This window comes from Streptantibioticus rubrisoli, assembly GCF_024436055.1.
GTDB lineage: Bacteria > Actinomycetota > Actinomycetes > Streptomycetales > Streptomycetaceae > Streptantibioticus_A > Streptantibioticus_A rubrisoli.
Map to the genome: position 1 here is coordinate 1 of NZ_JANFNH010000039.1, position 56,915 is coordinate 56,915.

Consider the following 56,915-nt stretch of genomic DNA (forward strand, 5'->3'; position numbering starts at 1 on the left):
GGCCCGCCTGTCGACTACCGAGCAGGACCTCCGCAGCGACAGACTGATCGCCTTGTGGTCCGCCGCCACCCGGTTCGTCCTCGACCAGATGACCCGGCTCGACAACGCCGAACCGACCGGCCCGTTCACCCACCGGCTCGACCTGAATGCGGTGGGCATCTTCGGCCACTCCTTCGGCGGAGCGACCGCAGCGCAGTTCTGCCACGACGACACCCGCTGCCGAGCAGGCATCGACATCGACGGCATGCCCCACGGCACCGTGATCCACGACGGCCTCAACCGGCCGTTCCTGTTCCTCACCGCCAGCGACCACGGCGACACCGCGGACCCCGCGAACCGGGCCGCGCTGGCCAGCATCCGGTCCATCTACCGCGGTATCCCGGCGGACCAGCGCTGCTGGCTGACCATCCGAGGCACCGGTCACTTCAACTTCAGCGACCAATCTCTCCTCAAAGACCCCACCCTGTCCCGACTGGCCGGAATGATCGGCCCGCTCGACCAACGCCACGCCCTTGCGGTGACTACCGACATCATCCGGCAGTTCTTCGACACCTACCTGCGCCGCCAGCGCAGCCGCTTTCCCGGTGACCTGACGGAGCGCCAACCCGAAATCCATCTCGTACAGCCCTGAAAGCCAGCGGCCCGCGAACCGCCATCTGGCGGCCCCGAGCGGATGTTGCTGGTGCCTCCTCGCATCGGGGGACACCACGGGCGTGGCTCATCGCCTAATTGGCGAGGGACGGTTCGGCTGCACCGCGCCGGTCGGCACGACCGACGACCCGCGGATGCGGCGACTGACCGTGCGCCTGCCCCTGGAGTACGCCCGCCGTCTGTTCGACGCCCAGCAGGCGAGCGCAGGTGACCGACACCTTCGTGAAATCGTCGCCGAGGGACTGCAGGAAATCTACTTCAAGCACAACGGAGCACGCGCTCAAGGCCTCGAAGTGGAGATTGCAGACAGCGACTATTTCGATGTCTCCTTCTAACGGATCAGTGCCGTCCGGAGAAGGCTTCAGACATCTGAGCCGAAGCTCAAGAGTTGTCATAAAGGCAGGCTTGACGTCACCAGGGTCGCTGGAGTGGCTGATCGACTACCCTCACCGACGCCGTCTGCAAAGGCCAGCGCGGTGCTGCGCAAGGGTGGATGGTGACAACTGCCCTGCTTCGAGCGGCCTGGTGACAAGTGGTTTGCTTCCTCGGTGCCAACCAGGGTGCCTCATTCCGGGGTCCGCAGGGTGGGCCCTCACGAGGTCCAGATCGGATCGTCTGGCGCAGGCCGCCCAGAGAAGCGCTCAAGCGGATCTCCGGCTAGCGACAGTTGGCGGCGTGCGACGGTGATGAAGTCGTTCTGCGCTGCTACCACACGCCCGCGCAGAACGAGCCAGCTCTCTTCCGGCGTCAGGCCCCGCCTGACGATGATGTGGAAGCGCCAAATCTGCTCGTCAAGGGCGTGCGCGGCTTCCGCGATGTCCCTATCGGCAACGAGGTTCACCATGCTCAGGGCCTCGTTCCATGGCCGCCAGTCGATGGTGGTTGGGAGCACCACGCCTTGCGGGACGGAGTCGGGGCGACGGACATCCATATCGCTGAGGTCCACGAGGACACCTGAGGATTCACGCAATACTCGCGCGCACGTCGCCGCCACCTGATCTCGGACCCAGTGTCTATCTTGTGCTCTCCTGCTGACCAAGCTCCCCGCAGCCACACCGATCAGTGTGGCGACGACCGCTCCCGTCGGGGCGGCTAAGAGACTCCACAGCGCGGGCATACGCCCATTTTGGCGGATCGCGGAGGCAGCCGTGAGGTGTTTCCGCGGCTCAGGCGAGACGGAAAGAAGGCACGCCTCACAGGCCACTCGCGACACACTTCGAGTCAACTGGTGAAAGAACAGGGGACTTTGACCCTATGGATGGGCGCCTCGGTCCTGCCCGGCGGTGACACCTATCGTGCTTCGGCACACAACGAAAGCGAGAGGTCCACGATGAACAACGAGCACCAGGAGCACGAGGCCGCCCGCATCGACCAGGAGCGCGCCCAAGGCCTGCGCGACCGCAGCGCCCACCTGCTCCACCTCTGCGAGGTCGGCCATTTGACCGCGGCCGCGCTGCCCGAAGCCGACGACGAAACGATCCTCGGCATGCTCCCGGGCACCCACGCGGTCGGCTCCGGGAGGTACCTGGCCGTTTCCTTCCGGGGGAGGGGGAACGGTGTACGCCCCGGGCGCTGCTGTGCTGCAGGTTCCTGGCAGCGACGGCGCCCGGCCGCTTTTGAGCCCGCTCGGGACCGGCCTTCTAGCTGCGGGCTTCCCCTCCAGGGGAACGGTGTATCGCGCTTCACGCATGGCGCTGCACCCCTCACAGGGTGCAGCGCCGTCCAGGTCGTGAAGGCGGTTCAGCGGCTCCGCGCGTCGTGGAGCTGCCGGACGACCGCCACGGGCGCTGTGATTGCGGGGTTTGTGGTTGGTGTGGTGTGGGTGGTTTGAGCTGTGTTACCGACCGCAGGAGCGCGGATACGGCTCTTGAACTGCGACGATTCAGACCCCTCGATGGGGAGTTGGGGCCGTTGCGTAGCTCGTCCGGGCGGAGCCGCCTCACGGCCCGTCCACCAAGGACGGTGGACGGGCCGTGAGGCGGTCAGCGAGGCAGGACCATGTCGTTGATTCCGGGGTGGGGACGCGAGCTTCGGGGTCGGAGAGGCGCCAGACTTGGCCGAAAATGCCGGGCTATTTGATGAGGTCAAGGAAGTCCAGCACTCGATGAGAGACCTGCGCGGCGGCCTGCTCGTCGTAGGACGGCAGGCTGCTGTCGGTGAACAGGTGCCTGTCGCCGGGGTAGAGAAACAGTGCGGCATCCGCCGCCGTTTCGACGAGCGTACGGGCCGCGTCCACATCGCCCTCCCTGGCGAAGAACGGATCCGCGTCCATGCCATGGACCTGGACCGGGACATCGTGGGGCCAGGCACTGCCGAACTCCGCGACAGGGACGCAAGCCTCCAGCAGCAGCGCACCCTTTGCGCCGGGGCGGGTCTGGGCCAACTTCTGCGCCGGCAGGACGCCGAGCGAGAACCCGAGGTAGACGAGTTCCGCAGGCAGCCCCTCGGCGGCAGCGGTTGCGCGCGCGATAACCGTGCCGACCCCGATATCCTCAACGTAACGCATGCCCTCCTCAAGGCTGTCGAATACCCGCCTTTCGAACAGGTCCGAAACGTGGACGGTGTGTCCGGCCTGTTGCAACTGCTCGGCGAACTCACGGACGCCGGCGGTCAGCCCGTGCCCGTGGTGGAAAACCAGTACCTCAGCCATGTGGCTCCCATCATGCTGCGGTGTCCAGGCGGCACCGCAGCATGAGTATGGTCCGCGCCACTGACATCTGCGGGTCGTAGCCGGACGAGATTAGATCGTTGAAGGCGGATCGGTGATCTGGGCTTCTAGGTCGGTCATGCCGCGGTCCTGGAAGCGCAGGTTGGAGCGGGCACCGGCGGCTTCGGCTCGCTGTCTCCGAAGTACTCCGGTGGCCGGCCCAAGACATTCACGCCGCCCGAGCGCCGTGAGATCAAGAAGATTGCCAAGTCCAAGCCCACCGAGCACCACCTGCCGTTCTGACCTGGAGTTGCGAGGTTATACCCGAGAACGGCGAACCCGAAGTCATCTTCTGCATGGACGAGTTCGGTCCCCTCGACCTGGTGCCCCGCCCGGGCCGACAGTGGTCCGACCGCGGAGGCAAGCACAAGGACATCAGCCGCGAACCACGCCGCAGGCGGCGGGCTACCTACAACCGCTACGGCGGGGTCCGGCACCAGTTCGCCGCCCTGGACCTGGCCAAGGACAAGCTCTCCGGCCACATCAACCCGGTCAAGAAACGCACCCAGTTCCTGGAGTACTGCCGCTACCTGCGCAGCCTCTACCCGCCCGAGATCCGCAACGCGATCGTGTGCGGCCAGCGCCTGACGGCCAGCGACTGCGGGAGGCTTGGTCGCTCCCCTCGGATCGAGCGAAACCTGCAGATCACAGGCTCCACGTTTGTAGTAGAGCGACTGAAGCGACTGTAGTTTCGGTACATGAGGAAATTCCGCTGCTGGCGAGAGCGTCACATCTGGAGAGCAGTTTGACGCTCCGTCGGGTCCCTGCGGTGGGCGAATCGCCACCCCAGGCCGCGACCGCCCAACTGGCCCTTCTATGCTCGCGATGTGATCGATCTCCCGTTGTCTGTCCTGGAAGTCGCAGTCGTCCAGGCGGGTACGCAGCCCGTGGATACCCTGGTTCAGACAGCCCCGTTCGCGCAGGGGGTTGAACGGCTGGGGTACCGGCGCCTTTGGTACGCCGAACACCACAGCTCTCCCGCCATCGGTGCATTCCCACCGGTTGTGCTGATCGCCCATGCCGCCGCTTCGACCTCGACGCTCCGCCTCGGTTCGGGTGGTGTGCTGGCTCCCAATCACGTACCCCTCGGGCTCGCTGAGCAGTTCGGCACTCTTGCCGCGCTCTATTCGGGCCGCATCGACTTGGGAGTGGGCCGGGGGCCGGGCACTTTTGACGCGGCCACCGCACGAGCGCTGCGTCGCGGTGGCGAGCCAGCCACCGACGCCGAGTACCAGGACGATGTGGCCGCGATCTTGACCTTCCTGACAGACAACGTGGCCACGGAGCCGCTCCCGGAGCCCTGGCTTTTGGCCTCAAGTACCGCAGGCGCTTCGCTGGCCGCACGACTGGGCCTGCCCGTCGCCGTCGCACACCACATCCGCCCACACAACACGCCCTCGGTACTGGAGTGCTACCGCAGCGCGTTCACCCCGTCCCGCTGGTGTGAAAAGCCGCAGGTGCTGGTGTGCGTGGAGACGATCTGCGCGGATTCCGAGCAGGAGGCGGAGCGGCTCGCCGGACCGATGAACGTGATCAAAGCCGGGCTGCTCCAGGGCACGGCCGAAATCCCTTTCCCGACGCCCGGGGAGGCAGCGACCCACCGCTTCACCCCGCAGGAGCAGCAAGCGCTGGCCGCCTTCCGCGCTCACCAGGCGTACGGGACACCGGAGGTGGTGGCACGCCGCCTGGGCCAACTGGCAGCCATGACCGGCGCGGACGAGTTGATGCTCACCACACCCGTCCACGCCCTCCGTGACCGGCTTCGCTCCTTCGAACTCGTCAAGGAGCGCGTGGGGACGGTTGGCTGAATGCGACGTCCGGTCACCGCCAGCCTTCCGCCAGAGATGGTCGTGCCCATGCCCGAGAAGGTGCCGTGATCCCACTCACCGCCTGTCAGTCGTGATCGCCATGATGGAGACATGACCAACCCGAATCTGACCACCGGCAGTATTTGGCGGCTCCACCGCGGCGACCAGGAGATCGCCCGGCTGACCGTGACCGGCGCAGACATGCCCTGGACTTACGCCGAAGTCGAGACACTCCCTGGCTTTGAAGAGTTCCGTCCGCTCTTCACCAAGCAGGAGCGGGCTGTCGACGAGGAGGACTGGGAGCAGGCCGACACCTGTTACACCCAGATCCGCAGTGCGCTCACCATGACGTTCCCCGACGGCGGCCCGGTCGGGGAGTTCATGCTGCACATCCACGACAACGGCACCGCCGGCTGGCGCTGGCACGACGAGCCCTTCGACGCGGCGAACCAGTGACGCGCTGGGTTCGCTGTTCCTGGGAGTGTGGACGTCCGCGTTATTGGTTCCGGCCGCGAGCGTGGATCCGCACCTCATCACGTGACTGCGGGAACGTTTCTTGCGGGCATTGCCTACTACTCCAGTCGTAGATCGCGACCTGGCATAGCGTCATCTACGTTGGATCGGCTGCCGAGGATGATGGCCGAGTGCATCGGCATGTTCTGGATCCACTGATTATTCAGCAGATGCCCCAGTTGGGTCGGCTTCACGGCTGGGTGTGTTGCTCGGCGGCGTCGAACGCGGGCGCGAGCGGGGCCAGCGCCGTGCGGAGCTGGTCGGGCAGTGAGCCGGAGGGCACGACCAGTCCTCCGGCGGCGAAACTCTCGGCGGCCTCTGCCTTCCCGGCCGGCCGGAGCCAGCCTTCCAGCGCGATGCGAACTGCCGCGGCCACGCTTGCCGCGAGGACGCGGGCTGTGTGCGCTTCGGCGTCGTCTAGGCGTTCGGCGATCACCGCCGTGAGAGGGGGCTCGATGCCGGCGGCGGTATCGAGGAACGCGTCACGCAGCGCGGCCTGGGTGGTGATCAGCAGCAGCGCCTTGTGTTCGCGCTCGCCGGTGTTCGTGTACTGCTCGACCACTGCATCGGTGACGGCGTCGGCCAGGCGCACTCCTGCGGGCCGGGCCGCGACCGCTGCCGCGATGCGCGCCTCCCGGTCCGCGGTAACAGCGGAGACGATCGCCTGCTCGCGGCTGGCGAAGTAGTTGTTGTAGGTGCGCGGCGAGACCCCGGCCGCCTCAGCAATGTCCTCCACCCGCACCTGGTCGGGTCCGCGCTCCACGGCCAGGCGCAGGGCCGCCTCGCGTAGCGCCTCGCGCGTGGCCTGCTTCTTCCGCTCCCGCAGCCCTCGTGGTGGTGTCGTCACGATGTCAGCGTTCCACACAGGGCTGCGCACGCGCAAAGTTGCGCGTGCGTAAAGTTGCGTGCACGCAAGTTTACTGTCAGCCTCGATCCGATCGAGACCGACAGAGAGGACGTGACCATGCGAGCAAGAGGAATGACCTACGACGCCGGATTCGTCGTGCACGGCCAGATATCCCGCGAGCACTTCGACCCCGCGGTGGTCCGGCGCGAGCTCGCCATCATCCGCGACGACCTGCACTGCAACGCGGTCCAGATCATCGGCGGCGACCCGGACCGACTGGAGCTGGCCGCCGATGCCGCCGCCGAGCTCGGCCTGGAGGTCTGGTTCTCGCCTTATCCGCTGGAGCTGGATCCGGAGCAGATCCTCACGCTCTTCCGCGACTGCGCCGAGCGAGCGGAACGGCTCCGGCAGCAGGGAGCCACAGTCGTGTTCGTCGCAGGGGTCGAGCTGAGCGTGATGAACCGCGGGTTCCTGCCCGGAGACAGCCCCGAGGAGCGGGTCGAGCAGCTGATGAGCCAACCTGAGCGGCGGGCCGAAGCGATGCGCGAACTCGGCGTGCGCATCAACACATTCCTCCGCGACGCCGCAGCCACGGTCCGCGAGCGCTTCCAGGGCAAACTCACCTACGCGTCCATCCAGTTCGAGCAGGTCGACTGGACTCCCTTCGACATTGTGACGTTCGAGCTGATCCGCTCCGCCGAGGTCGCCGACCGGTTCCGGGACGCGGTGCGCACCCTGGCCCAAGGCCCGAAGCCACTCGCCATCACCGGGTTCGGCACCGCGGCCTACCGAGGCGCGGGAGACCGCGGTGGGCGGGTGCTGGAAGTGGTCGAGCACGACCCAAAGACCAAGGCGCCTGTACGGCTGAACGGCATATACGAGCGTGACGAGGCCGGCCAGGCCGCATATCTGAGCGAACTGCTGGAGATCTTCGAGACCGAGGGCGTGGACAGCGCGTTCGTGTTCTTGTTCGCCTTGCCTGGCTACCCGCACCGCCCGGACGGCGACCCCAGGGACGACTTGGACCGGGCCGGCCTGGGCATCGTCAAACTCCTCGAAGGGCGCATGGGACAGACCTACCCCGACATGGAATGGGAACCCAAGGCCGCCTTCACGGCAGTGGCGCAGCGGTATCGGAGGTGACAGGCCCCGCGCACGGTGACCACGGCTCGGGATCTGCACCGCGGCGCGGTGCAGATCCCGAGCAGATGGAAGCGATATTCGCCGAACTCGCGGCAGACCTCGCGCCGGTATGCCGCCGCCGCGACCTGCGGGCCAACGGAGTGTTGTACCTGCGCGGGTTACTGATGCCGGGCGTTGCGGGCAACTGCTGGTCGATCGCGGAGGCGGTCGGCCATGACCGGCCGTATCGCCTGCACCACCTGCTCGAACGCGCCCACTGAGAGGAGGACGCCGCGAGAGACGGCCGTGGGTCAGCAGTATTCCGGCACGATGGGCCGGGTCGAGAACGTTATCGTCGCGGTGTACACGACGTACGCGACCAAGCGGGGCCACGCCCTCATCGACCGGGACCTGTACGTGCAGGCTGACTGGTTCGACGATCCGGCGCGGATGGCGACGGCGGGTTTCCCTGAGGATCACGCATTCGCCACCAAGCCGGCGCTCGCCCTCGCGCAGGCGAAACGCGCGCTGGCCGCCGGGGTCAGACCGCAGTGGGCGACCGGGGACGAGGTGTACGGACGCAGCCGGGAGTTGCGCGAGTTCTTGGAAGGCGCCGGCATCGGCTATGTGTTCGCGGTGGCCGCCAAGCACCAAGTCACTACCTCCGGCGGCGGCGCATGCGCGCGGACCAGGCACTGCACCTGGTCGATCGGGACGGATGGAACCGCCGCTCGTGTGCAGCGGGCGCGAAGGTCCTCGCTACTACGACTGGGCCTGGATCGCCACCGACCACCCGCGCCGATGGCTGCTCATCCGCCGCTCCATCGCCGACCCGAGCGAGATCGTGTACTTCTACGCCTACGCGCCCTAGGGCCATCCCTGCCCCCTGACCGACCTGGTCAAGATCGCCGGGATGAGATGGAGGGTGGAGGACGACTTCCAGGGCTCGAAATCCACCGTCTCACTCGACCAGACCCAGGTCAGGCGCTACCGGGCGTGGAAACGCCACGCCACCATGGCCATGGCGGCCCTCGCCCTACTCGCCGTACTCGCGGCCATCGACAAGACCAGCCACCCCGCTCCCATCCTGCCCGACGATCCCGACCAGGGCCCGCCGGCCGATTGCGGCGCGATCGCGCTGACCGTCCCCGAGGCCCAGCGGCTGTTTCACCTGCTCACCACGCACATCTGCGACCTACCGCCGCCGACCATGCGCGCCCGGATCGCCCGGCATCTGAACTGGTCCGACTGGCGACGACACCACCAGGCCCGAGCCCGCTGGCACCACTACCGAACCCGACTCGCCTTCAATGAATGACACCGCGTCAGGTCGCGATCTACGGCTGGAGAACTACGCGAGGAAGTGGCTCCCAATCTCACTGGAAGACCGGTGCTTGCCGGTCCCGAAAAACTCACACAACCCGTCTCGAACAAACCAACTCCACATGCTTCGCCCCACGAGAAGCTCGACGACCACCTTGCCACCTAGGGCATGGTCTAGGTCGGGAAATATTTTTGACCAAGAGGTCACTTGGCGTTATGGGGTGGTATTCGTCGAGGCGGAAGCGTGTTTGGTGGTGCCCGGGGTGCGGGTCGGCGTTATGTGGATGATCGGATGAGCGCGGTCTGCTTGTATCGTGCATCCGGCGGGAAACTGGCCAGGGTTTCCCGTATGAGAGGGCCGGGGAGTTGCCTATATGAAAAGGCCGATTGGCGCGAAGTCGAATGCCGGTCGACCCCAGCGGACCGGCGGGCGAATTCCGGTTGCCGATCAGTGGCCTTCTTCGTTGCGTGAATATGCGCGGTAGCTGAATGGGGCCAGCAACCCGTTCTCATCCGGCTACGTCTCTCCCCTCAAGTCCCCAACAGGGAGGTTCCCCATGCCATTGGCTGCGACTCTCGAACCCGAAAAGGTCGAGGACGTCTTCGACCTCGACGTCCGCGAGTTCGGCGGTGAAGCCGACACCGAGATGCGGGCCTTCACCGACTGCACCTGCGTCCCGATCTCGTGCTGCACCTGCATCACCTGCCCGAACTGCTGACCGGCCAGTGAGGTAGAGCGGCGGGCGCCCCCGCGAGCGAGGGCGCCCGCCGCGTCCCCGTCCCCTTTCACCTGCGCCGTCCCCCCTGCGCCCGCCGGGCCGTTTCGCGATCGGCCCAACACGCCGGAAAGGCAGGCCGTTGAACACAGACCCGTTGTTCCGCTGCGAGGAACAGCTCATGCTGCGTGCCCCCGTCCACCCGGTCGCCCGTGCGCTCGACACGATCGCCGACTGGCCGTGGTCAGTGGGAGAACCGGGAACACCCGAAAGCCCGAGCGCATCGCGCGAGACGGCGCCCGGCGCGCCGGAGCCGCACGCGCGGCCGGTGGACGGGAAGGAGACGACCGCTGCCGAACTCGCTTCGTGCATCGCAGAGCTGGCGGACGACCCCCTGGTCCGCGAGGCCCTGGCGGTGTCGAGTCCCTCCCTGGCCAGGGAGATCGAGGCCGTACGAGCGAGCGGGCCGCGCTCGCACACACACGGCCAGCCCGCCGGGCTCGTACGAGTGCTCCGAGCACTGGCCTTCTACCGGCTCAGAATGTCCGGCAGGCCGACCCCGTTCGGGTTGATGGCCGGGGTGAGCGGGGCCCGGCTCACCGACGACCTGGCCGAGGTGCGGGGACGGCTCGGGACAGCGCACCGGCGCGCGGTGCGGCCCGACCGCGGCTGGTTGACCGCGCTGGTCGCCGAGTGGGAGCGCCGCCCGCACATCCTGCGCGGACTGCGCCTTGTGGCCAACAACCTGTGCTTCGCCCGCAACGGCCGCGTCGTGCTGCCGTATGTACCCGACCTGTCGACCAGCGGACCGCCCCAGCGCACCCTGCACGAAGTCAGCGTGCGCCACACCGCGGCGGTGCGCACCGTCCTGCGCGCCGCACACCGGCCGACGCTCGCCGCCGACCTCGCCGATCGGCTGCTGGCGGAGTTCCCCCAGGCCACGCCGCAGACCGCGCAACAACTCCTGGCCCAACTCGTGGAGAAGGAACTGCTGCTGACCGAGTTGCGTCCGCCACTGGAGTGCGCCGACCCCCTCGGCTACGTAAGAGCCACGCTGGAGCGCGTACGAGCGGCTCCCGCGCCCTCCTACGTGCCCGCCTCACCGCCTGAGCCCGCGTCCCCGCCACACGGCCCGCGCCCCGGCGAATTCGACCAGCCCGGTGAGCTCGACCAGATCGACGACGTGCGCCAGGCCATCCGCCACTACGCGGCCCAGCCTCTCGGCCGTGGGCAGGCGGCGTGGCGGGCGATGGTCGCACGGATGCGCGACCTGTGCCCCGCAGAGCATCCCGCGCACGTGGATCTCCTCCTCGACGCCGACGTCCGGCTGCCCCGGACGGCGTCGCAGGAGGTGGCGCGCGCGGCGTCGCTGCTGTGGCGGCTCTCGCCGACCGACGAGGGCAGCCCGGCGCTGCGGCAGTACCACGCCGACTTCCTGGAGCGATACGGGCAGGGGCGGGCGGTGCCGGTGAAGGAGGCACTCGACCCCGACGTCGGGCTGGGCGCCCCCGCCGGGTACCGCTGGCCGCCCAGTAGCCGTCCCCAGCCGCCCGAACCACCGCCAGACACCGCACGCGCCCGGCTGCTCGCCGCGCTCGCCCAGGAAGCGACGCTGACTGCAGCGCAGGAGGTCGTGCTGACCGACGACCATCCGCTGGTCATCGGGCTCGCGCGCGACGAGGGCCGCGCGCCGGACTCGTTCGAGGTCATCGCCCGGGTGATCGCCCGTTCCGCGCGCGAACTCGCCGAGGGATGCTTCCAGTTGGTGCTGCACGGGGTCTCGCCCTGTGCCGGTGCGGCGCAGGGCAGGTTCTGGCACCTGCTGCCGGACAAGGAACGGCACGCGCTCAACGAGCTGGCCCGGTTGGCGGCCGCGCCTAACGGCGGCGAGGCCGTGCCGGTGCAACTGTCCTTCTCCACATCACGAGCACGGCACGCCAACGTCACTCAGGTGCCTTTGTGGCTCGACCGGATGCTGACGGTCGCCGCGTACTGCGATCCGGACGACCCGCGCACGATCGGCCTCGACGCCCTCGCGCTCCACGCCGACCTCGACGGGCTCCACCTAGTGGACGCCGAGACCGGGCGAGAGGTGCGGCCCCGGACCTTCCACATGCTCAACGTCGGATGGAACGCGCCCAACGCCGCCCGCCTGCTCTCCGAGATCGCCTACAGCGGGGTCCGGGCGTGGCAGCTGTGGCACTGGGGAACCGCCGACGCCCTGCCGTACCTGCCGCGCGTCCGTTACGGGCGCACGGTGCTGTGCGAGGCCCGCTGGCGCCCCGGGCAGGCACTGCAAGGGGAGTTGGCCGGTGGATTCGCGCGGTGGGGCGCGGCGGTGGCGGCCTGGCGGCAGCGCTGGCACGTCCCCGAGCGGGTCTGCCTGGCCTACGCCGACCAGCGCACCGAGCTGGACCTGACCTGCGAGCAGCATCTCGCCCTGCTCAGACACGAGTTGGGCCGCCGCCCTGAGACCGTGCTCCAAGAAAGCCGCGCCGGCGAGTGCGGATGGCTCGCCGGCCCTGGAGGCGCGCACACCAATGAGGTGGTCTTCCCCCTGGTACGCAAGGCGTGCGACGGTACGGCCTCCACCAACGCTCGCATCGAGACCAAGTGGTCTCGGCCTCGGCCTGCTGTCGGCAGGCCCGTACACCCACCCGGCGGGGAGTGGTTGTACGCGGCGCTGTTCTGCTCGGCCCAGCGCCATGAGGAGGTCTTGGCCACCCAGCTCCCCGCATTCCTCGACACGTTGCCCACCGAGGTGGACCGCTGGTTCTTCCTGCGATACGCGGATCCCCGCACCGGCCCGCATCTGCGCTTGCGACTACACGCGCCCGCGCAGGTCCTGGCCGAACAGGTGCTGCCCGCTCTGCACGCATGGACGGCCAGGCTGCGCTCTCACAGCCTGGCCCACCGACTCGTCCTGGACACATACGAGCCGGAGCTGGAGCGGTACGGCGGACCGGAGGCCATCGAGGCGGCGGAGCAGGCCTTCCACGCCGACAGCCGGATGGTGCTCGCCCAGCTCCAGCTGTTGGCGAACGGCGAACTCACCATAGAGCCGGTGCTGCTGGCCGGCGCCAACCACGTAGACATGGTGCGCCGGTTCTGCGGCGGAACCAGCGAACGGGCGCGTGCCCTGTCGCCCGGCGGTGACCCGCCCTGGCTCGACTGGATGCTCGCCACCTTCCCCCGCAAGCAAGCCGAACACCGCGAGTTCCAGCGGCGGCGCGCTCAGGCCCTCGCCATCGTCGACCCCTATGACAACGGTGGCGGCCTCGCGGAACTGCCCGGCGGCGCGAAGGTGCTGCGGCTGTGGGAGGAACGCGCCGCGGCGATCGCCGCGTACAGCCAAGTCACCGGCAAACTGGCGGAACCCAACAGCGCCCCCGCCCACCGCGTGCTGCCCTCGCTGCTGCACATGCACGCCAACCGCCTGCTGGGCATGGACCGTGACGCCGAACGCGCCTCGTACGCCATCGCACGCGGCGCACTCCAAGCCCACCGGGACCGCCGAGTCCACGGAGGCAACCGATGACCCATCCCCACTCCGGCGCGCCGTCGGCCGCCGATCCCACCCGCCCCAGCGGTCCCACCGCACCAGGTGACGCCACTCGGCCGGAGGATGAACTTGCCGCCCACGCGCGGCGAATCGCCGCCGACATTGCCGCCCGTCTCGCAGACCCGGAGCAGGTGGCCGCCACGGCCACCGCGCCGGACAACCTCGTACGGTTCCCCGGCCAGCCCGCCTTCGGGCCCTGGGCGCCACTGGCGCTCGCCGAGGGGTTCTCCGGAACCGCACTGCTCCACGCGGAACTTGCGACCGCCGACCCGAGTCACAGACGCCTCGCCCACGCCCATCTCGCACGGGCCGCACGGTCGTTGCCCGCCGGTGGGCACCCCGGCGGGCTCTTCCAGGGCCCGGCGTCGCTGGCCTTCGCCGCCCTGGCGGCCCGGCAGGCACCCGGCGACTACGCGGCCCTGCTCGAGCGACTCGACGGCGTGATCGTCCGGCGCACCCGGGAACTACTCGCCGCCGAGTCCGAGCGCCTCGCGGCCGGGCAGGCCGGGGTGAGCATGCACACGTACGATCTGATCAGCGGCGTCACTGGACTCGCGCGCTACCTGCTGGCACGCCAACCACGCCACGACGACCTGGTAGCCGACGCCTGCCGTTACCTGGTCCGGCTAGCCCAGCCCATCACGGTGGCCGGGACGCCGCTTCCCGGGTGGTGGGCGCCCCACACGCCGACGATCGGCCGGGAAGCCGACTTCCCCCACGGGCACGTCAACCTCGGCCTCGCGCACGGTATTTGCGGACCACTCGCGCTGCTGGCTACCGCGCGCACCCTGGGCGTGAAGGTGACCGGGCAGGACGAGGCGATCGCCGCCATCGCCCGGTGGGTGCTGGAGCGACAGCTGCCCGGCGGCCAATGGCCCGCGATCGTACGCCCGGAGGACCTGCTACCGGGCGCCCCGCCGGGCGAGCCCACTGGTCGCACGGCGTGGTGCTACGGCACACCCGGCGTAGCACGCGCCCTCTTCCTAGCCGGCCGATGCCTGGAACGCGCGGACTGGCGAGGCGCGGCCCTTGACGCGCTCGCCGAGGCCCTGTCCGACCCATACGGGATGCACGACTGGGCGCTGTGCCACGGCTGGTCCGGACTGCTCCAGGTGACCTGGCGGATGGCGCACGACAGTGGCGACGCGCGGCTGGCGAGGCGCCTGCCGGACCTCGCCCGGCACATCCTCGCAAACTACGCGCCCGACGCCCCCTTCGGCCTGCGCCACGATGACCCCCTCCAGGCTCGCGACCGCGCCGGACTCCTCGAAGGCGCGGCCGGAGCCGCGCTCGCCCTCCACACCTACGCCTGCGACATGCCACCCCACACGGCCTGGGACGCCGCCTTCGGCCTCGTCTGAGGGGCGGGCTGACGACGCTGTACCCAAGGACAGAAACCGGGCCAACGGGCCCTCCGAGGCAGCTGTATAAGATCGCAGATCTGCGATGTTCCACACGAGATTTATGCACGGCCGCTGCATGCAGCCCTGCTCATCTCTGCCGGGAACGGTGCGCGTCGGCATGAGCATGGCGCCGCCCCCCAGGGCGACGCCATGTGGTGCACAGCCGTTGAAGCGTCGGCCTATCCGGCAGCCCGGACCGCCCGAAGGGACTGGGACTGCCACCCCGGCCCACCCCGCCCGAGCCGGAACCGCATCCGTGAACCAGGCCAGCCAAGGCGAGTTCACCGGCGCCAACGGCGTTGCCGTTGGCACGAGCGGAACAACCGGCGACGGCGCAAGCCTGTCGCTGTTCTCTCTTAGCGAGGGCCGCCCGCGCAGCAGGTCGTCCTTCCCGGGGGTGTCGGCTCCACATTGGGCCTCACGGTACGGCGAGACGGCGCACCCGCCGATCCTGCTGGTGTTCAACAAGGTGGGAGCCCGCGATCCCCACGCCTCGATCCAGACGCAACGTCGCGTCACCGGGTGGAGATCGTCCGCTACCCGGGGCGGTTATGACGCGTGGTCAACTACAGGATGCGGGCCTGTGGAGAGCTGCCCCACCCTGTGGATCCGGGCGCCACGCGGGGAGTTCGGGTGACCTGATGGCTCATGCGAGCACGACGGGGTAGGCGGTGCCGAGTCGGCCGGTGCGGCGCCCGTTGATGCTGTGGGCGTTGGCGTGTTCGAGGGTGGCTTGGGTGGGGGTGCTGGTGGTCTTGCTCTCGTACATGGCGACGTCGGCGGTGCGCATCAGCCGTGAGCGGTTCCGGGTGCCGATGACGTCCGGGGTGGCGTAGCCGACCGCCACGGAGATCCCCCCTCGACACCTGGACCGAACTTATGGAGGCCACCGTCGAGCGGACGGGTCGCCTGGACAACCCCTACAAGGTCGTCGAGCGGGCCGGGCCGACGGGCCGGGTGAACGGCCAGGCGGCGGCCGTGGGCCCACAGCGTGGGATGGTCGGCGACGCGCTGGACGGCTGCGGCATCCAGGTGGTCGCGGTGCGCGGTGTCGAGCTGGACCAGCTCGACCCACACCTCGACCTCGACGGCATCGAACGCCGCCACAGCGCCCACTGCCGGGGCCTGGGGGACTCCGGAGCGGCCATCCGTATCCTGGACTGGACGGCCTACGCCGCCCTCTGGCCGTTCCATCTGGTGGACCGCCGTTGACATATGTTCGGGCCGTTGTCTTAATTACGGCTCAGAACGGTCATGAGTGTCAGCGACAAGCCCTGGCTTGCTGACCGGCAACCCTCGCGCCGCGGTGGGGTGCCCCAGGTGACGACCCGACCGATGAAGTTCGGTAAGCGCGAGGCCCCCAGGGCCGGAAGAGTGACGGTGACGCCATGCACGCAGCTCCCAGGACGGCGACGCGCCGCCCGCAGGGCTGCGTACGGCCGTACGCGAACCTGCTCGTCGCCGACCGTGCCGTCGATCTGCTCCGCGTGAACAGCGCACTGTGTACCGCACCGGGCCGTGCCCGCTGTCGGGGCTGACACCTCCCCGCAGTTCCCGCACTTCCTGACGAACACCGCGCCCGCGGTGTGCCGTTGCCCTCCTCCGCCCCGGTACCTCGCCGTCGTGTGCGCCGCCGCACGCCGCCGTGCCTCCGGGGTGTTCCCACCCAGCCGGAGCCCACCATGAGTGAACCCCCTGGTGCCACCGTCACCCTCGCCGATGCGCCGACCACCGACGAACCGTCAAAGGCCCTGACTGCCCAGCGCGTTCTGCCGCTGCGGCGGCCCGGACGCTGGATCGCCACCGCGGTCGTGCTGGTCCTCGTCGCCCAGTTCGTGCACGGACTGGTCACCAACCCCTTCTACCAGTGGGACCGCTGGAGCTACTGGTTCCTGCGCCCCACCATCCTCGACGGCCTGCTGATCACCCTCCAAGTCACCGCCTACAGCGCGGTGCTGGGCCTTGTCGGCGGCATCCTGCTCGCACTGGCCCGGCTGTCGAAGAGCCCTGTGTTGCGCGCGGTCAGCTGGACCTACGTGTGGGCGCTGCGTTCCGTCCCGCTCATCGTGGTGCTGATCTTCCTCTACAACTTCAGCGCCCTGTACAAGACGTTGAGCGTCGGCATCCCCTTCGGACCGGCCCTCTTCTCCTTCGACGAGTCGAGACTCGCCACCGACATGGTCGTCGCGGTCGTCGGCCTCAGCCTCAACGAGGCGGCCTACGCGGCCGAGGTGGTCCGCGGCGGGATCCTCTCCGTCGACCAGGGCCAGCACGAGGCGGCCGCGGCGCTCGGCCTGCCGAAGGGCTACCAGTTCCGCAGGATCGTGTTCCCGCAGGCGCTGCGCTCGATCATCCCGAACTACGTCAACCAGCTCATCGGCCTGATCAAGGGCACCTCGCTGGTCTTCTACGTCTCCCTGCTCGACCTGTTCGGCTCCGCTCAGACCATGGGCTCCACCTACCCCGGCGACATCGTGCCGCTGCTGCTGGTCGTCACCGTCTGGTACCTGATCCTGACCAGCGTCGTCTCCGTCGTCCAGTTCTACGTCGAGCGGTACTACGCCCGCGGTGCCACCCGCAGCCTGCCGCCGACGCCGCTGCAGAAGCTCCGCACCGGTCTGACAGACCTGCGGGCCCGTATCCGCCGGGAGGCCGCCGTATGACCGCCGACACGCTCGAAGCCCTGGCGGACGCCGAGGCCGCCACCGTCGAGGTCCACGACGTGCACAAGTGGTACGGCACCCACCGGGTGCTGAACGGCGTCGACCTGACGGTCCGGCCCGGCGAGGTCACCGTGATCCTGGGCCCGTCCGGTTCCGGCAAGTCCACGCTGCTGCGGGTCATCAACCACCTGGAGAAGCCCGAGATCGGCTACGTCAGCATCAACGGCGAGCTGATCGGCGTGAAGCGGCACGGCGAGCGGCTCAAGGAGCTCAGCGAGCGGGCCATCCTCACCCAGCGCGGCCAGATCGGGTTCGTCTTCCAGAACTTCAACCTCTTCCCGCACCTGACCGTGCTGGACAACGTCGCCGCCGCGCCCGTCGCCACCGGGAAGCTCGAAAAGCCCGAGGCCCAGAAACTCGCCCGCGAACTCCTCGACCGGGTCGGCCTCGCCGACAAGACCGGCGCCTACCCGCGCCAGCTCTCCGGCGGCCAGCAGCAGCGCGTCGCCATCGCCCGCGCCCTCGCCCTGCGCCCCGGCGTCATCCTCTTCGACGAGCCCACCTCCGCCCTCGACCCCGAGCTCGTCGGCGAAGTCCTCTCCGTCATCAAGGACTTGGCGACCAGCGGCACCACCCTCGTCATCGTCACCCACGAGATCGGCTTCGCCCGCGAGATCGCCGACCGGGTCGTCTTCATCGACGGCGGAAAGATCATCGAGCAGGGCCCGCCCTCCGAGGTCCTCGACACACCGCGGCACGAGCGGACCCGGGACTTCCTCAGCAAGGTCCTCTGACCTCCGCACCCCCAGACCTCCCCCCACGCCACCCTCATCACCTCCAGCGACAAGGAACGGCCATGCACATCCACTTCACCCGACGCAGCCTGATACGCGGCATCACCGCGGCGACCGCCGTCGCCTCCCTGGCCACCGGGCTCGCCGCCTGCGGTGGCAACAGCGACGCGGCCACCACCACCGACAGCGCCAAGTCCGGCGAGGTCGTCATCGGTCAGGTCTCCAACGGCGCCGCCACCCAGACCACCATCAAGGTCTCCGAAGTCAAGTCCATCAGCGCCGAACTGCCCGCCGCCGTCAAGAAGAGCGGCAAGCTGGAGATCGGCATCGGTGCCCTTCCCGCCGGGTTGCCGCCGCTGGCGTACGTCGGCAGCGACCAGAAGACCCTCACCGGCTCCGAGCCCGACCTCGGCCGCCTGGTCGCCACGGTGTTCGGCCTCAAGCCCGAGGTGGAGAACTCCACCTGGGAGAACCTCTTCGTCGGCATCGACAGCGGCAAGGTCGACGTGGCGTTCTCCAACGTCACCGACACCGAGGAGCGCAAGAAGAAGTACGAGTTCGCCTCCTACCGGCAGGACAACCTCGCCTTCATCGTCCCGAAGAAGAGCACCTGGAACTTCGACGGCAACTACGAGAACCTCGCAGGCAAGACGATCGCCGTCGGCTCCGGTACCAACCAGGAACGGATCCTCCTGGAGTGGAAGGACAAGCTGGCCAAGGAAGGCAAGAAGCTCACCGTCAAGTACTTCCAGGACAGCTCCAGCACCTACCTCGCACTGAACAGCGGCAAGGTCGACGCCTCCTTCGGACCCAACCCCGGCTTCGCCTACCACAACCGTCAGGTGGCCAACACGCCCAACGCCACCCGAACCGCGGGCACCTACTCCGGCGCGGGCGCGAGCCTGCAGGGCCTGATCGCGGCAACGGCGAAGAAGGACAGCGGCCTGGCCAAGCCGCTCGCCGACGCGATCAACTACCTGATCAAGAACGGTCAGTACGCCGAGTGGCTCAAGGCGTACAACCTCTCCAACGAGGCCGTCGCCAAGTCCGAGGTCAACCCGCCCGGACTGCCGCTCGACAACTCCTGACCACCGGGCGCCGGGGATTCCGCCACCGCCCCACGGTGGAGTCCCCGCCCGCCGGACATCCCGAGCCGCACACCGGAGACCGCCACACCATGTCCGTCACCACCCTCGACGCCAGCTCCTCGCACATCCTGGACAACCCCGCCTGGGCCGCGCTCACCGGCCCCCACGCCCACTTCGCCGAACGCGTCGGCCACGCCGTCCGCTACCAGCAGGACGTGGCACCCTTCCACGCCCTCTCCGACGAGGACGACCCGCGCGCCTGGGTCGACCTCGCCGTACTCGTCGGCCCCGGCGGCACCGCCGCGGTGCGGGGCGTGACCGAGGCGGCGGAGGGCTGGGAGGTCGTGCGCACGATGCACGGCGTCCAGCTCGTGGACACCGTCCTGCGCGCGGAGCCCGATCCCGAGGCCGTACGGCTCGGGACCGACGACGTGCCCGAGATCCTGGACCTGGTCGCCCGCACCGAGCCGGGCCCCTATCTGCCCCGCACCGTCGAACTGGGCACCTACCTCGGCATCCGTCACCAGGGCCGGCTGATCGCCCTGGCCGGCGAGCGGCTGCACCCGCCCGGCTGGACGGAGATCAGTGCCGTGTGCACCGACCCCGCCCACCGCGGCCGGGGCCTGGCCACCCGGCTGGTCCGCGCGGTCGCCGCCGGGATCAAGGAGCGTGGCGAACGCCCCTTCCTGCACGCCGCGGCCACCAACGCGAACGCGATCCGGCTGTACGAGTCGATCGGGTTCACGCTGCGCCGCCGTACCGTCTTCTCGCTCGTCCGGCACACCGGGGCCGCCGCGCTGGAAGAAACGGCATAGCAGTGCCGTTGTCCTTGTCGACGGTGAGTGCTTGCCCCACTCGGACGGAGGTGCGACACGTGACACGTGTACTCCGTGCCGTGCGCCTCCACTCCCGGCCCCACATCGACCTGCAGCGCGTGGCCGGCTCCCTCTGTAGCTCCTGACCCCGTTACCCCAGCCGCCGTGCGCCCCGACTCCCGCGGGCCGGCGATCTCGTACGGACCTCCAGGAAGGCACCCTCGTGTCGTCAACTCCCGCTTTTCCTCTGCACCTTGCCGTCGCCCTTGAGGGCACCGGCTGGCACCCCGCCTCCTGGCGCGAGCCGGTCGCCCGTCCCCGGGAGCTGTTCACCGCCGGCTACTGGGCCGATCTGGTCGCCGAGGCCGAGCGCGGCCTGCTCGACTTCGTCACCTTCGAGGACGGCCTGGGCCTGCAGTCCTCGCATTACGGCGAGTTGGACGGCCGCACCGACCAGGTCCGCGGCCGACTCGACGCCGTCCTGACCGCCTCCCGCGTCGCGCCGCTCACCCGGCACATCGGCCTGGTGCCGACCGTGATCGCCACCCACACGGAGCCGTTCCACATCTCCAAGGCGATCGCCACCCTCGACTACGTCAGCACCGGCCGGGCCGGCCTGCGCGTCCAGATCAGCGCCCGCCCGCACGAGGCCGACCACTTCGGCCGCCGCACCTTCCCGCCGATCAACCTGGACGAACTGCGGACCCCGGCCGGACAGGAGCGTCTCACCGACCTGTTCGACGAGGCCGCCGACTACGTCGAGGTCGTGCGTCGGCTGTGGGACAGCTGGGAGGACGACGCCGAGATCCGGGACGTGGCCACCGGCCGCTTCGTCGACCGGGACAAGCTGCACTACATCGACTTCGAGGGCCGGTTCTTCAGCGTCAAGGGCCCGTCCATCACCCCGCGCCCGCCGCAGGGCCAGCCGCTGGTCACCGCCCTCGCCCACCAGACCATCCCGTACCGGCTCGTGGCCCGCCAGGCGGACGTCGGCTACGTCACCCCGCACGACGCCGAGCAGGCCCGCGCGATCGTCGCCGAGATCCGTGCCGAACAGGTGACGGCCGGACGCACAGGCGAACTCCCGCATGTCTTCGGCGACTTGGTGGTCTTCCTGGACGACGACCAGGCCGCTGCGGAGGACCGGCGCGCACGCCTCGACGCGCTCGCGGGAGAGCCGTACACCAGCGACGCCCGGATCTTCACCGGAACGCCCGCACAACTCGCCGACGTCCTCCAGGAGTTGGCGGCAGCGGGGCTGAGCGGCTTCCGGCTGCGGCCCGCCGTCGCCGGACACGACCTGCCGGCCATCACCCGGGGCCTCGTCCCCGAACTCCAGCGCCGGGGCGCCTTCCGCACCGCCTACGAAGCCGACACCCTCCGCGGCCTGCTGGGCCTGCCCCGCCCCGCCAACCGCTACGCCGCAGCCGCCATCGCCTGAGCCGGAAGGACCGCACCGACATGAGCAAGCCGCTGAAGCAGATCCATCTGGCCGCGCACTTCCCAGGCGTCAACAACACGACCGTGTGGAGCGACCCGAAGGCCGGCAGCCACATCGAGTTCAGCTCCTTCGTGCACTTCGCGCAGACCGCCGAACGCGCCAAGTTCGACTTCCTGTTCCTCGCCGAGGGCCTGCGGCTGCGCGAACAGAACGGCAAGATCTACGACTTGGACGTGGTCGGCCGCCCCGACACCTTCACCGTCCTCGCCGCGCTCGCCGCCGTCACCGAGCACCTCGGTCTGACCGGCACCATCAACTCCACCTTCAACGAGCCGTATGAGGTGGCCCGCCAGTTCGCCAGCCTTGACCATCTCTCCGGCGGCCGCTCCGCCTGGAACGTGGTCACCTCCTGGGACGCCTTCACCGGCGAGAACTTCCGCCGCGGCGGCTTCCTGCCCCAGGAGGAGCGCTACTCCCGCGCCAAGGAGTTCCTGGCCACCGCGAACGAGCTCTTCGACTCCTGGCACGGCGACGAGATCCTCGCCGACCCGGCCACGGGTGTCTTCCTGAAGGACGCGAAGGCCGGATCCTTCGTCCACAGCGGGCAGCACTTCGACATCCACGGCCAGTTCAACGTCCCGCGCTCACCGCAGGGCCGCCCGGTTATCTTCCAGGCGGGTGACTCCGAGGAGGGCCGCGAGTTCGCCGCCTCCTCCGCCGACGCCATCTTCAGCCGCCACGCAACCCTGGAGGGCGGCCAGGCCTTCTACACGGACGTCAAGAACCGCCTCGCCAAGTACGGCCGCCGCCACGACGAACTGCTCATCCTGCCCGCCGCGAGCTTCATCCTCGCCGACACCGACGAAGAGGCCGGGGAACTGGCCAAGGAGGTGCGCCGCCAGCAGGTGAGCGGGGCCACCGCGCTCAAGCACCTGGAGTTCGTCTGGAACCGGGACCTGTCCTCCTACGACCCCGAGGGCCCGCTGCCCGACATCGACCCGGACGTCAGCGCCGACCACATCTCCAAGGGCCGCGCCCAGGTCCGCATGTACCGCGACCCGCTGGCCACCGCCCGCGAGTGGCGTGAGCTGGCCGCGGCCAACAACTGGTCGATCCGCGACCTGGTCATCGAGACGGGCAACCGCCAGAACTTCATCGGCTCCCCGGCGACCGTCGCCGGCACCATCAACGAGTACGTCCAGGCGGACGCGAGTGACGGCTTCATCCTCGTCCCGCACATCACCCCCAGCGGCTTGGACGACTTCGCCGACAAGGTCGTCCCGCTCCTGCAGGAACAGGGCGTCTTCCGCACCGACTACGAGGGCCCGACCCTCCGCCACCACCTCGGCCTCGCCCTCCCCCACTCTCGGCTTCGCTCGAGCGGGGGGACCCCGATGGACGATCTGCGGGGCGAGGAGCGGGTGGCGTCGTGAAATTCCTCGCCATCACACTCATCGTGCACCGTCCGGATCCCATCACCGGGGTACAGAAATCGACCCACGACCGCTTCCGCGAGGTCCTCGACAACGCGCTCCTCGCCGAGGAATTGGGCTTCGACGGCTTCGGCGTGGGGGAGCGCCACGAGCGGCCGTTCATCTCCTCCTCACCGACCGTCGTACTCAGCCATGTGGCCGCCCTGACGAAGCGGATCCGCCTGTTCACGGCCGTCACGACGCTCAGCCTGCTGGACCCGGTCCGGGCATACGAGGACTACGCCACCCTCGACCACCTGTCCAACGGACGCCTCGACCTGATCATCGGCAAGGGCAACGGCGCCGCTCAGCGCGACCTGTTCCACGTCACGCCCGAGGACCAGTGGGACCGCAACGCCGAGAGTTACGAGGTCTTCCGGAAGATCTGGCGCCAGGACAAGGTCACCGCCCACACCCGCTTCCGTCCCCCGCTGACGGACGCCGAAGTGTGGCCGCGGCCGTATCAACGGCCGGTCCGGGTCTGGCACGGCAGCGCGACCAGCAAGGAGTCGGTCGACCTGGCCGCCCGCTACGGCGACCCGCTTTTCTCGGCGAACGTCACCAACCCCATCGAGCCGTACGCCGAGTTGATCCGCCACTACCGCGAGCGCTGGGAGCACTACGGCCACGACCCGGCGAAGATCGCCATCGGCGCGGGCACGGCGGGCGCCCACGTCGCGCCCACCTCCCAGGAGGCGCTGGCCGCGTACCGGCCGATCTTCGAGGCCAATCTGGCGTTCTCCAAGAAGGCCGGTCTCCCGATCGTCTTCGAGACCCTGGAGGACTTCGTCGAACGCAGCTCGGCCCTGATCGGCAGCCCGCAACAGGTCATCGACAAGGTGCACCGCTATCACGAACAGTTCGGGCACACCGTGCTCCATTTGCCCGCCGAGGCGAGCGGGCTGACGGAGTCCCAGCACCGCGCCTCCCTCGAGCTGTTCCAGTCCAAGGTCGCCCCCGTGCTGCGCCGCGAGATCCCGGACCCGCCGTTCGTGTGGGGACCCGTGCTTCCGGCCCCACCGCTCACCCAGGAGTCCGTCCATGTCTGATATTGCCCTCGGTGTTCTCGACCTGGTGCCGATCCCCTCCGGCTCGACAGCAGCCGATGCCCTACGCAACTCCATCGACCTCGCACAGCAGGTCGAGCGCTTCGGATACGCCCGCTACTGGTTCGCCGAGCACCACCTCAATCCGGGCGTGGCCGGCACGTCCCCCGCGGTCGTCCTGGCCCTGACCGCATCCGCCACCTCCACCATCCGGCTCGGTTCCGGGGCCGTGCAGCTCGGGCACCGCACGGCGCTGTCCACCGTGGAGGAGTTCGGCCTGCTCGACGCGCTGCACCCGGGCCGCTTCGACCTGGGCCTGGGCCGCTCGGGCGGCCGCCCGCCGGGACAGCCGGCCGCACCGTTGCCGACGGCGACCCCGGTCGTCGACGGCCGCACCCCGAACGGCCTGTTGATCCCGCCCCGCTTCTCCTTCGAGCATCTGCTCGGGTCACCCCGCGTCGCGCTGCAGCGCAGGCTGCTTCTGCTACCGGGCGCCGAGTCACAGGACTACGCGGAGCAGATCGACGACATCCTCGCCCTGCTCGCCGGCACCTACCGCTCCCCGGAGGGCGTCGAGGCGCACGTCGTGCCGGGGGAGGGCGCCGATGTGGAGGTGTGGATCCTGGGCAGCAGCGGTGGTCAGAGTGCCGCTGTCGCGGGCCGCAACGGTCTGCGGTTCGCGGCGAACTACCACGTCAGCCCGGCCACGGTCCTGGAGGCGGTGGACGGTTACCGGTCCTTCTTCCAGCCTTCCGAGTTCCTCGACAAGCCGTACGTCAGCGTCTCGGCGGACGTCGTCGTCGCCGAGAACGACGCCACCGCCCGCGACCTCGCCACCGGCTACGGCCTATGGGTTCGCAGCATCCGCACCGCCGAGGGCGCCATCGAGTACCCGACGCCGGAGGAGGCGCGCGCCCACCCATGGACCGACGAGGACCGGGCCCTCGTCCAGGACCGCCTCGACACCCAGTTCGTCGGCTCACCGGGCCGGGTGGCCGACCAGTTGGAACAACTCCAGGAGGCCACGGGCGCGGACGAGTTGCTCATCACGACGATCACCCACGACCACGCGGACCGGGTCCGTTCCTACGAACTGCTCGCGGAGGAATGGCGCCGACGGGGACACTCCTTCCAGCCGAGCTGATGCTCGGGAGTACCCCACCGACCGGCTGCACGCGACGCTTCGGCGCGGCCCGCCTCGTCACCGCGCCGACAGTGGAAGACCTTTTTGCGTGAAGACCACCACGGGAAGACAACCATGCTGATACGACCTCGTGTTCGTCCTTCGCTGAGGCTCTCCGCTCGCGGCCCAGATGTTCCTCGGCCAGGGCGTATCCGACGACGTAACCGGCCGGTCCGACGGGGTGCTGTGCCAGCCCGGAACGGACGATCGCCTGCTCGATGGTGTCGACCCGCAGATGCACCGCACCGATCCGGGCCGCCAGGAGACGGGCGAGCGTCGTCTTGCCGGTGCCGGGCAGGCCACCCATGACGATGAGCACAGGATCACCCCTCCGTCAGCCGTCGCGAAGAAGCGCCGTACGCCTGAGCGTTGCGCACGAAGAGCTCGTGCAGGTCGCGGACCGCCCGCGGAACGGAGCCGGAATGGCGGCGCTGCAGTACCAGCAGTACGTCGGTCGCATCCCCCGCGAGCGGCCGCACAGTGATCGCGCCCCGTCGTTCCAGCGGGTCGCCGACGACGCTGAAGTCCGGCAGCACTGTGGCCCCCAGCCCCTCGGCCACCATCAGTTTGCCCATCTCCGCGCCGTCGGTGGAGTACGAGAAGGACGGGGTCCGGCCGCGCAGCAGCCGGTGCACGAAACGGTGCATCACATAGCCGGACCGCATCACGACCAGCGGCTCGGCCAGGAGACTGTCCGCGTCCACCGCATCCATGGCCGCCAGCGGACTGTCCGGACGCACGCACACCACCGGTCGGCCGCAGAGCAACTCCGTCGTCTCGAAGCCGGGCGGCATGTCGTCGCCCCGGAGGTAGTTCACCAGTCCCAGGTCGAACGCGCCCTCCAACAGCCCGCGGTGGATGTCGGCCTGCTGCGCGCCGACCAACTCCACCTGGGTGACCGGGTGCGAGGCCCGGAACTCGCGCACGGTCGGGATGACCAGCGGGACGGTGGCTGTGTTCACCGTCCCGAGCCGGACCATGCGGCTGATGCGGTGCTGGTCGCCGGCCGCGCCGCGCAGCCGGTCGACCGCGTCCAGCACGCTCATGATGTGCGGCAGCAACTCGCGTCCCTCGTCGCTGATCTTCGCCCCGGACCGCTTGCGCTCCAGCAGGTCCACGCCGAGCTCGCGCTCCAGATTGCGTACGGTCTCGCTGAGCGCAGGCTGGGACAGGTGCAGTTCCTCGGCGGCGCGCCGCAGCGAACCGAGCCGTGTGACGGCGGCGATGTATTCGAGCTGTTCGATACGCACGAGCAGGAGACTGCGCCCTCCCGGGACCGGGTTCAAGGAAATCCCTGTCACAACCTCGTGAATACCGACTCTCACCATGTGGAATCACGTCCGGGCATTCTTGACCGGCCAGACTCCTTCCTGGTTCGATCGGTGGCATGAAGCGACAGGACCTCACGCGGCGACGCCACGTCGACCTTGCGCGTGTCTCCAGCGCCTCCTGTCGCTGGCGGGTCTGAGCGCACCCGAGGAAAACCCTCCCACCCGCTCCCTCTGTGACTTCCTTCCGTTAATTCCGGTCCCGGCTCATTTCCGTCGTGACGACGGCTGCCCCGGAAACGCCGCTCCAGCGTGTCTGAATTCCGCGGAGCTCATTCGTCCTGCCCGCGCAGCATTCTCCTGCCAGGAGTTCCCATGCCCGCATCCTCCGCGTACCCCGGATCCGATCCGGTCCGCTTCGCCTACTGGGTGCCGAACGTCAGTGGCGGTCTGGTCACCAGCACCGTCGAGCAGCGCACCGACTGGGGCTACGACTACAACCGCGAACTCGCCGTCCTCGCCGAGGACAACGGCTTCGACTACGCGCTCAGCCAGGTCCGCTACATGGCCAGCTACGGCGCCGAGTACCAGCACGAGTCCACCAGCTTCAGCCTCGCGCTGCTGCTCGCCACCCAGCGGCTGAAGGTCATCGCCGCCGTCCACCCCGGCCTGTGGCACCCGGGCGTCCTCGCCAAACTCGGCGCCACCGCCGACCACTTGTCGCACGGCCGCTTCGCCGTCAACGTGGTCAGTGGCTGGTTCAAGGGCGAGTTCACCGCGCTGGGCGAGCCCTGGCTGGAGCACGACGAACGCTACCGGCGCTCCGAGGAGTTCATCCGCGCCCTGCGGAAGATCTGGACCGAGGACCACGCCGAACTCGCCGGTGACTTCTACCGGTTGCGCGACTTCTCCCTCAAGCCCAAGCCGCTGAACACCCCCGAGCGCCCGCACCCGGAGATCTTCCAGGGCGGCAACTCCACCGCCGCGCGCGCCATGGCCGGCCGCGTCTCCGACTGGTACTTCTCCAACGGCAAGGACTTCGACGGCGTCACCGAGCAGATCGGCGACATCCGTGCCTCCGCCGCCCAAGTGGGCCGTACTCCACCGAAGTTCGGCCTCAACGCCTTCCTCATCGCCCGCGACACCGAGGCCGAAGCCCGCGACACGCTCCGCGAGATCGTCGCTAGGGCCGACACGCAGGCCGTGCACGGCTTCCGCGACGCCGTCCGGCAGGCCGGTCCGTCCACCGGCGACGGCAAGGGCATGTGGCAGGACTCCACGTTCGAGGACCTCGTCCAGTACAACGACGGCTTCCGCACGGGTCTGATCGGCACCCCTGAGCAGATCGCCGAGCGGATCGTCGCCTACAAGCGGCTCGGCGTCGACCTCTTCCTCCTCGGCTTCCTGCACTACCTGGAGGAGGTCGAGTACTTCGGCAAGCGGGTGCTGCCCCTGGTGCGCGAACTGGAGGCGCAGGAAGCCGCGTCCGAGCCCGCCGCCGCCCACGCCTGACCGCGGCCCGCACACGAAACGACGATCCGAAAGGTCCTCCCATGGCCACTGTCCTGTCCGTCTCCGGAAGCCCCTCCACCACCTCCCGCACCGCTCGGCTGCTGCGCCACCTGGACGAGCGGCTCATCGCGCAGGGGCACGAGGTGAGTGCACTGGACGTTCGTACCCTGCCTGCCGAGGCGCTGCTCGGGGCAGACTTCGGTCACCCGGCGATCGTCCGGGCCACCGCCCTGTTCGAGCAGGCGGACGGGGTGGTGATCGGTACCCCTGTCTACAAGGCCGCCTACTCCGGACTGCTGAAGTCCCTGCTCGACCTGCTCCCGCAGTACGCCCTGTCAGGCAAGACGGTCCTCCCGCTGGCCACCGGCGGCACCACTGCCCACGTCCTGGCCATCGACTACGCCCTGCGCCCGGTGCTGGCCTCCATGGGGCCTGCGCACATCACGCCGGGCTGGTTCACGCTCGACAAGGACATCACGGTGGGCGAGGACGGCACGCTGACCGTCGCGTCGGGATCGGCCGAGGCTCTGGCGCAGGTCACGGACCAGTTCTCGGCCGCGCTGGGCGGGCGTACGACGCTGCTGGCGGCCGCCGGATGAGCAAGGCGCACGTCATCGCGGATGACGCCGAGGCCCTTGCCGTGGCCGCGGAGCTGGCCGGGGACTTCCGCAAGGGCGCCGCCGAGCGGGACGCGCGGCGCAGGCTCCCCCATGCGGAGTTGGAGCGGCTGTCCGCCTCCGGGCTGCTCGCCGTGACCGTGCCCGCCCGCTTCGGCGGTGCGGACATCCGTGCGGACACGCTCGCCGAGATCTTCCGACTGCTGGCCGCCGCCGACGCCAGCCTGGCCCAGATCCCGCAGAGCCACTTCGTGTACGTGGGCGTGCTGCGCCGGCAGGGAACCGACGAGCAGCAGGAGTTCTTCTTCGGCGAGGTCCTGGCGGGCAGGCGGTTCGGCAACGCCCAGTCCGAGGCGGGCACCCAACACGTCCAGGACATCCGCACCCGCCTCGCCCGGCTCCCGGACGGGTCGTACGTCCTCGACGGCGTCAAGCACTACTCCACGGGCGCGCTGTTCGCCCACTGGATCCCCGTCCTCGCCCGCACCGAGGACGACACCCTGCAGGTGGCGTACGTACCGCGCGACGCGCCCGGCCTCACGGTCGTGGACGACTGGGACGGTATGGGACAGCGCACCACCGCCAGCGGAACCGTCCGCCTGGAGTCGGTGCCCGTGCCCGCCGACCGCGTGGTGCCCCACCACCTCACCTTCCAAGGACCCCAACTCCACGGTGCGGTAGCTCAGTTGCTGCACGCGGCCATCGATGCCGGGATCGCCTCCGGGGCGCTGGCCGAGGCGGTGGAGTTCGTCCGCACGAAGAGCCGCCCCTGGTTCGAGAGCGCCGCCGAAGGGCACGCGACCGCCGCGGAGGATCCGCTGCTGATCCAGCGGTTCGGCGAACTGGCGATCAGACAACGGGCTGCCCAAGCGTTGCTCCGCGAGGCCGCCCGCGCGGTAGACGACGCCCGCGCCGAGTTGACTGACGATTCGGCCGCCGAGGCATCGATCGCGGTGGCCGCCGCGAAAGTGACGGCGGCCGAGGCCGCCGTGGAGCTCGCCAGCGCCCTTTTCGAGGTCTCCGGCACCCGCTCGGCGCTCGACTCCCTGGGCCTGCACCGCCATTGGCGCGACGCGCGCACCCACACCCTGCACGACCCGGCCCGCTGGAAGGTCCAGCACATCGGCCGCTACGTGCTGGGCGGCACCAGGCCGCCCCGCCACGGCCTCCTGTGACGAACGCTGACGAACACCGATCGGAGCCCCCACGTGTCCCTCACCTTCCACTGGTTCCTGCCCACCAACGGCGACAGCCGCCACGTCGTCGGCGGCGGCCACGGCACCCCCGCCACGGAGTCCGGGCGCGACCGGCCGCCGACGGTCGCCTACCTGAGCCAGATCGCCCGCGCCGCCGAAGACCTGGGTTTCGTCGGCGCGCTCACCCCGACCGGCGCCTGGTGCGAGGACGCGTGGCTGACCACCGCCATGGTCAGCCAGCACACCGAACGCCTGAAGTTCCTCGTCGCCTTCCGCCCCGGCTTCGTCTCGCCGACGCTCGCGGCCCAGACGGCCTCCACCTTCCAGCGGCAGACCGGCGGACGGCTCCTGCTCAACGTCGTAACCGGCGGCGAGAGCCACGAGCAGCGGGCCTACGGCGACTTCCTCGACAAGGACGCCCGCTACCGCCGTACCGGCGAATTCCTGGAAATCGTCCGGGGGTTGTGGGAGGGCAAGACCGTCGACCTGTCCGGCGAGCACCTCCAAGTCGAGGACGCCAGGCTCGCCCGGCTGCCCGACCCCGTTCCCGAGGTGTTCTTCGGGGGCTCCTCGCCCATCGCGGGAGAGGTCGCCGCCAGGCATGTCGACGTCTACCTCACCTGGGGCGAGCCGCCCACCGCTGTCGCCGGGAAGATCGCCTGGATCAGGAAGCTGGCCGCGCAAGAGGGTCGCAGCGTCCGCTTCGGAATCCGGTTGCACGTCATCACCCGCGACACCTCCGAGCAGGCCTGGGCCGAGGCGGAGCGGCTGCTGGCGGGCTTCGACGCGGAGACCGTGCGGCAGGTCCAGGCCGGGCTTGCCCGCAGTGAGTCGGAGGGCCAGCAGCGGATGCTGGCCCTACACGGGGGCGGGAGTGGGGACGGGCTGGAGATCCACCCCAACCTGTGGGCGGGCATCGGCCTGGTGCGCGGCGGCGCGGGGACGGCTCTGGTCGGCAGCCACGAGGAGGTCGCCGAGCGGATCAAGGAGTACGCGGCCCTGGGCATCGAGGAGTTCATCTTCTCCGGGTATCCGCATCTGGAGGAGGCGTACTGGTTCGGCGAGGGCGTGCTGCCGAAGCTTCAGGCGCAGGGTCTGTGGCGGCACCCGTACGGGCAGCAGGTGGCCCCCGCCGCCCAGGTCCCCTTCGCCGGTGCCGGGACCGCGTGATGACCTAGGTGATCGCCGACGACGCCGAGGTTCGACGGCTTCAATTCGCCTACGCCGCCACCCACGGCACCTTCGCCGACTTCCTCGACCTCGTCGTCCCGGCGCAGCCGCGGCAGGATCCCGGCTCCGTCCAGCGGCGCCGCGCTCCGCGAACGCCTCCACGGCGCGGTCGGCAGCCCCCCGGGTCAGGGACGACCACCCGGCCGCCCGCCATCGCGAACTCGCCATCCGGGAGCGCGGATCAGCCGGAAGACCCGCGCTTTCCTAGCCGGGAGGGCGACCGGTGCAGGGGGCCGATATGACACTGATGGATAATCGCGGCATGCGGATCTCGGCGCGGGCGGACTATGCGGTGCGGGCGGCACTGGAGTTGGCCGCAGCGGGAAGCGAGGCCTCGCTCAAGGCCGAGGCGATCGCCGCGGCGCAGGGCATCCCGCACAAATTCCTGGAGGGCATCCTCGGCGACCTGCGCCGGGGCGGTCTTGTGGTCAGCCAGCGGGGCGGCAAGGGCGGCTACCGGCTCGCCCGCCCGGCGGAGTCGATCGCCATCGCCGACGTCATCCGCGTCGCGGACGGCCCCCTGGTGTCGGTGCGGGGAGTGCGCCCACCCGAGCTCTCCTACTGCGGTCCCGCGGAGTCGCTGCTGCCGCTGTGGATCGCCGTACGCGCCAACGTCCGCAAGATCCTCGGCGAGGTCACCCTGGCTCACGTGGCCGCGGCCAAGCTGCCCGACGAGGTTGTGAGCCTCGCGGAGGACCCCGGGGCCTGGACGAATCCCTGACCGACACCACCCCGGCGCATCCGGCTACCCGAGCGGCTACAACACCTACGCGGGCGCCGTGCAGACCGTGCTGTCGGCGCTCGCAGGTCCGCGTACCGCCCCGTTCGCACTGACCAGCCCCACCGCGCCGGGCATGACCCGGACCTACACCACCTGGAAGCAGCTCTCGGACGAGAACGTCGACGCCTGGGTCTTCTCCGGGATCCACACGAGGCTGGCTGACCTGGCGGGGATCACGCTCGGCACGAACGTGGCGGTACGTTCTGCAGAACACGGGACGCCTCCTGGCCGCACGGCACGTCGCGGTCACAGCCCCCGTGCCGCGTAGGCCCTGACGTCCGCGTCCGGGTCCGAGGTGACCGTGGCGAGGGCCGCCCGGGCCTCCGCTGTGCCGTTGTGCCGGGTCAGGGCGAGCACCGCCGCCTTGCGTACGTCGGCGTTGGGGTCGGCGAGCGCCTTGGCGAGGGCGGACACGGCCGTGTCGGCGGGCGCGGCGGACAGGGCGGTGGCAGCACCGGCCCGGACCTGCCACGCTGGGTCGGCCAGCGCGGCCACGGCACGCGCGGCGAGCGGGGCCGGGCAGCTGACGGTGGCCAGCGCGCCGAGCGCGGCACCGCGGACCAGGGGGTCGCTGTCCTCGCTGAGTTGGCCCAGGGTGCCGGTGAGCAGCTCCCGGCCGCTCGCGGCAAGGGCCGCCGAGCTGACGGCGGCCAGTGCCTTGGCCACGGTGACGCGGACCTCGCGCGAGGGGTCGGCCGCCGCACCGGACAGCGGTTCGACCGCGTCGACCGAGACGAGCCCGCGAACAGCTTCGATACGGACGGCGATGTCGGGATCGTCCAGTGCCGCGGCGAACACGCCGGCGTCACCCAGGCGCAGGGCGCGCAGTACGTCGAGGGCGGTGGCGCGGACCACCGGGTCGGCCTCGGCGACCGCGGCGGTGAGGGCGGCACCCAGGGCGGGTTCGGGCGGGAGGGTCTCGACCAGCTCGCGCAGCGAGGCCGCGGCGGTTGCACGCACGGCGGCGTCGGGGTCGCCGAGGGCGCCGGCCAGGGCCTGCCCGGTGCCGGGCGGCACCGTCTCGGTGAGGACCGAGACCGCGGTGCGCCGCACGGCGGCGTCGAGGTCGGTCAGGTAGGGCTCGATGGCGGCGAGTTCCGGCTGCTCCTCGGCCAGCTCCAGCAGCTCCAGGAGCCGGGGCGAGGCGGTCTCGCCAGAGCCGTGGTCGAGCGGCCCGGCGACACGTGCGGAGGTCGGCCCCGTGGCTACCGGCGCCACGTCCCGGGACCCGGCGGTGGCCACGTTCTCGGCGCGGACCCCGCCGATGTGCCGGGACGGGCCGCCCACCGGCGTGAACCCGTCGACGGGAACCAGATAGGGAGCGACGGGACGGGCCGTGAACTCCATCGAACCGGCGGGGGACTTGTGCAGATCGAGGTGGTGGAACCAGGAGTCGTCGTCGCGCCGGGGGTGGTCCAGCCGGTCGTGGTAGAGGCCCCAGCGGGACTCGGTGCGGGCCAGGGAGGCGCGGGCGGCCATCTCCGCGCAGTCGCGGATGAAGGAGACCTCGGCGCAGCGCATCAGTTCGTGCGGGGTGCGCGCGCCCATCGAGGCGATGTCGTCGTGCATCCGCTCGAAGGACTCGAGGGCGAGCGAAAGCCTGGCTCCCGACTTCGGCGGGGCCACGTAGTCGTTCACGAAGCGGCGCAGCTTGTACTCGACCTGGGGCTGCGGCGGGCCGTCCGGGTTGCGCAGCGGGCGGTAGATCAGTTCGTGCGCCTCGCGCAGCTGGTCCGCGTCCAACTCGCCCTCGTAGGCCTGGTACCGGGAGGCGTCCGCGCCGGCCAGGTCGCCGAAGACGAACGCGCCGATCATGTAGTTGTGCGGCACGCAGGCCAGGTCGCCGGCAGCGTACAGACGCGGGACGGTCGTACGGGCGTGGTCGTCCACGCGGACGCCCGAGGCCGAGTGGCCGCCGCACAGGCCGATCTCGGAGATGTGCATCTCGATGTCGTGGGTGCGGTAGTCGTGGCCCCGGCCGGAGTGGAAGGTGCCGCGCGTGGGCCGCTCCGTCGAGTGGAGGATTGACTCCAGCGCGGAGACCGACTCCTCCGGGAGATGGCTCAGCTTCAGGTACACCGGACCGCGGTCGGACGCGACCTCCGCCGCGAACTCGGCCATCATCTGGCCGGACCAGTAGTCGGAGTCGACGAAGCGTTCGCCGTGCCGGTTGACCTGGTAGCCGCCGAAGGGGTTGGCGACGTAGGCGCAGGCGGGACCGTTGTAGTCCTTGATCAGCGGGTTGATCTGGAAGCACTCGATGCCGGTGAGCTCGGCGCCCGCGTGGTACGCCATGGCGTAGCCGTCGCCCGCGTTGGTCGGGTTCTCGTAGGTGCCGTAGAGGTAGCCGGAAGCCGGGAGCCCCAGTCGGCCGCAGGCGCCGGTCGCCAGGATCACCGCGCCCGCGCGCACCACCACGAACGCGCCGGTGCGTGTGTTGAAGCCGACCGCCCCCACGGCCCGCCCGTCTTCGGGGGACGTCAGCACCCGCACCGGCATCACCCGGTTCTCGATGCGGATCCGCTCGCGCATCTCGCGCCGCCGCAACTGCCGGTACAGGACCTTCTTGACGTCCTTGCCCTCGGGCATCGGCAGCACATAGGAGCCGGAGCGGTGGACCTGGCGGACCGCGTAGTCGCCGTGTTCGTCCTTCTCGAACTTCACGCCGTACGACTCCAGGCGCTGCACCATGGCGAAGCCGCGGGTGGCGGTCTGGCGGACGGTGGACTGGTCGACGATGCCGTCGTTGGCGCGGGTGATCTCGGCGACGTAGTCGTCGGGTTCGGCGCGGCCGGGGATGACGGCGTTGTTGACGCCGTCCATGCCCATCGCGAGGGCGCCGGAGTGGCGGACGTGCGCCTTCTCCAGCAGGAGGACGTTCGCGTCGTGCTCGGCGGCGGTCAGGGCGGCCATGGTGCCGGCTGTGCCGCCGCCGATGACGAGGACGTCGCAGACCAGTTCCTCGGCGTCGGTGAGAGCGGGGATCCTCAGGGACTGCGTGGGGGTGTTCGCGGGGTTCACCGGGGTGCCTTTCACGTGCCGAGCGAGGTGAGGACGTCGCGGCGCAGGGCCACGCGGGCCGGGTCGTCAAGGGCCGTACGGTCGCGCGGGCGGGGTATGTCCCGTACGGCGAGCAGGCGGCCGGCGCCGAGGAGGGCCACGCGGTCGCCGAGGAACAGGGCCTCGTCCACGTCGTGGGTGACGAAGACGACGGTCGCTCCCGTGCCGCGCAGCACCTCCACCAGCAGGTCCTGCATGCCGGCCCGGGTCTGGGCGTCGAGGGCGCCGAACGGCTCGTCCATGAGGACGGCGCGCGGACGCCCGGCCAGGGCGCGGGCCAACTGGGCACGCTGGCGCTGCCCGCCGGAGACGCGGTGGGGCAACTGCCGTGCGTGGTCGGCGAGTCCGACCCGGGCCAGCCACTCCTCGGCCTGAACGCGGCGCTCGGAGCGCGGGACGCGGCCGATGGCGAGCGGGAGTTCGACGTTCGCGCGCAGGGTGCGCCAGGGCAGGAGGGCGTCCTCCTGGAAGATCAGGGCGCGTTCGGCGGAGGGGCCGGCCAGGGGGTGCCCGTCCTGGTCGATCTCTCCGGCAAGTGGAGGCAGCAGGCTCGCCAGGGTGCGCAGGAGGGTCGACTTGCCGCATCCGGAGGGTCCGACGACGGTGAGAATCTCACCCCGCGCGATGTCCAGGTCGACGTCGGCCAGGACAGGTGCGTCGCGGCGGCCGAGCGTGGCGGCTTGGAGGGTGAGCCGGGTGCCGCGTACGGACGACGGCGCCTGGGCCACCGTACGGAGTTCGGGCTTGATGTCAGACGAGGTGCTCATCGCGTGCCTCCTCGGTGCCGGAGGGCTGTTCGGTGCGTACGGCGGCGGGAGCTGGCCTGGCGGGCGCGAGCGTGCGTGATGGCGTCGGCCGGGCTCCGGGGACGTACGACGTGCGCGGCAGCCAGCGGGTCAGCCGTCGGCCCAACAGCTCGACGGTCGTGGAGGTGAGCCAGCCGAGGACGCCGATCGTGACCATGCCGACGAACACACCGGGGTAGTTGACGATCGTGTAGTCCTGCCAGGTGCGGTAGCCGACGCCGTACTGGCCTGAGATCATCTCGGCGGAGATCACGCAGATCCACGAGACGCCGATGCCGACCGACAGGCCGCCGAAGATGCCGGGCAGAGCGCCCGGCAGGACGACCGAGCCGAGGATGCGCCACCGGCCGCCGCCCATCGTGAGCACGGCCTCCTCCCACACGGGGGTAAGCGCCCGGACGGAGTGCCGGGTGGAGACCAGGACCGGGAAGAAGGCCGCCGTGAAGGTGATGAAGACGATGCCCTCTTCGTTGGAGGGGAAGAGGAGGATCGCGACGGGCACCAGGGCGATCGCCGGGATCGGGCGGACCACCTCCAGCAGCGGGCCCAGCAGGTCCTCGGCCAGCCGGGAGCGCGCCACGAGCACGCCCCCCGCCACGCCCAGCACCGCCGCCAGCAGGAAGCCGGTGACGATGCGGGTCAGGCTGTCGGTGAGGTCCGTCCAGTAGTCCGCCCCGGAGACGCGGTCGGCGAAGGCGTGGGCCACGTCGGTGACCGTGGGGAACTGCGAGAAGCGCAGCCACAGGTCGACGTCCAGGCTGGTCAGGACCTGCCAGAGGCCGAGGGCGGCCGCCAGGGCGGCCACCCGCAGCGCATATCGGCCGATCGGCGGGAGTGGCCGCCGGTAGCGGCCCGCTCGCGGCGCGGGTCGGCTCATGCGGCACGCTCCAGGGCATCGGCGTAAGTGATGACACGGGCACCGCCGTGGGCGGATACGTACGCCCGCGCGGTCGCCTGGGCGACGAACGGCAGGAGCTTCTCTCCCTCGGCCACCCAGACCGCCTTGTCGGCGAACCACAGGGTGCCAGTAGTGGCGTCGGGCACGTAGGCGGCACGGATGCCGCCGCGGTGGGCAGCCACGTACCTCAGGAGCTCCGCCGGGGAGGTGAAGGTCTTGGTCTCCTGGGCGCCTTTCGGCCACACCTCGCTCGCGGCGGCGGGCGGCGTGGCGGCGAGCTGCTTCGCGTACGACGCGCCGAGGGCCTTCTTGACGTACTGGTCGTCGACGAAGGAGTCCACGTCCACATCGCCGGTCAACTTCGCCGCCTTCAGGACCGACACGTCCTGCTTCAGCGCGGAGACGAGCTGCGGTTTGACCGCCGGGTCGAACCTGGAGATGCCGTGGGCGCCGTTGTAGAGGTAGACGACCTCGGCGGGCAGGCCGGTGGCCTTCGCGACCTTGTCGGCGGCGTCCACGGGATGCTCGTTGAGGTAGTCGGTGGCCTGCGCCTGAGCCTTCAGGAAGGCCTCCAGCACGGCCGGGCTCTTCTTGGCGAAATCCTCGCGGGCGGTGACGCCGTGGAAGGTGGGCAGGTTCAGCTGGGCGCCGTCGTAGAGGGCCTTCGCCTTGCCCTGGTAGGTGAGCAGCCCGGGCCAGGCGACGAACTGCGACAGCGCGTCCGCGCTGCCCGCGGTCAGGGCCGACGCGCCCACGGCGGGCTGTTGGTTGAGCTTCTCGATGCCGTCGTTCGGGTCGATGCCGGCGCGCTGCAGGGCCCGTACGAGGGTGCCGTCGGCGGCGGAGCCGACGCTCGTGGAGACCTTCTTGCCGTTCAGGTCCTTCAGCAAGGTGAGCTTGGAGCCGGGTGCGGTGACGATGGTGTTGAGGCCGCCGCGGAGGTTGTAGCCGGTGACGGAGACCAGATGGGTGGGGTGGTTCAGCTGCTTGCCGCGGGCGGCGTTGATGAGCAGTGGGAAGTCGCCCATCGAGCCGATGTCGATCTTCCCGGCGGTCATCTGGGCGGTGATGGGGGCGCCGGTGGCGTAGTCCTGCCAGTCGACCTTGTAGGTGCGGCCGTCGCCGAGGGAGCTCAGCTGCTTCTCGAAGTAGCCGAGCGAGCGCAGGAGGGCCCCCGCGGTGACCGTGTTGATGGTCTTGGACTGGTAGCCGACGGTGACCGTGACGGTGGAGCCGTCACCGCCGGCCGCCGCGTTGCCGCCGCAGGCGGTGAGCGGCGTGAGGAGCAGGGTGGCGGCTACGGCAAGTGCTCTGCGTTTCATGGGAGTTCGGCCTTTCACCGGAGCAGGTAGGGCATGTTCACCGTCACGGCTCCGGTGGGACAGCGGGCCGCGCACGGGCCGCAGTACCAGCACTCGTCGACGTGCATGTACGCCTTGCCGCTGCTGTCGTCGATAGCGAGGGAGTCCAGCGGGCACATGTCCACGCAGAGCGTGCAGCCGTCGATGCACTTCGACTCGTCGATGGTCACGGGCACGTCGGCCCGCTGGGGCGCCAAGGGCATGGCTGTCTCCAGGAATGTGCGCGAGCGGGGTGTTTACAGGGACCGGTGCAGCAGACCGCTCATCGAGATGCGGTCGCCGCGGAAGCGGATGAATTCCAGGTCGACGGGACGCCCGTCGGCGAGGTACGTGAGACGTTCCAGCATCAGGACTGCCGCACCGCGCGGTGCCTGCAGTACGGCGGCGGAGTGGGCGTCCGCGTTAACCGCCTCGAGGCTGATCTCGGCGTGACCGAGATGCTGGCCGGTGAGTGTCTCCAGGAGCCGGAAGATGTCCGTGTTCTCCAGGTCCTCGCCGAGCAGGGCGGTGCCGATGTCGAGCGGGATGTACGTGAGGTCGAGGGACAGGGGCAGGCCGTTGAGCCGGCGCAGACGTTCGATGTAAAGGACATCGGTGCCGGGTGGGACGTGCAGGCGGTCGGCCACCGGGGACGGGGCGGGAACGGGGCCCACGGTGCGGACCTCGTTGGTGACATGGCCGTGTTCGCGCAGGGTTTCCGCGAGGCCCATCAGGCGGTCGAGTCCGTGGGGGTACTTCTGGGCCACGACGACCGTCCCGACGCCGGGGAGGCGTTCGACCAGGCCCTCGGCGCGCAGGAGGTCGAGGGCTTGGCGAACAGTGTTGCGGGAGGCGCTGTAGTCGGTGGCGAGGGTCGTCTCGTGCGGAAGCGCGCCGTCCGGGAACCCCCCGGCCAGGAGCTGGTGGCGGAGCAGGTCGGCGAGCTGGCGGGCCCGGTCCGCACGCAGCCGTCGCCGCGCACGGTGGGCGGCGACGGTGGTCGCGCCCTGGCCGGCGTGGTCTCGGATGCGGTCGGCGGGTGACACGTTTCGGACCATACCTATCTGGTAGGGAAAGCGGTGTTGCTGGAGTGTTGCGCCACCTGACGCAGGACCAGGTGCCCGCCTGAACTGGGGTTTCATCGGACAGGCGGGAAGATCTGCCACGCACCGCGGTGCCGAGCCGCTCCAGCAGCGAGCCGGTGAAGACACCGGCGTGGCCGAGTTCCGACCACAGGTCGGCCAATCGATCCACCGCGGAACACGTCGGGTCGGCGGCGCCCACCTCGCCGTTGATGGCACCGACGGACGTCCCCACCCCCAGGTCGGGGCGGAGCCCCGCCTCCAGCAGAGCTGCTCCACTTCCGACAACTACCCGATGCCAACCGGCAGTTGGCGCAGTTGCCCGAGGTGTCGCGGAAGGCCGCCAGGCCGAAGGCGATCCGGCTGCGATGACAACCGCAGCCGAATCGCCGTGCTACGGCATGCGGGCCGAGACCGCACCTGCCGATGCCGCGCGGGTCCGCCGCCGCTGCTGAGCGGCGGGCCCGCCGCGCAGCGATGGCGACCAATCCGGCCAGCGCCGGTCCCCAGGCCAGTGCGCAAGCCGGATTCAGCCAGCCGAGCCCACGCCGATGGGTGCGAAGTTGGTGACTCCTGTGTCGGAGTTCGACATGGACAGTCCGGTGATGTTCGCACGGGCGACGGTGTAGGCCTGTCCCTGCCACAGCGGGAGGACCGGGATGTCGGTGGCCTCGGTGTCCTGGGCCTTGGCGACCAGGCTGCCTGCGGCGGCCCGGGAAGGCATGGCCCTGGTCCGGGAGATGATGTCGTCCACCGCGTGGTTGTCGTATCCGGTGTGGAAGACGCCGTCGTGGCCGATGAGGGGTGCGATGAAGTTGTCGGCGTCGCGGTAGTCCGGGAACCACCCCACCGTGAAGGCATCGTAGCGGTGGGCCGCCCATCCCTGTTGGAACTCGGTCCAACCGACGTGCCGCACAGCGACGTTGAACGCTCCGGTCGCCTCCAGTTGTTGCTTGAGGACGGAGGCTTCGAGGTCCGCGGCGCTGCCGGACGAGACGGTCAAGGTGAAGTGGACCGGTTGCGGAATGTGCGCCGCGGCAAGGGCGGCCTTTGCCTTGGTGGGGTCCGGGGTGGCCCCGTACCGGTCGAAGTACGGCGTGGTATGGCCGCTGATGCCCTGCGGAATGAGCGAGTACAGCGGGACCACGGTGCGTGCGTAGACATCTCGTGCCAGCGATTCCCGGTCGAGGGCCCAGGCGACGGCGAGCCGGGCCTCCGGGTTGTTGAACGGCGCGTGAGTGGTGTCGAAGACCAGGTAGTGGGCCTCGGGGCTGCTCGATTTGATGGTGTGGAACTCACCGGTGGTCGAGTCGTATGCGGCCTCGTCCTTCGGGGGCAGACCGCCCGGCACGAAGTCGATGTCCTGCTTCTTGAGCGCCGTGGCCAACTGCTGGGCCGTGGCGTAGTAGCGGATGGTGGCGCCGCTGTTGACTCGGTGGGCGGCTCCGGAGTACCGCGGATTGGGGGCCAGGTCGAGCTGGCGGCCGGGCGTGTAGGACTGGACCTGGTAGGGGCCGGATCCGACCAGCCGGTTGCCGCGGAGCGGTCTGTCCTCGGGGTAGACGCGGTGGTCCACGATGGATGCCGCTCCGGTGGCCAGCTTCAGGGGCCATGTGGCGTCGGGCGCCACCAGGTGGAAGGTGATCTGTCGGCCGGCTACCTGGGTCGCGCTCAGGACGCTGAGCAGGCTTGCCGGGCCGCGGCTGGAGTTGATGGCCTTTGTTCGGGCGAGGCTGTAGGCGACGTCCTCGCCCGTGAGGGGGTCGCCGTTGGAGAAGCGCAGGTTGTCGCGGAGGGTGCACCGGTAGGTGGTGTCGTTGGCGTCGGTGAAGCCGCACGACTGGGCGGCGTCGGGTACCGGCTGATCAGCCCCCGCGGGGACGGTCATGAGGGTCTGGAACACGTTGTTGAAGACATCCCATGACCCCCGGTCGTACGCGTCAGCTGGGTCCAGGCTGGTGACCTGGTCGGTGGTGCCCATCACCGGGTGCCCTCCGGATGCCGGTGCGGCCGAGCTGACGGTGCATGAGGAGCAGATGGCGGCCGCCAGGACGGCCACGAGGGCACTTAACTTACGACGCATGCGAGAGGGTCACTTCCTGACGAGAGCGATGCGTGTGCGGGACGAGGCGATGATGGTACGAGCGCTGACATGTGCGCGGTAGCCGTTCCGCGAAAACGCGGGCAGCCTGGGCCCTGAAGGGGCGGCACGAGTGGCGCGCGTCAGGTCCGGCTGGATCCGGAGGACGGGGTGCTTCAGCGCCGCCGCTGCGCGGCCCGAGCCAGCGGCCTGATCGGATGCGGCGCGCCGTGGTCGCCGGGCACACTCGCGTCATGAGTGAACCGTTCCGTGGGGGTGCGTCGCCCGGCGATCACGACACGGATCCGGGAGGCTTTGCGGCCGACCAGGAAGCCACCGAGCGGTTCGCGGCCCACGGTGACGCCATGTCCGAGCCAACCGGCTGCGCCCCGACCCCATGCCGACTCCGCTTTGTCGGCAGGGGATTGGGGGCGCAGCCGTCAGCCCGTGTCTAGCGTCCGTGGTGGGATGTGGTGATGCCGTAGCCGTACGGGAACAGCGGGTCGTAGTGCCGGTCACCGATGTTGATCGGCTCCTGTCCCTCGGTGCGCGGCCAGGTCACCGGTAGTTTTCCGGTGAACGGCCGCTTGCCGAACAGCACATCGGCGACGCCTTCGCCTTCGCTGCCGGGCAGCCACGACATCACGAACGCGTCCATCTTCGGCAGCTCGTCGGTGACGATCTGCGGCCGCCCCGCGACATCGAGCACAACGCATCGGCTGATCGCCCCGCAGACCCTGTCGATGTTCGCCCGGTCGGCGCTGGAGAGGTTCAGGGTGTGCCCGTTGTTGCCGACATCGCCGATGCCCTCCGCGTACGGCGTCTCACCGACCACCACCACGCCGACGTCGTATCCGCTGGTCGGCGCCGAGGCGTCCGCGCTGTACGTCACGTGGGAGGCGTCCTGCTCGATGCCCTGGAGGATGGTGGTGCCGGGGATGGTGTTGCCCGACTGCCCCTGCCAGGTGACCGTCCAACCGCCGGCCTGGTTGCCGATGTTGTCGGCGTTCACGCCCGCGACGTAGATCCGCTGGGACGGCTTGAGCGGCAGTGCGCCCTGGGCGTTCTTCAGCAGGACCTGCGATTCGGCCACGGCACGGCGCGCCACCGCGCGGTGGGCGGGTGAGCCGATGGTGGGGATGTTGCGGCGGTCGGTGTAGGGGTGCTCGAACAGTCCCAGCTCGAACTTGGCCCGCAGGATCCGGCGTACCGCGTCGTCGATGCGCGACACAGGTACCCGTCCGGCCTGTACCTCGGAGATGAGGGTCGACTCGAACTGCGATGCCTCGTAGGGCTCCATGAACATGTCCAGCCCGGCGTTGACCGCGGTGCGCACCTCGGTGGGGTAGTCACCGGGCAGTTCGTGGATCGCCTCCCAGTCGCTGATCAGGAACCCCTGGAACCCGATCTTCTCCTTGAGGACGTCGGTCAGCAGCTCCTTGTTGGCACTCATCCGGACGGGTTTGCCATCGCCGCCGTCGGTCCACTGAACGCTGGAGTATGACGGCATGATGCTGCCGACATGGTGCCGGCGCACCGCCGGAACGTACGGTGCCAGGTCGATGCGGTCGAAGTGCTGGTGATCGGTGATCGTCACGCCCTGGTCGAGCGTGTAGCTGTTGGTGGTTGACGTGCCGTAGGTGGTGTCACCGTCGCCCGCGTAGTGCTTGGCGGTGGCCAGCACGTGGTCGGGGCGGGCGAGGTCCTGGGGGTTGGTGCCCTGGAATCCGTCGATCGCGGTTTCCATCCGCGCGACCAACTGGGGGTCCTCGCCGAAGCTCTCGTAGGTCCTGCCCCAGCGCTTGTCCCGGGTGACGCACAGGCAGGCCGCGAAGACCCACTGCGGTCCGGTCGCCCGGGTCTCGGTGGCCGTGATGTGTTCCTCGTCGCGCACCAGCGCCGGATCGCGGGTAGCGCCCATCGCGATGTTGTGCGGGAAGATGGTGGCGCCGACCAGGTTGTTGTCGCCGTGCACCGAGTCGATGCCGTACAGCAGCGGGATGTGCAGCCGGGTGGCCAGCGCGTGCGACTGGTAACCGTCGATCATGTCGGCCCACGCCTGCGGTGTGTTGGGCGTGGGCGTCGAGCCGCCGCCGGAGAGCAGCGAGCCGAGGCCGAGGCTGGTGATCTGGGACGGGTCCGAGTCGACGGCGCCGCGCTCGGCCTGGGTCATCTGACCGACCTTCTCGGTCAGCGTCATCCTGCTGAGAAGGTCGCTGACCCGCCGCTCCACCGGGAGATGGGGGTTGAGGTACGGCAGGGTACGGCCGCCGACGGTCGCGGGCGGCGGTGTTTCTGAGGGCTCGTCGGGGGTGCGGGCCAACGCGGTTGGCACGGCACTGGCGACCAGGGCCGCCGCGGCCAACAACACGCCGACGAGGCGTGAACGGGGGGTGCGCCGGAACCGGGGACCGGCGCTTGGCGGGTGGTGTCTCAAGCTGTCCTCCCTGAAGGGGACCGACCTGTCGGGGCTTCTCCGCGCGACGGCAGAGCACACACCCAGCAGACAATCCACCTGCCGCCCCTGGACGTCAAGATGTGAAACGTCAGAAAGGTGTTGAGCCGTCATCACTTCACTGCTTGAAGGCAGGAGGGCGCTGAGCACTTCGCGCCCGACGGGGGTGGGCGTGGTTTTCGCCAACCACCGGCCAGGCGAACGTGAGGCGAATGCGGGCCAAATTCAGAACTCCTGCCCCAACCGGTCGGCTACGACCCACCGTTCACGCCGTCGGATGCGGCCGGGTCGGCTGACTCACCGATGAGGTGGTTGACGAGGATGTCGAGCCGCTCCTCCCGGCCGCCGTGCGGGATGCGGCCGCCCTGTTCCAGCACGACCATGCCGTGCGGTGCACTCCCAGACGACTTCCGCGAGGGGCTCGCGCGGTGCGTGATGCGGCGGCAGGGCACCGACGGACTCGTCGAAGGCGGACTGCAGCGCAGTAGCCCTGGCAGAAGCTACTCACCCACCAGGACCGGTCGAGGCGTTCGTCTCCGTCGATCAGGGGAGGGGTTCCGGCAGCTTGGCGAACGAGAGCCGCCTTGCTCGGCGAGCACACGCCCGTCCCCGACGGCGGTGGCCGGGCGCTCGACGTGGGCTGCGGTACTGGAGCACTGGCCGCCTACCTGGCGTCCCTCGGCTACATGGTGGACGCGGTCGACTTCGCCGACAGCGCCCTCGTCCGAGCCCGGAACAACCGCGGCCGCGAGAGCAAGGCGTACTCGATCTCGTCTGCTGGGTGGCCGATGCGGTGGCTGGCGGCTTCGGCGACGACGCGGGCGTGGGCGGGCGCGTTCGGCGGTGAATGTGACGTTCGGGTCGTCAAAGGGTGCGCTGCTTGCGGGGTACGGCCCTTTCCGGCCAAGTTGGCGGCGACGCCGACTCTGGAGCCACCTGCGGGAGCCGTGGGGCCGACGCGCCGTCGATAGACTCGGCCCATGGGTGAACCCAAGGACTTAGCAACCTTCTGGAGGCCGGCAGTCCGCGGGGTGGAAGTCCTGCACGCTCATTTCCGGCACCACGAATACCCGCGCCATGCGCATGAGACGGCGACCGTCGCGCTGATGGACCGCGGAGCCGCCTCCTTCCTCTACCGGGGCGAGGTCCACACCGCGTCGGCGGGCGACGTTTTCCTGCTCAACCCCGATGAGGTGCACACGGGTTGGCTGGCCCATCCGGAAGGCTACCGCTACCGCGTGCTCTACCTGGGGATCGAGGCGTTGGCGCAGTTCCACGACCCGGACAGCTGGCCGACACGGCGACGGACCCCTCCGGCGTTCCGGGAGACGGTGGTGCGTGACCCCGCGCTGGCAGCGGGGCTGGACAGGGTGCACAGGGCACTGGCCACCGCGTCCCGTGACGGGGGCGGGCCAGGCCCTTCCCCGCACGGCGACACCGACGACGGCCGGATGCTGCAGGAGCATCTGCTCATGCAGGTCGGCGAGATACTGCGGGCTCGGTATGCGGAACCAGGGCTGCGGCCGTGCGCGACGGCCACCGGTTCGGAGCACCGGGCCGTGTCGGCCGCGCGGGCCTATCTGGAGTCCCGACTCGCCGAGAAGGTCTCGCTGCTCGACCTCGCGGCGACCGCCTGCCTCAGCCCGTACCGTCTGACCCGGCTGTTCAGCGCGGAGGTCGGAATGCCCCCGCACGCCTACCAGAACATGCTGCGCGTCGGCCGAGCCAGGAAGTTGCTGGCCGAGGGAGCGCGGGGGGCGTGCGTCGCACACGAGGTCGGCTTCTGCGACCAGGCCCATTTCAACCGCGTCTTCAAACGCTATACGGGATTGACACCACGTCAATTCCAGCGGGGCGTACGGCGAGACGGGTGGCCGCTTTCACATCCCGCCGGTTACGGTCACGCCTAGCATCGCTGTCCAAACGGTCGTTCCCGTACCGTCGCGCAGCTGCGGAGGACTCCATGGTGGACGTGCACGTCCTACGTGTCTTCACCGACGCGCGGCAGCGGTTCGGAAACCCGCTGGGGGTGGTGCTGAATGCCGCGAGCTGGCCCCCGACCGCGCGGCAGCGGCTGGCGACCCGACTCGGCTACAGCGAGACCGTCTTCGTCGACGACGCCACCACCGCGAGCCTCCAGTTGTTCACGCCGGCCAGCGAACTGCCCTTCGCCGGCCATCCGTTGGTGGGTGTCAGTGCCCTGCTCGCCGACGTGACCGGACGGCAGCCGGACGCACTGCTCCCGCTGCTGCTGCACGAACCGGTGCCGACCCGGGCCGAGGACGGTACGACCTGGATCCGCGGGTCGGTCGCGGACGCCCCGCCCTGGGACCACGAGCGGCTGGCGGACCCCGCTGAGGTGGACGCCCTGCTGCCGCCCCCGCTCACCGGTGGGTCCACGTCGGCCCGCTGGCGGCGCACCCAGTGCTGGGCTTGGCTTGACCACTCGGCGGGGGTGGTCAGAGCGCGCGTCTTCGCCGCCGACTACGGGGTGGTGGAGGACGAGGCGTGTGGCTCCGCCTCGTTGCTGCTCGCCGCGCGGTTGGGCCGCCCGTTGACCGTCCGGCACGGGCAGGGCTCGGTGATCCAGGCCCGCCCGGTGGACCGGGACCAGGTCGAGATCGGCGGGCGGGTGGTCCACGACGGTCTTCGCCGGGTGGACGACCGGGAGCTACATGAGTACGAAAAGATACACAACGGGGACGAGAGGTAGGACCGAACGTGCGGCAGAACGCGCCGAGCCAGGCGCCGGGGCGGGGGGCGGACCAGTTATCCGGCGGCGCCTCCGTGTACGCGATGCTCACCCTCACCGTGGCGTTGTGGGGCAGCGCCTTCCCGGCCTCGAAGGCCGTAGTCGACAGTGTTCCACACCAGATCGCCGCGCTGCTGCGGTTCGGCTTCGGCGGCCTGGTCATCGTGGCATGGCTGCTGGCCAGCGGGCGTCGGCTCACGGTGAGCCTGGCCGATCTGGGACGGACCGCCGTGGCTGGCATGTTGGGGGTGTTCGGGTACAACACCCTCTTCTTCTGGGGCCTTTCGTTGGCACCCTCGATCGACGGCAGCATCATCGTGCCGGTCTTCGCCCCGGTCATCACCACCGCCATCTCGGTGCTGCTGCTACGCGAACGCACTTCCGGTGCCCGGATCGCCGGGCTCGCGGTGGGCATCGGCGGCTCCGTGGTCTTCCTGCTCGGCGTGGGCAGTCTCGCGGACGGCAAGCGGCTCCTCGGTGACCTGGTCTACCTGGCCGCGGCGGTGAGCTGGTCCGCCTACACGCTCGTCGCCAAGCGGATCCTCAAGGGGGATCCGCTGAAGGCCACCGCGTTGGCGACGATCTGCGGATCGATCGCGCTCGCGGCCGTTGCCGCCCCCGCGCTGCACTCCGTCGACTGGTCCAGGCTGTCGGGCGACTTCTGGCTCGTTGTGGCCTACCTGGCGGTGGGCCCGACGGCGATCGCGTACGTCTTCTACTACCGCGGTGTCCATGCCGTGGGACCGACCACCGCCTCGGTGATGATGTTCCTCTCGCCTGTCTTCGGCGGCCTGGGAAGCGTCCTGTTCCTGCACGAGAAGCTCACCTGGATGCAGGCGGTCGGCGCCGCCTTGATGGTGGTGGGAGCGCTTCTCGCGGTGACCGGGCGGCTGCTGCCCCGATGGCGGCGGGCGAACGTCGCCGCCGGGGCCGACCCCCTAGAGCCCAGCCCCGCCCGGGAGTCCACCACATCCTGATGCCAACGGAGGCACCGTGACCCAGCCGTTGATCGCCGAGAGACTCCACGACTTCGCGGGGCCGACCATCTTCAGCGAGATGACCGCACTGGCCCAACAGGCTGGTGCTGCCAACCTCGGTCAGGGCTTCCCCGACAGCGACGGTCCGCCGGAACTACTCGCCGCCGCGGCCGACGCCATCGGACGCGGGCTCAACCAGTACCCGCCGGCCACCGGACTGCCCGAACTGCGCGAGGCGATCGCCGCCCGCCGCACCGCCGACCAGCGGCTCACCTACGACCCGCGAACCGAGGTGGTGGTCACCGCCGGGGCGACCGAGGCGATCGCCGCGGCGCTGATCGGCCTGTGTGACCCGGGAGACGAGGTGATCGTCTTCGACCCGCTCTACGACTCCTACAGCGCCTGCCTGGCCATGGCCCAAGTGCGCCGGGTCCCGGTGCTGTTGGAGTTCGACGGGACCCGCTTCACGTTCGACCCCGAGGCGTTTCGCCGGGCCGTCACCCCGCGCACCAGGCTGGTGCTGCTCAACACCCCGCACAATCCGACCGGCAAGGTCTTCGACGAGTCGGAGCTGGCCCTGATCGCCGAGGTGTGCATGGCGCACGACCTGGTCGCCGTCACCGACGAGGTCTACGAGCACCTCGTGTACGACGGTCTGCGGCACCGGTCGCTGGCCACCCTGCCGGGGATGCGCGAGCGCACGCTCACCATCTCCTCGGCCGGGAAGACCTTCAGCTGTACCGGCTGGAAGGTCGGTTGGGCCTGTGGCCCGGCCCGGTTGGTGACCACGGTGCGCACCGTCAAACAGTATCTGACCTTCGGCACCGGCACCCCTTTCCAGGCCGCCGTGGCCCACGGCCTGACCCGGTGCATGCCGTGGGTCGACGAGTTGCGCGCCGAACTCGCCCGGCGCCGCGATCTGTTGGTCGCCGAGCTGCGGGCCGTGGGCATCACCACGTACCCGTGCGACGCCACCTACTTCGTGCAGATGGACGCCCGCTCGTTCGGCCACGACGATGGCGAGACGCTCTGCCGCGCCCTGATCCGGGACGCGGGGGTGGCCGCCATACCCAGTGTCGCGCTGTACGACGACAAGGCGGCCGGACGCCACCTGGTGCGCCTGGCGTTCTGCAAGGAACCCGGGTTGTTGACGACGGCCGCGCGTCGACTCGCCGCCTATGCCTCGGACGCGTCGGCTGCCCCACGAGAAGGGCAAGAACGTACAAGTAACGACTGAGTACGTGGCGGAAGAATCGGGTCAAGCACTGTGCAAGGTTTGAGGAGGCACCATAAATGACCGGCGAGAGCTCGCGGACTCCCGTGGTCTGGGACACGAAGATCGCCGTGGTCCTGCGAGACGACCTGCAGGTATGGCAGAAGCTGAACGTCACCGCTTTCACGGTCAGCGGTATCGCCGCCACCGTGGAGAACGTGGTCGGAGAGCCCTATCAGGACGGTTCTGACACCACGTACCTGCCGATGTTCCGCCAGCCGGTGCTGGTGTTCGCCGCCGACGCCGAGAAACTGCGCCTCATCCACGAACGTGCGCTGCGTCGCGAACTGCCCGTCGCCGTCTACACGGAGGAACTCTTCGTCACCAACAACGACGAGGACAACCGCGCGGCGGTACGTGCCGTGCCCACGGAGAAGCTCAATCTCGTCGGGCTGGCCATGCGTGGCGACCGCAAGATCGTCGACAAGGTCGTGAAGGGCGCGACGCTGCACCCATGACACACCGCACGCCGCCTTCGTCGGCGGGATGAGTCCTCCCGCCGACGAGCGTGCCTCCTCCGTACCACCAGGACACCGCTGGCTCCAGGAGACCCACGTGACCCAGGTGAACAGTCCGGACTGCATACTCATCGGCTTCAACGAAATAGACTTCGCCGACTTCGCGCGGGCCCAGAAGGTCTTCGAGCAGAACTCCGGCGCCTACCGCGAGTTGTTGACGAACTCGGTGCTGCTCGGCGACCGCCGTATGACCTACATGGACCTGCTCAACGTGGTGCGGGAGCACATGACGGGACAGCCGTCCCGGCTGACCGCGTTCGAGATGCCGAGCCTCGGCGTGGCGTATCTGACCAGCTTCCTGCGCCGCCGGGGATTCGACGTGGGTGTCGTCAACTTCTTCAACACCGGCAAGGGCGATCTGGCCGCTATGCTGGCGGGCACACCACGGGCGGTGGCGATCACCACCACGTACTACGTCGATGACGAACCGATTCGCCAGATCATCCGGTTCGTCCGCGAGCACAATCCCGAAGTCCCCGTCATCGTCGGCGGCCCCCGGGTGCACAACCTCTGTGCCGGGCAGCCGCCGCAGGTTCAGGACGTCCTGTTGAAGGCGCTGGGCGCCGACATCTACATCGACAGCGCACAGGGGGAGGACTCGCTCGCCGGGGTGCTGGGCGCACTGCGCGACAAGGGCGGTGACTTAAGTGGTACCCCGAACCTGATCTACCGCTCCCCGCGGGACCCGCGAGGCCCGATGGTGCGGACACTGCCGATGGTCGAGAACAACGACCTGAACGAGAACGCGGTCGACTGGTCGTACTTCGAGCCCGACTACTTCGCGCCGACCACCTACATGCGCACCTCGCGCAGTTGCTCGTTCGGCTGCGCCTTCTGCAACTACCCGGCGATGGCCGGTCCGTTGACGTTGAGCGACCTGTCCACCATAGAGAACGAGTTGCGTTACCTGTGCGAGAAGGGAGTGCGCAACCTCATCTTCGTGGACGACACCTTCAACGTACCGCTGCCCAGGTTCAAGAAGATCTGCCGGATGATGATCGAGAACCGGTTCGACCTGCGTTGGGTGTCCTTCTTCCGCTGCTCCAACGCGGACGACGAGGCCTTCGACCTGATGGCCGAGGCGGGATGCATGGGGGTGTTCCTCGGCATCGAGTCAGGGGATCAGCGGATCCTCAAGAACATGACCAAGTTCGCCAGGACGGACAGGTACGAGTACGGCATCAGGGAACTCACCAGACGCGGCATCGTCACCCTCGCCTCCATCGTGCTCGGCTTCCCCGGCGAGAACGAGGAGAGCGTCAACAACACCATCGACTTCCTCAACCGCACCCAACCCACCTTCTACAACGTCCAGCTCTACTACCACGACGTGCTCGCGCCCATCGAGCAGCAGCGGCAGAAGTACGGCATCGAGGGCAGCGGCTACTCGTGGCGGCACTCGACCATGAGCTGGCAGGAGGCGGCCGACTGGAAGGACGCCTTCGTCCGGCGGGTCCGGGGCCCGGCCCTGATGCCGCTGTACGGACTGAGCATCTGGTGCATCCCCTATCTGATCTCCCAGGGCATGACCATGGACGAGATCATCCGGTTCACCAAGAGCGCCACCCAACTGGTGGTCAAGGGACTGGACGCCGACTACATCGCGCCGGAACCGGAGATCGAGACGCTCGCCCAGGCACTGGCCGGCGCACCGGCCGCCGTTGGTGGGTAGCTACCGGGCGGCGCCGGGCGGCTGGCTGCGCGTGTGGCGGCCCCGACCCGAGGCACGGCTACGGCTGCTGTGCCTGCCGCCCGCCGGAGCCGCCGCCGCGCTGTACCAGCCGTGGACCGGCCCGCTGCCGCCGTACGTCGAACTCGCCGCCGTCGAGCCCCCCGGACGCGGCACCCGGTACGGCGAGCCGTACCCCACCTCGTTCCGGCAGATCGTGGACCCGGTGCTCGACGCGCTCTCGCTCCTGCCGCCCAAACCGGTGGCGGTCTACGGGCACAGCATGGGCGCGATCGCGGCGCTGGAGACCGCGAGGGCGCTGCGGGACGGCGGAACGCCACCGGTCGCGCTGCTGGTGTCAGCGCGCAACGCCCCAGCGGTACGCGGCACGGACGAGGAGACATGGCCCGACCTGACCGACGCCCAACTGTCCACGCTGCTACGGAACCTCGGCGGCCTGGACGCCGAAACCCTTGACGATCCCCGGCTGATGGCGACGGTACTGCCCGCGGTGCGCGCGGACATCGCCGTCCTCTCGGCCTACCAGTACACCCCCGCGCCACCGCTGGCGTGCCCCGTACGGGCCTACGCGGGCACCGGGGACACCGGGACGACACCGGCCGGGCTGGCCCTGTGGCGCCGGGAGAACCCGGCGGACTTCCGGCTGCATCGCGTGCCCGGCGGCCACTTCTTCTTCCGAGGACGTGAAGCGCACCACATCGCACGGCTCATGAGCGACCTCACGCCGACCGCCGCCGGGCGGGGTGCGGCGTGGCGCTAGCAGCGGACTCCGCCGCCGACGGCGGAAGAAGGGACGAACCCTGATGGCGGGTACCGACTCCGCACCCCTTTCCGGACCGCCGTCCGATCAGCTGCCGTTGGGCGGTCCCGCGCGGTGCGTCGCCGCGGCAGGGACGATCAGCGGCCAGGTGGATGTCCCGGCGCTGCGCGCCGGGTTGCACCGCACCGCCGAGTTGCTGCCCGCGCTGCGCTTCGAGACCGGACCCGGCCTGACCGTCCTGGACCTGCGCCATGTGCCGGCCAGCGAACGGGAGGAGGCGACACGGGAGGTCCTCGGCGAGCTGGTGCTGGCCCCCTGGAGCGCGCAGGGCCCGGCGCTGCGCGCCCGCCTGCTGCTCGTTCCGGACGGTGCCGTGCTGGCGGCGGCCGCGCGACGCGACGTGCTTGACGAGCCGGGATTCACCCGCTTCCTGGTTGACGCCTGCGCCCCGGACGAACCCCCGGTGTCCGCCGCGTCGGACGGCGACGGGACACCGGCGGCCTCGGACGGCGCGGCTGAGCACTGGAAGGATCTGGCCGGCTGTCTGCCGCCGTTCTCGCTCCCCACCGATCGGCCGCGCCCGCCCGCGCTCTGCGGTGACTGCGCGACCGTATCGCTGACCATCGCGGAGGAACTCGCCCCTCGGCTGAGCGAGTTGGCCGACGAGTGCGGAGCCGACACCGCCACGGTCATGCTCGCCGGGGTGCACGTACTGCTGAGCCGGATGGGCGCGGACGCGGAGACGGCCGTCACTTTGACCGCCGGGGCCGGTGACCGGTCGGTGAGCCTGGCCAGCCTCGCGGACGGCCCGTCCTTCCGCACGCTGCTGGAGCGGGTGCGCGACACACGGTTCGCCGAGGCCGAACACGGCCCAGCGCCCGAGGAGTTGTACACCGCCGTGGCCCTGACCGTGCGTGACCGCGCCCTGCTGCCGCCTCGGGCGGTCGGCGGCCTGCCGTTGACGCCGCTGCGGCTGCCGCGCGTCGTATCGGCGCACGAGCTGCGGTTCGTGCTGGAGCCGCGGCCCGGCGGCGGCTGGGGCGGCCAGCTTGAGTACGCGCCCGAGGTGTTCGACCGGGTGACCGCCGAGCGGCTCGCGTCGCGCTACCGGCTGGTGCTGGCGGCGGCCGCTGACTGCCCGGACACCCCGGCCTCCCGGCTTCCCATCCTCACCGCGGCCGAACGGCGGCTGGTGACCGTGGAGTGGAACCGTACCGAGACCAGCGCGCAGCCCGACCAGTGCCTGCACGAACTGATCCGCCAGCAGGCGCGCCTCACCCCGGACGCCCCGGCGGCCCGCTGTGGCGAAACGGTTCTGACGTACGGTCAGTTGGAGCGGCGAGCCAACGGTCTCGCCCGGTCGCTGGCGGAGCACGGTGCCGGGCCCGGTCGGACCGTGGGCATCTGCGCCCAGCGGTCGGTCGACATGGTGGTGGCAGTCGTGGCCGTCATGACGGCGGGCGCCGCCTATGTGCCCCTGGATCCCGCGTACCCGGCGGAACGGCTGGCGTTCATGGTCGAGGACAGCGCTGTGCCCGTGATCCTCACGGACCGCTCCTCGGCCGAACTGCTCGACGAGCGGCGGGTGGCCCTTCTGCGGCTGGATTCGACGCAGACCGCCGCCACCGCGCCGCACACCTCGGTGACCCCCGACTCACTCTGCTACGTCATCTACACCTCCGGCTCCACCGGTCTGCCGAAGGGCGCGGCGAACACCCACCGGGGCGTGCTGAACACCATGAGGTCGCTGGTGAGCCGACTGCGGCTGGACACGGCGACGCGCCTGCTGCAGGCTTCCTCGCTCAACTTCGACATGTCCGCCTTCGACATCCTGGCCACCTTGTTGTCCGGCGGCTGCCTGGTCATACCGGAGCAACACGAGGCGACGGAACCGGCCCGGCTGCTCGACCTGGCGCACCGCGCGGACCTCACCGTCTGGAGTTCCACCCCCGCGCTCTTCCGCGGCGCGCTCGACGAGGCGTACGCGACCGGCCGCGGGCTGCCGCCGCGGCTGCGGACCGTGGCACTGGGCGGCGACCGGTTCCCCGCCGAGGTGCCCGAACTGCTGGCGGACCTGGCGCCGGGCTGCCGCGCGTTCAACTTCGCCGGTATGACCGAGGTCTCCTTCACCACCACCGCCCACCCGGTGACCGTGGCCGACGCCCGGCGTACGAGCGTGCCCTGGGGACGGCCGCTGCCCGGGCAGCGGATGTACGTGCTCGACGAGTACGGCGAACCGGTGCCTCCCGGCGCCCCGGGCGAGCTCTACATCGGCGGAGCGGGCGTCGGCCCCGGCTACTGGAACCGGCCCGAACTCAGCGCCGAGCGGTTCGTGGCCGACCCGTTCGCGGACGAACCCGACGCGCGCATGTACCGCACCGGGGACCGGGTACGGCACCTGCCGGACGGGGCCGTCGAGTTCCTGGGACGCCTGGACCACCAGGTCAAGGTGCGCGGGTTCCGGATCGAGACCGGTGAGATCGAGGCGGCGCTCACGCTCCACCCCCAGGTGCGGGACGCCGTGGTCGAAGCGCGGGAACACGAATCCGGCGGCGACCGCAGGCTGATCGCGCACATCGTGCTCAACGCGCCGGAACGGCCGTTGTCCGTGGAGGAGTTGCGCGGCTTCCTGGCCACGCGTCTGCCGGATCCGATGATCCCCTCGGTGTTCCTGACGCGGCCCTCGCTCCCCCTGACACCGGGCGGGAAGATCGACCGGGCCGCGCTGGCCGCGGTCGTCGTACCCAACGGCCGGCCGCTTCTCGACGCCCCCTACGAGGCGCCGCGCGACGAGTTGGAGCGCACCATCGCCGCCGAGTGGGAGCGGATCCTGGGGATCAGCGGAGTGGGCGCGCACGACGAGTTCTCGGCCCTGGGCGGCCACTCGCTGCTGGCGACGGCGACGATGGCGGCGCTCTCCGAGCAACTGGGCGTGCCCCTGTCGGCGCGGGACCTGTTCGAGGCGTCGACCCCGGCGCGGCTCGCCAAGCGCGTACGGTCAACCGCCCGCTAGGCGCCCGCGGTTCAGCGTCGGTGGACCAACAGGCTCTGCGCGGAGCGGGCGACCGGCCCGTCCTCGTCGTAGAGGGTGGCGGTGGCCAGCCCGGCCCGACCGGGACCGAGGCTGGTCTCCGCGTCCAGACACAGCCACTCGCCGACCGGGGGACGCAGCAGGTGGACGGTCAACTCCGGTGGAACGAAGCCCCATTGCCGGATGTCCAGTACGGCGCTGACACCGTTGGCGGAGTCGGCGGACAGCACGGTCCGCTGGAACGGTGACATCGGCTCGTCGGGCAGCAGGGGCAACCTCGGCCGCAGCCACACTGCGGCGGGTCCCAGCCCGCCGTAGCCGCCATGGACGAAGGACCACTCGACCGACTCCAGGAAGCCGCACCGCCAGTGGGCCGGGGCGCCCGGCACCGTCGCCGGTCCGTCCGCCCTCGGCGCGGGCGGCTTCTCCACCATGCCGTCGGCGGGCACGTCATCGGGCGCCTCAAGCACGCACCACGCCGACGCGTACACCAACGTCCGCTCGGCGGCGCGCAGTTCGCCACGCACCAGCCGCACCCGCCGACCCGGACGCTCGACCCACGCCCGGACCGTCAGCGGTCGCAGCGGCACGGGGCCGAGGATGTCGTACGAGATCCGGGCCAAGGACAGATCCGTGCCCGCGCACCGCTCCAGCTCGCGGGCGAGCAGCGCCCCCGGCGGCCCGAAGTGCTGCAGCCCGGGGTCCCACGGCCCCTGGGTGTGCGTCGTCGGGCGGTACGCGCCGCCGTCCGCGGTGTCGACGGGCTCGAAGTAGGCGTCGGCGTCAGGCATGGGGCTCCAGCATGCTCAGCTTCTCCCGTACGTCGAACGGCGCCCGGGGCGGTGCCGCCGCCGGACCGTCAGGCGTACCAACGTACAGCCAACCGAGCAGCCGCTCCCCGGGGTCCAGACCGAGACATTCGCGCACTGCAGGAGAGTCGACCGCGTTCCCGGTGCGCCAGATCGCGCCCCAGCCACGGCTGTGCAGCAGCAGATGCAGCGTGTGGACCATGGAGACGGTCGCGGCCAGTTGCTCCCACTCCGGGACCTTGGGGTGGGGCAGTCGTGGGCACAGCACGATGGAGATCAGCAACGGGGCGCGCAGCGGCTTGGTGCGTGCCTGTTCGGCCCGTACCGGATCGTCCGTGCCGCGGGCGAGCGCCGCCCCCAGCCGGTCCCGGGCGGTACCCCTGACCGTCACCAGCCGCCAGGGGCGCAGCCGCCCGTGGTCGGGGGCGGTCGATGCGACCTGGAGCAGTTCCAGCAGGGTGTCGTCGTCCGGGCCCGGGGCAGCCAGCCGGGTGACGCTCCGGCGGGTCAGTACGGTCTGCATGACGTCCATGCCACTCCTTCAGCTCTGCTGCCCGCCGGACACGACGTGTGGGGCGGCCATCGGCCACAGCGCGCGTGTCGGACCGGAGCGGGGGATCTGCTCGATGCCCCTGGCCGTCGGCCCCGGCGCGTCCGCGACCACCATGTGCCCGGACACCTGCGCGAACCCGGCCCTGAAGTGGTTGACCGACTTCACGGCGACGATCCGGTACCGCCGTGGGACCACGCCGTGCAGCAACAGGATCTCCGGGTCGAGTACCTGGCGGCGTTGCGAGGCCACGATCACCTCGCAACGCCCCACGGTGATCCGGACGCTCGGGCCGAAGTCCGCCCGTTTGCCCCGCCGCATCGCGGTCTGCGTGATCACCCCGTCCGTGACAGCCCGGACCGTGCCCACCGCCTCGACGGGTGGGCCGCTGGCCCAGCCGTGCCGACCGCCGAGCCGCACGTCGAGCGTGTTGCCGACGCCCGCCGCCACCGCCGTCGCGACCGTCTCGGGGTCCCACAGGGTCGCGAAGCAGGTCGCAACGGGCGCCTCCAACAGGGCGCGCAGCAGATGGGTGTTGTCGCCCGTCGCGCCGCAGCCGGGATTGTCGCTGCCGTCGCCGACGACGACCGTGGGTTCCTCGGAGGCGAGCGCCAGGCGCACCGCCTCAACGGGTGCCAGCAAGGTGGGGCGGAAGCGCTCCCGCTGGCCGTCCAGCCACGCGGCGGCTTCGTCGCAGCACCGCTGGGCGAGCCCCGGGTCGCCGTCGGTGACCGTCACGACGCTGGTGGCGGCCTGTTCGGTGTCGGCGTACGGGAAGCCGTGGAAGGCGGCGCAGGCCAGGACCCCGGGACGTTCCTCGATCTCCCGGACCAGATCGCGCAGTTCACGTGCGGGCGACCCGGCGACGGTGGGCGAGGGCGGCAGCAGCATGGGCAGCCTGCGCTGCCGGATCACCGGCCGGATCGTGCCCCGCGCGGCGGCGACCGCCAGTTCGCCCGCGAGGCGGGCGCGGTCGGCGGCGTCCGTGTGCGGATACTCGTGGAAACCGGTCACCACGTCGGCCAGGTCGAGCAGTTCGTCGGGGACGTTTGCGTGCAGGTCCATGGTGACGGCGA

Annotated in this window: 54 protein-coding genes, 4 pseudogenes and 1 riboswitch (1 of these 59 running past the window's edge); of the genes and pseudogenes, 39 read left to right on the plus strand and 19 right to left on the minus strand. The window is 70.1% G+C overall.

What is annotated here, in order from left to right; genetic code table 11:
- Positions 1-631 (plus strand): alpha/beta hydrolase family protein (locus NON19_RS25155; protein ID WP_372514279.1); only part of this gene is annotated, 631 nt, incomplete at its 5' end.
- Positions 632-713: 82 nt separating this feature from the next.
- On the plus strand, positions 714-986 hold the full coding sequence (tpg, locus tag NON19_RS25160; RefSeq protein ID WP_308213731.1) for a telomere-protecting terminal protein Tpg: 273 nt from the start codon (positions 714-716) through the stop codon (positions 984-986).
- A gap of 257 nt (positions 987-1,243) precedes the next feature.
- On the opposite strand, the gene NON19_RS25165 is transcribed toward tpg, so the two are convergent.
- Both NON19_RS25165 and NON19_RS25170 read right to left on the minus strand, forming a co-directional pair.
- Positions 1,244-1,597, minus strand: a complete 354-nt coding sequence (locus NON19_RS25165) for a hypothetical protein (RefSeq protein ID WP_255931352.1) — start codon at positions 1,595-1,597, stop codon at positions 1,244-1,246.
- 1,125 nt (positions 1,598-2,722) lie between these two features.
- Complete coding sequence (locus tag NON19_RS25170) at positions 2,723-3,301, minus strand: dienelactone hydrolase family protein (protein ID WP_255931353.1); 579 nt, start codon at positions 3,299-3,301, stop codon at positions 2,723-2,725.
- Between the two features lie 177 nt (positions 3,302-3,478).
- Between NON19_RS25170 and NON19_RS33505 the strand changes: the two are divergent.
- The 3 genes and pseudogenes from NON19_RS33505 to NON19_RS25185 form a co-directional block, all read left to right on the plus strand.
- Positions 3,479-3,972, plus strand: a pseudogene (locus tag NON19_RS33505) (IS630 family transposase); the annotation flags it as partial.
- A gap of 213 nt (positions 3,973-4,185) precedes the next feature.
- Positions 4,186-5,166 carry an LLM class flavin-dependent oxidoreductase gene (locus NON19_RS25180; RefSeq protein ID WP_255931355.1) on the plus strand — a complete coding sequence of 327 codons (981 nt, stop codon included), beginning with the start codon at positions 4,186-4,188 and terminating at the stop codon, positions 5,164-5,166.
- A 111-nt stretch (positions 5,167-5,277) separates the two neighbouring features.
- Positions 5,278-5,622, plus strand: coding sequence for a hypothetical protein (locus NON19_RS25185; RefSeq protein WP_255931356.1), 345 nt, complete (start codon positions 5,278-5,280; stop codon positions 5,620-5,622).
- A gap of 247 nt (positions 5,623-5,869) precedes the next feature.
- Here NON19_RS25185 and NON19_RS25190 read toward each other — a convergent pair whose 3' ends face one another.
- Positions 5,870-6,526, minus strand: coding sequence for a TetR/AcrR family transcriptional regulator (locus tag NON19_RS25190; protein WP_255931357.1), 657 nt, complete (start codon positions 6,524-6,526; stop codon positions 5,870-5,872).
- Between the two features lie 132 nt (positions 6,527-6,658).
- Here NON19_RS25190 and NON19_RS25195 point away from each other — a divergent pair, with 132 nt between their 5' ends.
- The 8 genes and pseudogenes from NON19_RS25195 to NON19_RS25225 all read left to right on the plus strand — a co-directional run bounded on the left by NON19_RS25195 (position 6,659) and on the right by NON19_RS25225 (position 14,610).
- Complete coding sequence (locus tag NON19_RS25195) at positions 6,659-7,669, plus strand: glycoside hydrolase family 113 protein (protein ID WP_255931409.1); 1,011 nt, start codon at positions 6,659-6,661, stop codon at positions 7,667-7,669.
- A gap of 65 nt (positions 7,670-7,734) precedes the next feature.
- Positions 7,735-7,929, plus strand: coding sequence for a hypothetical protein (locus NON19_RS25200; RefSeq protein WP_255931358.1), 195 nt, complete (start codon positions 7,735-7,737; stop codon positions 7,927-7,929).
- Positions 7,883-8,296 (plus strand): annotated as a pseudogene (locus NON19_RS33795) (transposase); the annotation flags it as partial. The gene NON19_RS25200 and the pseudogene NON19_RS33795, both read left to right, overlap by 47 nt.
- An 85-nt stretch (positions 8,297-8,381) precedes the next feature.
- Positions 8,382-8,519 (plus strand): hypothetical protein, encoded by a 138-nt coding sequence (locus NON19_RS25205; RefSeq protein WP_255931359.1) that lies wholly within the window; start codon positions 8,382-8,384, stop codon positions 8,517-8,519.
- A gap of 42 nt (positions 8,520-8,561) precedes the next feature.
- The gene (locus NON19_RS25210) at positions 8,562-8,966 is read left to right on the plus strand and encodes a hypothetical protein (protein WP_255931360.1); all 405 of its coding nucleotides are present in this window, start codon (positions 8,562-8,564) and stop codon (positions 8,964-8,966) included.
- Positions 8,967-9,528: 562 nt separating this feature from the next.
- A complete protein-coding gene (locus NON19_RS25215) occupies positions 9,529-9,690 on the plus strand; it encodes a hypothetical protein (protein ID WP_255931361.1) in 162 nt (53 codons plus the stop codon).
- A 178-nt stretch (positions 9,691-9,868) separates the two neighbouring features.
- The gene (locus NON19_RS25220) at positions 9,869-13,225 is read left to right on the plus strand and encodes a lantibiotic dehydratase (protein ID WP_255931362.1); all 3,357 of its coding nucleotides are present in this window, start codon (positions 9,869-9,871) and stop codon (positions 13,223-13,225) included.
- A complete protein-coding gene (locus tag NON19_RS25225; protein WP_255931363.1) occupies positions 13,222-14,610 on the plus strand; it encodes a lanthionine synthetase C family protein in 1,389 nt (462 codons plus the stop codon). Before NON19_RS25220 ends, NON19_RS25225 begins: the two co-directional genes overlap by 4 nt.
- A gap of 688 nt (positions 14,611-15,298) precedes the next feature.
- Here NON19_RS25225 and NON19_RS25230 read toward each other — a convergent pair.
- Positions 15,299-15,499, minus strand: a complete 201-nt coding sequence (locus tag NON19_RS25230; RefSeq protein WP_255931411.1) for a hypothetical protein — start codon at positions 15,497-15,499, stop codon at positions 15,299-15,301.
- A 32-nt stretch (positions 15,500-15,531) separates the two neighbouring features.
- Here NON19_RS25230 and NON19_RS33800 point away from each other — a divergent pair, with 32 nt between their 5' ends.
- The 10 genes from NON19_RS33800 to NON19_RS25275 all read left to right on the plus strand — a co-directional run bounded on the left by NON19_RS33800 (position 15,532) and on the right by NON19_RS25275 (position 25,115).
- The gene (locus NON19_RS33800) at positions 15,532-15,864 is read left to right on the plus strand and encodes a hypothetical protein (protein WP_372514281.1); all 333 of its coding nucleotides are present in this window, start codon (positions 15,532-15,534) and stop codon (positions 15,862-15,864) included.
- Between the two features lie 38 nt (positions 15,865-15,902).
- Positions 15,903-16,010: riboswitch (SAM riboswitch) on the plus strand.
- Between the two features lie 324 nt (positions 16,011-16,334).
- Complete coding sequence (locus tag NON19_RS25240) at positions 16,335-17,315, plus strand: amino acid ABC transporter permease (RefSeq protein ID WP_255931364.1); 981 nt, start codon at positions 16,335-16,337, stop codon at positions 17,313-17,315.
- Positions 17,312-18,109, plus strand: a complete 798-nt coding sequence (locus NON19_RS25245; protein WP_255931365.1) for an amino acid ABC transporter ATP-binding protein — start codon at positions 17,312-17,314, stop codon at positions 18,107-18,109. The genes NON19_RS25240 and NON19_RS25245 overlap by 4 nt, the downstream gene beginning before the upstream one ends.
- Before the next feature lie 62 nt (positions 18,110-18,171).
- A complete protein-coding gene (locus NON19_RS25250; protein ID WP_255931366.1) occupies positions 18,172-19,197 on the plus strand; it encodes an ABC transporter substrate-binding protein in 1,026 nt (341 codons plus the stop codon).
- Between the two features lie 89 nt (positions 19,198-19,286).
- Positions 19,287-20,012 (plus strand): GNAT family N-acetyltransferase, encoded by a 726-nt coding sequence (locus NON19_RS25255; RefSeq protein WP_255931367.1) that lies wholly within the window; start codon positions 19,287-19,289, stop codon positions 20,010-20,012.
- Positions 20,013-20,092: 80 nt separating this feature from the next.
- The gene (locus tag NON19_RS33805) at positions 20,093-20,158 is read left to right on the plus strand and encodes a putative leader peptide (protein WP_356149708.1); all 66 of its coding nucleotides are present in this window, start codon (positions 20,093-20,095) and stop codon (positions 20,156-20,158) included.
- Positions 20,159-20,235: 77 nt separating this feature from the next.
- Positions 20,236-21,453 (plus strand): LLM class flavin-dependent oxidoreductase, encoded by a 1,218-nt coding sequence (locus tag NON19_RS25260; protein WP_255931368.1) that lies wholly within the window; start codon positions 20,236-20,238, stop codon positions 21,451-21,453.
- A gap of 20 nt (positions 21,454-21,473) precedes the next feature.
- Positions 21,474-22,886: an NtaA/DmoA family FMN-dependent monooxygenase gene (locus NON19_RS25265; RefSeq protein WP_255931369.1), complete on the plus strand. Its 1,413-nt coding sequence runs from the start codon at positions 21,474-21,476 to the stop codon at positions 22,884-22,886.
- The gene (locus NON19_RS25270; RefSeq protein WP_255931370.1) at positions 22,883-23,974 is read left to right on the plus strand and encodes an LLM class flavin-dependent oxidoreductase; all 1,092 of its coding nucleotides are present in this window, start codon (positions 22,883-22,885) and stop codon (positions 23,972-23,974) included. The genes NON19_RS25265 and NON19_RS25270 overlap by 4 nt, the downstream gene beginning before the upstream one ends.
- Entirely contained in the window at positions 23,967-25,115 is a 1,149-nt protein-coding gene (locus NON19_RS25275; protein WP_255931371.1) for an LLM class flavin-dependent oxidoreductase, read from the plus strand. Before NON19_RS25270 ends, NON19_RS25275 begins: the two co-directional genes overlap by 8 nt.
- 166 nt (positions 25,116-25,281) lie before the next feature.
- On the opposite strand, the pseudogene NON19_RS25280 reads toward NON19_RS25275, so the two are convergent.
- Positions 25,282-25,473, minus strand: a pseudogene (locus NON19_RS25280) (P-loop nucleotide/nucleoside kinase family protein); the annotation flags it as partial.
- 4 nt (positions 25,474-25,477) lie between these two features.
- Entirely contained in the window at positions 25,478-26,404 is a 927-nt protein-coding gene (locus NON19_RS25285; RefSeq protein ID WP_255931372.1) for a LysR family transcriptional regulator, read from the minus strand.
- Between the two features lie 137 nt (positions 26,405-26,541).
- Between NON19_RS25285 and NON19_RS33810 the strand changes: the two genes are divergently transcribed.
- From NON19_RS33810 to NON19_RS25315, 7 genes are all read left to right on the plus strand, one after another.
- Positions 26,542-26,622: a putative leader peptide gene (locus NON19_RS33810; protein ID WP_372514284.1), complete on the plus strand. Its 81-nt coding sequence runs from the start codon at positions 26,542-26,544 to the stop codon at positions 26,620-26,622.
- 175 nt (positions 26,623-26,797) lie between these two features.
- The gene (sfnG, locus tag NON19_RS25290; protein ID WP_255931373.1) at positions 26,798-27,934 is read left to right on the plus strand and encodes a dimethylsulfone monooxygenase SfnG; all 1,137 of its coding nucleotides are present in this window, start codon (positions 26,798-26,800) and stop codon (positions 27,932-27,934) included.
- A gap of 41 nt (positions 27,935-27,975) precedes the next feature.
- Positions 27,976-28,533, plus strand: coding sequence for an NADPH-dependent FMN reductase (gene ssuE, locus NON19_RS25295; protein ID WP_255931374.1), 558 nt, complete (start codon positions 27,976-27,978; stop codon positions 28,531-28,533).
- A complete protein-coding gene (locus tag NON19_RS25300; protein ID WP_255931375.1) occupies positions 28,530-29,726 on the plus strand; it encodes an SfnB family sulfur acquisition oxidoreductase in 1,197 nt (398 codons plus the stop codon). Before ssuE ends, NON19_RS25300 begins: the two co-directional genes overlap by 4 nt.
- Before the next feature lie 33 nt (positions 29,727-29,759).
- Positions 29,760-30,917, plus strand: coding sequence for an LLM class flavin-dependent oxidoreductase (locus NON19_RS25305; RefSeq protein WP_255931376.1), 1,158 nt, complete (start codon positions 29,760-29,762; stop codon positions 30,915-30,917).
- 322 nt (positions 30,918-31,239) lie between these two features.
- A complete protein-coding gene (locus NON19_RS25310; RefSeq protein WP_255931377.1) occupies positions 31,240-31,698 on the plus strand; it encodes an RrF2 family transcriptional regulator in 459 nt (152 codons plus the stop codon).
- A 58-nt stretch (positions 31,699-31,756) separates the two neighbouring features.
- Positions 31,757-32,026: a phosphatase PAP2 family protein gene (locus tag NON19_RS25315; protein ID WP_255931378.1), complete on the plus strand. Its 270-nt coding sequence runs from the start codon at positions 31,757-31,759 to the stop codon at positions 32,024-32,026.
- Here the strand turns inward: NON19_RS25315 and NON19_RS25320 are convergent.
- The 10 genes and pseudogenes from NON19_RS25320 to NON19_RS25365 all read right to left on the minus strand — a co-directional run bounded on the left by NON19_RS25320 (position 32,005) and on the right by NON19_RS25365 (position 43,862).
- Positions 32,005-34,779, minus strand: a complete 2,775-nt coding sequence (locus NON19_RS25320; protein WP_255931379.1) for a fumarate reductase/succinate dehydrogenase flavoprotein subunit — start codon at positions 34,777-34,779, stop codon at positions 32,005-32,007. The two genes, NON19_RS25315 and NON19_RS25320, sit on opposite strands and share 22 nt — an antisense overlap.
- A gap of 11 nt (positions 34,780-34,790) precedes the next feature.
- Positions 34,791-35,585 (minus strand): ABC transporter ATP-binding protein, encoded by a 795-nt coding sequence (locus NON19_RS25325; protein ID WP_255931380.1) that lies wholly within the window; start codon positions 35,583-35,585, stop codon positions 34,791-34,793.
- Positions 35,569-36,501 (minus strand): ABC transporter permease, encoded by a 933-nt coding sequence (locus NON19_RS25330; RefSeq protein ID WP_255931381.1) that lies wholly within the window; start codon positions 36,499-36,501, stop codon positions 35,569-35,571. Before NON19_RS25330 ends, NON19_RS25325 begins: the two co-directional genes overlap by 17 nt.
- Positions 36,498-37,844 carry an ABC transporter substrate-binding protein gene (locus tag NON19_RS25335; protein WP_255931382.1) on the minus strand — a complete coding sequence of 449 codons (1,347 nt, stop codon included), beginning with the start codon at positions 37,842-37,844 and terminating at the stop codon, positions 36,498-36,500. Before NON19_RS25335 ends, NON19_RS25330 begins: the two co-directional genes overlap by 4 nt.
- 14 nt (positions 37,845-37,858) lie before the next feature.
- Positions 37,859-38,086, minus strand: a complete 228-nt coding sequence (locus NON19_RS25340; RefSeq protein ID WP_016437651.1) for a 4Fe-4S dicluster domain-containing protein — start codon at positions 38,084-38,086, stop codon at positions 37,859-37,861.
- A gap of 33 nt (positions 38,087-38,119) precedes the next feature.
- Entirely contained in the window at positions 38,120-38,920 is an 801-nt protein-coding gene (locus tag NON19_RS25345; RefSeq protein WP_303654316.1) for a GntR family transcriptional regulator, read from the minus strand.
- Positions 38,921-39,473: 553 nt separating this feature from the next.
- Complete coding sequence (locus NON19_RS25350; RefSeq protein WP_255931384.1) at positions 39,474-41,027, minus strand: ABC transporter substrate-binding protein; 1,554 nt, start codon at positions 41,025-41,027, stop codon at positions 39,474-39,476.
- Between the two features lie 173 nt (positions 41,028-41,200).
- Positions 41,201-41,380, minus strand: coding sequence for a hypothetical protein (locus tag NON19_RS25355; RefSeq protein WP_255931385.1), 180 nt, complete (start codon positions 41,378-41,380; stop codon positions 41,201-41,203).
- A gap of 113 nt (positions 41,381-41,493) precedes the next feature.
- Positions 41,494-43,419, minus strand: a pseudogene (locus NON19_RS25360) (glycoside hydrolase family 3 protein); the annotation flags it as partial.
- Positions 43,420-43,730: 311 nt separating this feature from the next.
- Positions 43,731-43,862, minus strand: a complete 132-nt coding sequence (locus NON19_RS25365) for a hypothetical protein (protein WP_255931387.1) — start codon at positions 43,860-43,862, stop codon at positions 43,731-43,733.
- 201 nt (positions 43,863-44,063) lie between these two features.
- Between NON19_RS25365 and NON19_RS33510 the strand changes: the two genes are divergently transcribed.
- From NON19_RS33510 to NON19_RS25410, 9 genes are all read left to right on the plus strand, one after another.
- Entirely contained in the window at positions 44,064-44,450 is a 387-nt protein-coding gene (locus tag NON19_RS33510; RefSeq protein WP_308213732.1) for a class I SAM-dependent methyltransferase, read from the plus strand.
- Between the two features lie 9 nt (positions 44,451-44,459).
- The gene (locus NON19_RS25375) at positions 44,460-45,389 is read left to right on the plus strand and encodes an AraC family transcriptional regulator (protein WP_255931388.1); all 930 of its coding nucleotides are present in this window, start codon (positions 44,460-44,462) and stop codon (positions 45,387-45,389) included.
- 53 nt (positions 45,390-45,442) lie between these two features.
- The gene (locus NON19_RS25380; RefSeq protein ID WP_255931389.1) at positions 45,443-46,192 is read left to right on the plus strand and encodes a PhzF family phenazine biosynthesis protein; all 750 of its coding nucleotides are present in this window, start codon (positions 45,443-45,445) and stop codon (positions 46,190-46,192) included.
- 8 nt (positions 46,193-46,200) lie between these two features.
- Positions 46,201-47,208, plus strand: a complete 1,008-nt coding sequence (locus tag NON19_RS25385) for a DMT family transporter (protein ID WP_255931390.1) — start codon at positions 46,201-46,203, stop codon at positions 47,206-47,208.
- Between the two features lie 16 nt (positions 47,209-47,224).
- Positions 47,225-48,445 (plus strand): pyridoxal phosphate-dependent aminotransferase, encoded by a 1,221-nt coding sequence (locus NON19_RS25390; RefSeq protein ID WP_255931391.1) that lies wholly within the window; start codon positions 47,225-47,227, stop codon positions 48,443-48,445.
- A gap of 56 nt (positions 48,446-48,501) precedes the next feature.
- Positions 48,502-48,939, plus strand: a complete 438-nt coding sequence (locus tag NON19_RS25395; RefSeq protein WP_255931392.1) for a DUF2000 domain-containing protein — start codon at positions 48,502-48,504, stop codon at positions 48,937-48,939.
- 97 nt (positions 48,940-49,036) lie between these two features.
- Positions 49,037-50,671 carry a B12-binding domain-containing radical SAM protein gene (locus NON19_RS25400; protein ID WP_255931393.1) on the plus strand — a complete coding sequence of 545 codons (1,635 nt, stop codon included), beginning with the start codon at positions 49,037-49,039 and terminating at the stop codon, positions 50,669-50,671.
- Complete coding sequence (locus NON19_RS25405) at positions 50,664-51,449, plus strand: thioesterase II family protein (RefSeq protein ID WP_255931410.1); 786 nt, start codon at positions 50,664-50,666, stop codon at positions 51,447-51,449. The genes NON19_RS25400 and NON19_RS25405 overlap by 8 nt, the downstream gene beginning before the upstream one ends.
- 43 nt (positions 51,450-51,492) lie before the next feature.
- A complete protein-coding gene (locus NON19_RS25410) occupies positions 51,493-54,462 on the plus strand; it encodes a non-ribosomal peptide synthetase (RefSeq protein WP_255931394.1) in 2,970 nt (989 codons plus the stop codon).
- Positions 54,463-54,473: 11 nt separating this feature from the next.
- Here the strand turns inward: NON19_RS25410 and NON19_RS25415 are convergent, their stop codons facing one another.
- The 3 genes in view from NON19_RS25415 to NON19_RS33515 are tightly spaced (at most 9 nt apart) and all read right to left on the minus strand, a layout consistent with a single transcriptional unit that may run on beyond the window.
- Positions 54,474-55,271: a thioesterase family protein gene (locus NON19_RS25415; RefSeq protein WP_255931395.1), complete on the minus strand. Its 798-nt coding sequence runs from the start codon at positions 55,269-55,271 to the stop codon at positions 54,474-54,476.
- On the minus strand, positions 55,264-55,821 hold the full coding sequence (locus tag NON19_RS25420) for a nitroreductase family protein (protein WP_255931396.1): 558 nt from the start codon (positions 55,819-55,821) through the stop codon (positions 55,264-55,266). Before NON19_RS25420 ends, NON19_RS25415 begins: the two co-directional genes overlap by 8 nt.
- Positions 55,822-55,830: 9 nt before the next feature.
- Positions 55,831-56,915, minus strand: partial view of a M81 family metallopeptidase gene (locus NON19_RS33515; protein WP_255931397.1) — the 3' portion only. It continues 436 nt past the right edge of the window; the window shows 1,085 of its 1,521 coding nt (coding positions 437-1,521); its start codon lies off the right edge, out of view; the stop codon is at positions 55,831-55,833.

What these genes read in the sequence shown, in the direction of transcription:
- NON19_RS25170 (WP_255931353.1), bottom strand. Translation starts at nt 3,301, where the DNA reads ATGGCTGAGGTACTGGTTTTCCACCACGGGCACGGGCTGACCGCCGGC.
- NON19_RS25185 (WP_255931356.1), top strand. Translation starts at nt 5,278, where the DNA reads ATGACCAACCCGAATCTGACCACCGGCAGTATTTGGCGGCTCCACCGC.
- NON19_RS25195 (WP_255931409.1), top strand. Translation starts at nt 6,659, where the DNA reads ATGACCTACGACGCCGGATTCGTCGTGCACGGCCAGATATCCCGCGAG.
- NON19_RS25200 (WP_255931358.1), top strand. Translation starts at nt 7,735, where the DNA reads ATGGAAGCGATATTCGCCGAACTCGCGGCAGACCTCGCGCCGGTATGC.
- NON19_RS25210 (WP_255931360.1), top strand. Translation starts at nt 8,562, where the DNA reads ATGAGATGGAGGGTGGAGGACGACTTCCAGGGCTCGAAATCCACCGTC.
- NON19_RS25215 (WP_255931361.1), top strand. Translation starts at nt 9,529, where the DNA reads ATGCCATTGGCTGCGACTCTCGAACCCGAAAAGGTCGAGGACGTCTTC.
- NON19_RS25220 (WP_255931362.1), top strand. Translation starts at nt 9,869, where the DNA reads ATGCTGCGTGCCCCCGTCCACCCGGTCGCCCGTGCGCTCGACACGATC.
- NON19_RS25225 (WP_255931363.1), top strand. Translation starts at nt 13,222, where the DNA reads ATGACCCATCCCCACTCCGGCGCGCCGTCGGCCGCCGATCCCACCCGC.
- NON19_RS33800 (WP_372514281.1), top strand. Translation starts at nt 15,532, where the DNA reads ATGGAGGCCACCGTCGAGCGGACGGGTCGCCTGGACAACCCCTACAAG.
- NON19_RS25240 (WP_255931364.1), top strand. Translation starts at nt 16,335, where the DNA reads ATGAGTGAACCCCCTGGTGCCACCGTCACCCTCGCCGATGCGCCGACC.
- NON19_RS25245 (WP_255931365.1), top strand. Translation starts at nt 17,312, where the DNA reads ATGACCGCCGACACGCTCGAAGCCCTGGCGGACGCCGAGGCCGCCACC.
- NON19_RS25250 (WP_255931366.1), top strand. Translation starts at nt 18,172, where the DNA reads ATGCACATCCACTTCACCCGACGCAGCCTGATACGCGGCATCACCGCG.
- NON19_RS25255 (WP_255931367.1), top strand. Translation starts at nt 19,287, where the DNA reads ATGTCCGTCACCACCCTCGACGCCAGCTCCTCGCACATCCTGGACAAC.
- NON19_RS25265 (WP_255931369.1), top strand. Translation starts at nt 21,474, where the DNA reads ATGAGCAAGCCGCTGAAGCAGATCCATCTGGCCGCGCACTTCCCAGGC.
- NON19_RS25275 (WP_255931371.1), top strand. Translation starts at nt 23,967, where the DNA reads ATGTCTGATATTGCCCTCGGTGTTCTCGACCTGGTGCCGATCCCCTCC.
- NON19_RS33810 (WP_372514284.1), top strand. Translation starts at nt 26,542, where the DNA reads ATGAAGCGACAGGACCTCACGCGGCGACGCCACGTCGACCTTGCGCGT.
- sfnG (WP_255931373.1), top strand. Translation starts at nt 26,798, where the DNA reads ATGCCCGCATCCTCCGCGTACCCCGGATCCGATCCGGTCCGCTTCGCC.
- ssuE (WP_255931374.1), top strand. Translation starts at nt 27,976, where the DNA reads ATGGCCACTGTCCTGTCCGTCTCCGGAAGCCCCTCCACCACCTCCCGC.
- NON19_RS25300 (WP_255931375.1), top strand. Translation starts at nt 28,530, where the DNA reads ATGAGCAAGGCGCACGTCATCGCGGATGACGCCGAGGCCCTTGCCGTG.
- NON19_RS25310 (WP_255931377.1), top strand. Translation starts at nt 31,240, where the DNA reads ATGCGGATCTCGGCGCGGGCGGACTATGCGGTGCGGGCGGCACTGGAG.
- NON19_RS25325 (WP_255931380.1), bottom strand. Translation starts at nt 35,585, where the DNA reads ATGAGCACCTCGTCTGACATCAAGCCCGAACTCCGTACGGTGGCCCAG.
- NON19_RS25330 (WP_255931381.1), bottom strand. Translation starts at nt 36,501, where the DNA reads ATGAGCCGACCCGCGCCGCGAGCGGGCCGCTACCGGCGGCCACTCCCG.
- NON19_RS25335 (WP_255931382.1), bottom strand. Translation starts at nt 37,844, where the DNA reads ATGAAACGCAGAGCACTTGCCGTAGCCGCCACCCTGCTCCTCACGCCG.
- NON19_RS25340 (WP_016437651.1), bottom strand. Translation starts at nt 38,086, where the DNA reads ATGCCCTTGGCGCCCCAGCGGGCCGACGTGCCCGTGACCATCGACGAG.
- NON19_RS25345 (WP_303654316.1), bottom strand. Translation starts at nt 38,920, where the DNA reads ATGGTCCGAAACGTGTCACCCGCCGACCGCATCCGAGACCACGCCGGC.
- NON19_RS25350 (WP_255931384.1), bottom strand. Translation starts at nt 41,027, where the DNA reads ATGCGTCGTAAGTTAAGTGCCCTCGTGGCCGTCCTGGCGGCCGCCATC.
- NON19_RS25365 (WP_255931387.1), bottom strand. Translation starts at nt 43,862, where the DNA reads ATGGTCGTGCTGGAACAGGGCGGCCGCATCCCGCACGGCGGCCGGGAG.
- NON19_RS25375 (WP_255931388.1), top strand. Translation starts at nt 44,460, where the DNA reads ATGGGTGAACCCAAGGACTTAGCAACCTTCTGGAGGCCGGCAGTCCGC.
- NON19_RS25380 (WP_255931389.1), top strand. Translation starts at nt 45,443, where the DNA reads ATGGTGGACGTGCACGTCCTACGTGTCTTCACCGACGCGCGGCAGCGG.
- NON19_RS25395 (WP_255931392.1), top strand. Translation starts at nt 48,502, where the DNA reads ATGACCGGCGAGAGCTCGCGGACTCCCGTGGTCTGGGACACGAAGATC.
- NON19_RS25410 (WP_255931394.1), top strand. Translation starts at nt 51,493, where the DNA reads ATGGCGGGTACCGACTCCGCACCCCTTTCCGGACCGCCGTCCGATCAG.
- NON19_RS25415 (WP_255931395.1), bottom strand. Translation starts at nt 55,271, where the DNA reads ATGCCTGACGCCGACGCCTACTTCGAGCCCGTCGACACCGCGGACGGC.
- NON19_RS25420 (WP_255931396.1), bottom strand. Translation starts at nt 55,821, where the DNA reads ATGGACGTCATGCAGACCGTACTGACCCGCCGGAGCGTCACCCGGCTG.